49 protein-coding genes, 3 tRNA genes and 3 pseudogenes (2 of these 55 cut by a window edge) are annotated in these 55,848 nt (G+C 72.5%); 33 read left to right on the plus strand and 22 right to left on the minus strand.

Annotated elements, in window-relative coordinates; genetic code table 11:
* Positions 1-3,051, minus strand: the 5' portion of a protein-coding gene (locus KK483_RS32345) for a ThuA domain-containing protein (protein ID WP_262008760.1). The gene continues 423 nt to the left of window position 1, outside the view; the window shows 3,051 of its 3,474 coding nt (coding positions 1-3,051); it begins with the start codon at positions 3,049-3,051; its stop codon lies off the left edge, out of view.
* Between the two features lie 362 nt (positions 3,052-3,413).
* Between KK483_RS32345 and tgmA the strand changes: the two genes are divergently transcribed.
* Genes tgmA through KK483_RS32360 form a run of 3 tightly spaced genes read left to right on the plus strand, consistent with a single transcriptional unit; the run spans position 3,414 to position 4,877 of the window.
* Positions 3,414-3,605, plus strand: a complete 192-nt coding sequence (gene tgmA / locus KK483_RS32350; protein WP_262008761.1) for a putative ATP-grasp-modified RiPP — start codon at positions 3,414-3,416, stop codon at positions 3,603-3,605.
* Positions 3,606-3,623: 18 nt separating this feature from the next.
* Entirely contained in the window at positions 3,624-4,607 is a 984-nt protein-coding gene (gene tgmB / locus KK483_RS32355; protein WP_262008762.1) for an ATP-grasp ribosomal peptide maturase, read from the plus strand.
* Between the two features lie 33 nt (positions 4,608-4,640).
* Entirely contained in the window at positions 4,641-4,877 is a 237-nt protein-coding gene (locus KK483_RS32360) for a chaplin (protein ID WP_313879497.1), read from the plus strand.
* A gap of 110 nt (positions 4,878-4,987) precedes the next feature.
* Here the strand turns inward: KK483_RS32360 and KK483_RS32365 are convergent, their stop codons facing one another.
* The gene (locus tag KK483_RS32365; protein WP_262008763.1) at positions 4,988-5,893 is read right to left on the minus strand and encodes a transketolase family protein; all 906 of its coding nucleotides are present in this window, start codon (positions 5,891-5,893) and stop codon (positions 4,988-4,990) included.
* 82 nt (positions 5,894-5,975) lie between these two features.
* Entirely contained in the window at positions 5,976-6,707 is a 732-nt protein-coding gene (locus tag KK483_RS32370) for a transketolase (RefSeq protein ID WP_262008764.1), read from the minus strand.
* Positions 6,708-6,832: 125 nt separating this feature from the next.
* On the opposite strand from KK483_RS32370, the gene KK483_RS32375 reads away from it, so the two are divergent.
* Together KK483_RS32375 and KK483_RS32380 are read left to right on the plus strand one after the other, a co-directional pair.
* Positions 6,833-6,906 (plus strand) — tRNA-Pro (locus KK483_RS32375).
* A 368-nt stretch (positions 6,907-7,274) separates the two neighbouring features.
* Entirely contained in the window at positions 7,275-7,631 is a 357-nt protein-coding gene (locus KK483_RS32380; protein WP_262008765.1) for an MmcQ/YjbR family DNA-binding protein, read from the plus strand.
* A gap of 35 nt (positions 7,632-7,666) precedes the next feature.
* Here KK483_RS32380 and KK483_RS32385 read toward each other — a convergent pair.
* From KK483_RS32385 to KK483_RS32395, 3 genes and pseudogenes are all read right to left on the minus strand, one after another.
* A pseudogene (locus tag KK483_RS32385) lies at positions 7,667-7,963 on the minus strand (nucleoside-triphosphatase); the annotation flags it as partial.
* A gap of 84 nt (positions 7,964-8,047) precedes the next feature.
* Positions 8,048-11,446, minus strand: a complete 3,399-nt coding sequence (locus KK483_RS32390) for a LuxR C-terminal-related transcriptional regulator (RefSeq protein ID WP_262008766.1) — start codon at positions 11,444-11,446, stop codon at positions 8,048-8,050.
* Between the two features lie 193 nt (positions 11,447-11,639).
* Positions 11,640-13,334 (minus strand): S8 family serine peptidase, encoded by a 1,695-nt coding sequence (locus tag KK483_RS32395; RefSeq protein WP_399016256.1) that lies wholly within the window; start codon positions 13,332-13,334, stop codon positions 11,640-11,642.
* 536 nt (positions 13,335-13,870) lie between these two features.
* Here KK483_RS32395 and KK483_RS32400 point away from each other — a divergent pair.
* On the plus strand, positions 13,871-14,290 hold the full coding sequence (locus tag KK483_RS32400) for a DoxX family protein (RefSeq protein ID WP_262008768.1): 420 nt from the start codon (positions 13,871-13,873) through the stop codon (positions 14,288-14,290).
* A gap of 33 nt (positions 14,291-14,323) precedes the next feature.
* Here the strand turns inward: KK483_RS32400 and KK483_RS32405 are convergent, their stop codons facing one another.
* Entirely contained in the window at positions 14,324-15,001 is a 678-nt protein-coding gene (locus KK483_RS32405; RefSeq protein ID WP_262008769.1) for a hypothetical protein, read from the minus strand.
* A gap of 98 nt (positions 15,002-15,099) precedes the next feature.
* Positions 15,100-15,624 (minus strand): DUF309 domain-containing protein, encoded by a 525-nt coding sequence (locus KK483_RS32410; RefSeq protein ID WP_262008770.1) that lies wholly within the window; start codon positions 15,622-15,624, stop codon positions 15,100-15,102.
* Between the two features lie 208 nt (positions 15,625-15,832).
* On the opposite strand from KK483_RS32410, the gene KK483_RS32415 reads away from it, so the two are divergent.
* The 4 genes from KK483_RS32415 to KK483_RS32430 all read left to right on the plus strand — a co-directional run bounded on the left by KK483_RS32415 (position 15,833) and on the right by KK483_RS32430 (position 18,166).
* Positions 15,833-15,906: transfer RNA gene (locus KK483_RS32415), tRNA-Pro, on the plus strand.
* A 303-nt stretch (positions 15,907-16,209) separates the two neighbouring features.
* Positions 16,210-17,424 carry a helix-turn-helix transcriptional regulator gene (locus KK483_RS32420; protein ID WP_262008771.1) on the plus strand — a complete coding sequence of 405 codons (1,215 nt, stop codon included), beginning with the start codon at positions 16,210-16,212 and terminating at the stop codon, positions 17,422-17,424.
* A gap of 125 nt (positions 17,425-17,549) precedes the next feature.
* Complete coding sequence (locus tag KK483_RS32425) at positions 17,550-17,972, plus strand: ATP-binding protein (RefSeq protein WP_262009787.1); 423 nt, start codon at positions 17,550-17,552, stop codon at positions 17,970-17,972.
* A complete protein-coding gene (locus tag KK483_RS32430) occupies positions 17,969-18,166 on the plus strand; it encodes a hypothetical protein (RefSeq protein WP_262008772.1) in 198 nt (65 codons plus the stop codon). Before KK483_RS32425 ends, KK483_RS32430 begins: the two co-directional genes overlap by 4 nt.
* A gap of 119 nt (positions 18,167-18,285) precedes the next feature.
* On the opposite strand, the gene KK483_RS32435 is transcribed toward KK483_RS32430, so the two are convergent.
* Together KK483_RS32435 and KK483_RS35570 are read right to left on the minus strand one after the other, a co-directional pair.
* Positions 18,286-19,173: a DUF4190 domain-containing protein gene (locus KK483_RS32435; protein ID WP_262008773.1), complete on the minus strand. Its 888-nt coding sequence runs from the start codon at positions 19,171-19,173 to the stop codon at positions 18,286-18,288.
* A 54-nt stretch (positions 19,174-19,227) separates the two neighbouring features.
* Positions 19,228-19,610: pseudogene (locus KK483_RS35570) on the minus strand (hypothetical protein); the annotation flags it as partial.
* On the opposite strand from KK483_RS35570, the pseudogene KK483_RS32440 reads away from it, so the two are divergent.
* The 7 genes and pseudogenes from KK483_RS32440 to KK483_RS32470 all read left to right on the plus strand — a co-directional run.
* A pseudogene (locus KK483_RS32440) lies at positions 19,608-19,796 on the plus strand (saccharopine dehydrogenase); the annotation flags it as partial. The pseudogenes KK483_RS35570 and KK483_RS32440 overlap by 3 nt on opposite strands.
* A 133-nt stretch (positions 19,797-19,929) precedes the next feature.
* Positions 19,930-20,007, plus strand: a tRNA-Trp gene (locus KK483_RS32445).
* Positions 20,008-20,129: 122 nt separating this feature from the next.
* Positions 20,130-21,788, plus strand: a complete 1,659-nt coding sequence (locus tag KK483_RS32450; RefSeq protein ID WP_262008774.1) for an FAD-dependent oxidoreductase — start codon at positions 20,130-20,132, stop codon at positions 21,786-21,788.
* Positions 21,785-23,239 carry an ATP-binding protein gene (locus KK483_RS32455; RefSeq protein WP_262008776.1) on the plus strand — a complete coding sequence of 485 codons (1,455 nt, stop codon included), beginning with the start codon at positions 21,785-21,787 and terminating at the stop codon, positions 23,237-23,239. The genes KK483_RS32450 and KK483_RS32455 overlap by 4 nt, the downstream gene beginning before the upstream one ends.
* A 92-nt stretch (positions 23,240-23,331) precedes the next feature.
* Positions 23,332-23,694, plus strand: a complete 363-nt coding sequence (locus KK483_RS32460; protein WP_262008778.1) for a UBP-type zinc finger domain-containing protein — start codon at positions 23,332-23,334, stop codon at positions 23,692-23,694.
* Positions 23,695-23,727: 33 nt separating this feature from the next.
* The gene (locus tag KK483_RS32465) at positions 23,728-24,804 is read left to right on the plus strand and encodes an NAD(+)/NADH kinase (RefSeq protein WP_262008779.1); all 1,077 of its coding nucleotides are present in this window, start codon (positions 23,728-23,730) and stop codon (positions 24,802-24,804) included.
* Positions 24,805-24,984: 180 nt separating this feature from the next.
* Positions 24,985-25,275, plus strand: coding sequence for a DUF1876 domain-containing protein (locus tag KK483_RS32470; RefSeq protein WP_262008780.1), 291 nt, complete (start codon positions 24,985-24,987; stop codon positions 25,273-25,275).
* A 112-nt stretch (positions 25,276-25,387) separates the two neighbouring features.
* On the opposite strand, the gene KK483_RS32475 is transcribed toward KK483_RS32470, so the two are convergent.
* The gene (locus KK483_RS32475; RefSeq protein WP_262008782.1) at positions 25,388-25,849 is read right to left on the minus strand and encodes a Crp/Fnr family transcriptional regulator; all 462 of its coding nucleotides are present in this window, start codon (positions 25,847-25,849) and stop codon (positions 25,388-25,390) included.
* Positions 25,850-26,091: 242 nt separating this feature from the next.
* Here KK483_RS32475 and KK483_RS32480 point away from each other — a divergent pair, with 242 nt between their 5' ends.
* Complete coding sequence (locus KK483_RS32480) at positions 26,092-27,723, plus strand: adenosine deaminase (protein ID WP_399016260.1); 1,632 nt, start codon at positions 26,092-26,094, stop codon at positions 27,721-27,723.
* On the opposite strand, the gene KK483_RS32485 is transcribed toward KK483_RS32480, so the two are convergent.
* Entirely contained in the window at positions 27,701-28,144 is a 444-nt protein-coding gene (locus tag KK483_RS32485) for a rho GDP-dissociation inhibitor (RefSeq protein ID WP_262008783.1), read from the minus strand. The genes KK483_RS32480 and KK483_RS32485 overlap by 23 nt on opposite strands.
* A gap of 96 nt (positions 28,145-28,240) precedes the next feature.
* Here KK483_RS32485 and KK483_RS32490 point away from each other — a divergent pair, with 96 nt between their 5' ends.
* The 3 genes from KK483_RS32490 to KK483_RS32500 all read left to right on the plus strand — a co-directional run bounded on the left by KK483_RS32490 (position 28,241) and on the right by KK483_RS32500 (position 32,573).
* Positions 28,241-28,657, plus strand: a complete 417-nt coding sequence (locus tag KK483_RS32490) for an STAS domain-containing protein (protein ID WP_262008784.1) — start codon at positions 28,241-28,243, stop codon at positions 28,655-28,657.
* 6 nt (positions 28,658-28,663) lie between these two features.
* Complete coding sequence (locus KK483_RS32495) at positions 28,664-29,239, plus strand: ATP-binding protein (RefSeq protein ID WP_262008785.1); 576 nt, start codon at positions 28,664-28,666, stop codon at positions 29,237-29,239.
* A gap of 295 nt (positions 29,240-29,534) precedes the next feature.
* The gene (locus KK483_RS32500; protein ID WP_262008786.1) at positions 29,535-32,573 is read left to right on the plus strand and encodes a HAMP domain-containing protein; all 3,039 of its coding nucleotides are present in this window, start codon (positions 29,535-29,537) and stop codon (positions 32,571-32,573) included.
* Between the two features lie 97 nt (positions 32,574-32,670).
* Here KK483_RS32500 and KK483_RS32505 read toward each other — a convergent pair whose 3' ends face one another.
* Positions 32,671-35,058, minus strand: coding sequence for a SpoIIE family protein phosphatase (locus KK483_RS32505; RefSeq protein ID WP_262008787.1), 2,388 nt, complete (start codon positions 35,056-35,058; stop codon positions 32,671-32,673).
* Between the two features lie 140 nt (positions 35,059-35,198).
* Here KK483_RS32505 and KK483_RS32510 point away from each other — a divergent pair, with 140 nt between their 5' ends.
* Complete coding sequence (locus KK483_RS32510) at positions 35,199-35,624, plus strand: CBS domain-containing protein (RefSeq protein ID WP_262008788.1); 426 nt, start codon at positions 35,199-35,201, stop codon at positions 35,622-35,624.
* A gap of 68 nt (positions 35,625-35,692) precedes the next feature.
* Here the strand turns inward: KK483_RS32510 and KK483_RS32515 are convergent, their stop codons facing one another.
* Entirely contained in the window at positions 35,693-36,043 is a 351-nt protein-coding gene (locus tag KK483_RS32515) for a PRC-barrel domain-containing protein (protein WP_262008789.1), read from the minus strand.
* Positions 36,044-36,093: 50 nt separating this feature from the next.
* Between KK483_RS32515 and KK483_RS32520 the strand changes: the two genes are divergently transcribed.
* Positions 36,094-36,417 (plus strand): plasmid stabilization protein, encoded by a 324-nt coding sequence (locus KK483_RS32520; protein WP_262008790.1) that lies wholly within the window; start codon positions 36,094-36,096, stop codon positions 36,415-36,417.
* 285 nt (positions 36,418-36,702) lie between these two features.
* Here the strand turns inward: KK483_RS32520 and KK483_RS32525 are convergent, their stop codons facing one another.
* The 3 genes from KK483_RS32525 to KK483_RS32535 form a co-directional block, all read right to left on the minus strand.
* Complete coding sequence (locus tag KK483_RS32525) at positions 36,703-37,590, minus strand: SigB/SigF/SigG family RNA polymerase sigma factor (protein WP_262008791.1); 888 nt, start codon at positions 37,588-37,590, stop codon at positions 36,703-36,705.
* 161 nt (positions 37,591-37,751) lie between these two features.
* Positions 37,752-37,940 carry a hypothetical protein gene (locus tag KK483_RS32530; protein ID WP_381591869.1) on the minus strand — a complete coding sequence of 63 codons (189 nt, stop codon included), beginning with the start codon at positions 37,938-37,940 and terminating at the stop codon, positions 37,752-37,754.
* A gap of 208 nt (positions 37,941-38,148) precedes the next feature.
* A complete protein-coding gene (locus tag KK483_RS32535) occupies positions 38,149-38,571 on the minus strand; it encodes a DUF350 domain-containing protein (RefSeq protein WP_242331283.1) in 423 nt (140 codons plus the stop codon).
* On the opposite strand from KK483_RS32535, the gene KK483_RS32540 reads away from it, so the two are divergent.
* Positions 38,561-39,010: a GNAT family N-acetyltransferase gene (locus tag KK483_RS32540; protein ID WP_262008792.1), complete on the plus strand. Its 450-nt coding sequence runs from the start codon at positions 38,561-38,563 to the stop codon at positions 39,008-39,010. The two genes, KK483_RS32535 and KK483_RS32540, sit on opposite strands and share 11 nt — an antisense overlap.
* Positions 39,011-39,414: 404 nt before the next feature.
* Here the strand turns inward: KK483_RS32540 and gndA are convergent, their stop codons facing one another.
* Positions 39,415-40,857, minus strand: coding sequence for an NADP-dependent phosphogluconate dehydrogenase (gndA, locus tag KK483_RS32545; RefSeq protein WP_262008793.1), 1,443 nt, complete (start codon positions 40,855-40,857; stop codon positions 39,415-39,417).
* A gap of 293 nt (positions 40,858-41,150) precedes the next feature.
* Here gndA and KK483_RS32550 point away from each other — a divergent pair, with 293 nt between their 5' ends.
* Complete coding sequence (locus KK483_RS32550; protein WP_262008794.1) at positions 41,151-42,257, plus strand: peptidoglycan DD-metalloendopeptidase family protein; 1,107 nt, start codon at positions 41,151-41,153, stop codon at positions 42,255-42,257.
* Here the strand turns inward: KK483_RS32550 and KK483_RS32555 are convergent.
* Complete coding sequence (locus tag KK483_RS32555) at positions 42,138-43,148, minus strand: DMT family transporter (RefSeq protein WP_262008795.1); 1,011 nt, start codon at positions 43,146-43,148, stop codon at positions 42,138-42,140. The two genes, KK483_RS32550 and KK483_RS32555, sit on opposite strands and share 120 nt — an antisense overlap.
* A 188-nt stretch (positions 43,149-43,336) precedes the next feature.
* Between KK483_RS32555 and KK483_RS32560 the strand changes: the two genes are divergently transcribed.
* The 5 genes from KK483_RS32560 (at position 43,337) to KK483_RS32580 (ending at position 48,631) form a co-directional block, all read left to right on the plus strand.
* Positions 43,337-44,029, plus strand: coding sequence for a (2Fe-2S)-binding protein (locus KK483_RS32560; RefSeq protein ID WP_262009789.1), 693 nt, complete (start codon positions 43,337-43,339; stop codon positions 44,027-44,029).
* Positions 44,030-44,121: 92 nt separating this feature from the next.
* Positions 44,122-45,294 (plus strand): glycogen synthase, encoded by a 1,173-nt coding sequence (gene glgA, locus KK483_RS32565; RefSeq protein WP_262008796.1) that lies wholly within the window; start codon positions 44,122-44,124, stop codon positions 45,292-45,294.
* Between the two features lie 33 nt (positions 45,295-45,327).
* Complete coding sequence (gene glgC / locus KK483_RS32570) at positions 45,328-46,545, plus strand: glucose-1-phosphate adenylyltransferase (RefSeq protein ID WP_262008797.1); 1,218 nt, start codon at positions 45,328-45,330, stop codon at positions 46,543-46,545.
* 144 nt (positions 46,546-46,689) lie between these two features.
* Complete coding sequence (locus KK483_RS32575) at positions 46,690-48,153, plus strand: SDR family NAD(P)-dependent oxidoreductase (protein ID WP_262008798.1); 1,464 nt, start codon at positions 46,690-46,692, stop codon at positions 48,151-48,153.
* Positions 48,154-48,451: 298 nt separating this feature from the next.
* Positions 48,452-48,631: a hypothetical protein gene (locus KK483_RS32580; protein WP_262008799.1), complete on the plus strand. Its 180-nt coding sequence runs from the start codon at positions 48,452-48,454 to the stop codon at positions 48,629-48,631.
* Positions 48,632-48,753: 122 nt separating this feature from the next.
* Here the strand turns inward: KK483_RS32580 and KK483_RS32585 are convergent, their stop codons facing one another.
* The 3 genes from KK483_RS32585 to KK483_RS32595 form a co-directional block, all read right to left on the minus strand.
* On the minus strand, positions 48,754-50,187 hold the full coding sequence (locus KK483_RS32585; RefSeq protein ID WP_262008800.1) for a lipase maturation factor family protein: 1,434 nt from the start codon (positions 50,185-50,187) through the stop codon (positions 48,754-48,756).
* Complete coding sequence (locus KK483_RS32590; protein ID WP_262008801.1) at positions 50,154-50,747, minus strand: DUF1990 family protein; 594 nt, start codon at positions 50,745-50,747, stop codon at positions 50,154-50,156. Before KK483_RS32590 ends, KK483_RS32585 begins: the two co-directional genes overlap by 34 nt.
* A 64-nt stretch (positions 50,748-50,811) precedes the next feature.
* Positions 50,812-51,630, minus strand: coding sequence for a YndJ family protein (locus KK483_RS32595; RefSeq protein WP_262008802.1), 819 nt, complete (start codon positions 51,628-51,630; stop codon positions 50,812-50,814).
* A gap of 153 nt (positions 51,631-51,783) precedes the next feature.
* On the opposite strand from KK483_RS32595, the gene KK483_RS32600 reads away from it, so the two are divergent.
* From KK483_RS32600 to KK483_RS32610, 3 genes are all read left to right on the plus strand, one after another.
* Entirely contained in the window at positions 51,784-53,127 is a 1,344-nt protein-coding gene (locus KK483_RS32600) for a DUF6777 domain-containing protein (RefSeq protein WP_262009829.1), read from the plus strand.
* Between the two features lie 85 nt (positions 53,128-53,212).
* Positions 53,213-55,438: a SpoIIE family protein phosphatase gene (locus KK483_RS32605; protein ID WP_262008803.1), complete on the plus strand. Its 2,226-nt coding sequence runs from the start codon at positions 53,213-53,215 to the stop codon at positions 55,436-55,438.
* A 110-nt stretch (positions 55,439-55,548) separates the two neighbouring features.
* Positions 55,549-55,848, plus strand: the 5' end (the start) of a protein-coding gene (locus KK483_RS32610) for a wax ester/triacylglycerol synthase family O-acyltransferase (RefSeq protein WP_262008804.1). 1,092 nt of this gene lie beyond the right edge of the window; only the first 300 of its 1,392 coding nucleotides appear in the window; its start codon is at positions 55,549-55,551; its stop codon lies beyond the right edge, outside the window.

A 55,848-nucleotide genomic window follows, 5' to 3' on the forward strand; every position in this document is an offset into this window, starting at 1 on the left:
GTCACCCGTGTTCGGGACGGTCACCGACCCGAGGAGCGGACCGGTGGGGGAGCCGGAGCGGAACTCGACCGCTCCGCCGAGCCCGGCCGAGGCCGCGCCCACGGTCACCGAGTCGGCCCCCCGGAGATTCACCGGATCCAGCCTGATCCAGTCACCGTGCTCGATCTCCGTCAGCCGCTTGCCTCCCGAGGCGTCCGCCCGGCTCGCCACGACGGCACCGCCGTGCTCGCCGCCCGTCGCCGTGAAGTGCTCGGCCTCGCGGAACGCCGGGCGCAGCGTGAGCGACGCCGAGCCGGTCAGCGCCGGCACACCGCCGGGGCCGCCCTTGTCCTCGTACTGGGCACTGATGCCGTAGTACAGGTTCTGGCCGGGGCCGTGGCTGTCGCCCGCGTCGGTCACGATCTCGCCCGCGCAGCCCGTGTAGTTGTCGAGCGGATGCAGATGGGAGTCGTGCCCGAGCTGCGACTGGACGACGACCCGGGAGCAGTCGATCCGTGCGTGCCGGTCGTCCTCCGGGTCCTTCACCCGCACCGTGAACGGGATGGTGTCACCGAAGGCGAACATCCCGCCGTTCGGCGGCTGCTGGATCGTCACCTCCGGCCGGGTGTTGCCGACGGTGACGTCCTGCACGGCGAGCGCGGTCAGCTCCTGCGGACCGGTCACGGTCAGGCGCGCCGTGAAGCGCCCCTTGGTCCGGTAGGTGTGCGTCGGGTTCGCCTCGGTCGAGTCCGTCGTCCCGTTGCCGTCGAAGTCCCAGGCGTACGTGACCGGCTTGCCGTCGGGCAGGCCCGAGCCCGCGCTGGAGAACGTCACGGTGAGCGGTCCGGGGCCGTTGTCCGGGGTCGCCGTCGCCTTGGCGTCGGGCAGCCGGCCGTCGGCGACGTAGTCGATGCGGTAGATGCCCGCGCCCTCGTTGCTGCCGCCGCGGCCCGTGCCGCTGCCGAGCCCGAAGTCGATCACGTACAGCGCCCCGTCGGGACCGAAGTCCGCGTCGAAGGGCTGGTTCCAGGACAGGTCGCCGAACACCCCGTTGATGGAGTGCAGATCACCGGCCCTGGCCGGCGCGAACCGGGGATCCGTGAAGGTCTGGTCCTGCTGCTGGACGGAGAAGGACTTGAACCACTTGCGCGTGAGTTCGTAGGTCAGCCACTTCCCCTCGAAGGACTCGGGGAACTTGGTGCGGTAGGTGTTCGCCGGGTCGTAGTCGTACACCGGGCCGCTCATCGGGCCGCCGCCCCCGGTGCCCAGCTCGGGGAACTCGGCCGACGCCGAGTACGCGTACCAGACCGTCGCGGGCCGGGCCGGCGGCAGCTCCCGCAGACCGGTGTTGTTGGGGGAGTCGTTGACCAGCTGCCCGCAGTCGAAGGCGGCGCCCGAGGTCTGGGTGGCGAAGTCGTAGTCGACGAACGGGGTGTTGTTGCCCGTGCAGTACGGCCAGCCGAAGTTGCCCGCCTCGGTGACACGGGTGTACTCGACCGTGCCCTCGGGGCCGCGCGCGGGATTGGCCTGCCGCGCGTCGGGCCCGTAGTCCGCCACCAGCAGCGCCCCGCTCAGCGGGTCCGTGGTGATCCGGAACGGGTTGCGCATGCCCATCGCGTAGATCTCGCCGCGCGTCTTCTCGGTGCCCGGTGCGAAGAGATTGCCGTCGGGGACGGTGTACGTGCCGTCGGCCTGCGGGGTGATGCGCAGGATCTTGCCGCGCAGATCATTGGTGTTGCCCGCGGTGCCCTGGGCGTCCCAGGCCCGGCGCCCATCGCGCTCGTCGATCGGGGCGTATCCGTCGGAGGCGAACGGATCGGTGTTGTCGCCGGTCGCGACGTACAGGTTGCCGCTCCTGTCGAAGGCGAGCGAGCCGGCCATGTGCGAATTGGCCCGGCCTTCGCCGCGCAGTGTGGGGACGGTCAGCAGCCGCTTCTCGGACGCCGGGTCGACCGTGTTGCCGGACACCGTGAACCGGGAGAGGTTGAGCTGCTTCTCGGTCTTGTCCGAATGCAGCAGATAGAGCCAGTTGTTGGCGGCGAAGCCGGGATCGAGGGCGAGCCCGAGCAGCCCGTCGGACTGGCTGGTCATCTCCGGGGTGTACGCGAAGTCCAGGGCGGTGGTGACCTTCAGCGTGCTCTGGTCGACCACCTTCAGCTTGCCCGTCCGCTGGATGAAGAAGACCCGGCGGTCGGGGGCGACGGCCAGCTCGAACGGGTCGGCGAGGTCGCTGGTGACGAGGGGCGTGCGCTGGAACGCGCCGGTCTTCGTCGCGGTGCAGTCGCCGGGCTTGTCGCCCGCGGCCCACTGGATGCCGCCGAGCAGATGCCGCAGGAAGCCCTCCTCCTGGAAGGCGGCCTTGTCGTGGCCTCCGGCGGTGAACCAGGAGCGGCCGCCGTCGTAGTTCTGGCACCAGGACCACGGATGGTCGACGCCCTCGTCGAGGCCGGTGATGCCGTCGCGCACCTTGATCTGGGCGAGGGTGTGCACCTTGCCCGTCGGGTTGGTGCGCCAGTTGTACCACTCCTCCGTGCGCTCCCAGAGCTCGGGCAGGCCCCGGGTGGAGGGGTGGGTGCGGTCGAGCACCTTGACCCGGCCGGTCTGCACGGCCGGGTGCTTGTCGAAGATGGCGCCGACCAGGCCCTCATACCACTGCCAGTCGCGCTCGCTCGCCGACGCGGAGTGCAGCCCGACCCATCCGCCGCCACCGCGGATGTACGTCTGGAGGGCGGCCCGCTGACCGGCGTCGAGGAGATCGCCGCTCTCCGGCGTGGAGTTGGTGTTGTTGAAGACGACGGCCTGGAAGCGGGCGAGGTTGGCGTCGGTGAAGGCCGTGGCGTCGTCGGTGGCCTCGACCTCGAAGCCGTTCTCGCTGCCGAGTCTTGTGACGGCCTCGATCCCGGCGGGGATGGAGTCGTGGGCGAAGTTGGTCACCTTGGAGAAGACCAGGACACGGAAGGGCGCTGCTTCGGCGCGGGGGGCCGTGGCCACCCCGAGTCCGACGAGCAGCGCCAGCAGTGCCGTGATGAGGATGAGGGGGGATCTGGTGGTGCCTATGGCGCGACTACTCATGGCGCTCCCGGTGCTGTTGATGCGGCTCGACGGGCAGAAAGCGCTTTCTGGAGTACGTCCCGCAAGAGTAGGTTCCGGTGTCGCGAGGGGTCAATGGGTCGGAAGGGAGCGCCGAGCGCGCCGCGTCGACCGCGCGCGGGCCGAACTCGCCATGATCTACGGGGTGTTGGGGAAACCATGCATCGAGTGACGGTTTGAACAATCAGCGGTTGGGTAAGACGAGCGCCGCCGTCGAATGGTTTAGCGAATTCACTGTGATGACATTCACTCACCCCGCGACCTGCGCTAACGCATTGTGATGAGTTGCCTACGACTTCACCACGTACAGTTACGTGTGTGCAGACAGTCGACGAAGGAGACTCATGCGACCGTTCGTACTGAACTTTGTACTTCCGGCCGTGAGTCCAGAGGTCACCGTTCCCTACACCTATGACCCCGCCCTGCAGTTGAACGTGCTGCCGGACGGGCGCCCCGCCGTCGACGACCGCGCGGTACTCCTCGCCACCGGCACGACGACCTCGACCGCCGGTTCCAAGACCCACTTCGACGACTGAACAGACCTGCGCCCGACGATGACTGTGCTCATACTGACCTGCCGGCAGGACGTGACGGCGGACATGGTGGTCGCCAGGCTCCACGAGCGGGGTGTCCCGCTGGTGCGCCTCGACCCGGCCGACGTGCCCGGCGAGGCATCCCTCTCGGCCGAGTACGTCCGCGGCGACTTCTACGGCCATCTGTCCACCGACGGACGCCTGCTGAGCATGAGCGCCCTGCGCTCCATATGGGTCCGCCGGCCCGGTGAGCCCGCGGCCCACGCCCCCGAACCCTCCGAGTGGCTCACCGCCGAGACCGAACAGGCGCTGTACGGCATGCTCTACTCGGCCACGGCGCGCTGGATGAACCATCCCTCCGCCTCCACGCAGGCGCGGTGCAAGCCCTGGCAGCTGGGCGTGGCGCACCGCAGCGGCTTCGCGGTGCCGCCCACCGTCGTCACCACGTTCCCGCGGGTGGCCCGGCAGTTCGCCACCCAGTACCGGGACATCGTGGTCAAGTCCGCGTCCGGCCCGCCGGCCGGCGACCCCAAGGTCGCCCTGCCCACCACCCGCATCGGCCCGGACGCCGACTTCACGGGGGTCGCGGCAGGACCCACGCTGCTCCAGCAGTACATCGCCAAGCGGGCCGACATCCGGCTGACCTCGGTCGGCGGCCGGCTGTTCGCCGCCCGTAAGCGCGCCAGGTCCGACCAGGTCGACGGCAGGTACGGCAGCACCGGCCACGCCTGGGAGCCGGCCCGCATCCCGGACCGCATCGCCCGCGCCGTCCGCGACTACACGGACCTCGCGGGACTGGCGTACGCCGCCTTCGACTTCGCGGAGGACGAGGAGGGCGTGTGGTGGTTCCTGGAGTGCAACCAGGGCGGCCAGTTCGGCTTCATCGAACTGGAGACCGATCAGCCCATCGCCGACGCGGTCGCGGCCTGGCTGGCCGGTGCGCCGAACGGAGCAACGCACGTTACGTCCGGTGTACCTCTGGGGCATGGTGGAGGGGGTCTTTGACCGCTTCTGTCCTCTTCCTCTGAAGGAGAATCCATGCGTATGCGCACTCTCGCGGCGACCGTCGGACTCACCGCCGCCGCCCTGTTCGCCGGTGCGGGAGCCGCTGTCGCCGACAGCGACGCGAACGGTGCCGCGGCGAACTCGCCCGGCGTGCTCTCGGGCAATGTCCTCCAGGCGCCGATCCACGTACCGGTGAACTTCTGCGGCAACAGCCTCAACGTCCTCGCTCTGCTCAGCGGGGCGGCCGGCAACACCTGCGCCAACATGTGACGCGGCTCGCCCGGCAGGGCCGTGAGGCCCTGCCGGCAGCGGGTCCCGGCCGCCACGGCCGCGCTGCCCGGTGGGGCCGCGCGGCTCGGCGGGTCAGCGGGCCGCGCGGGTCAGCGGCTCAGGAAGCGGACGATCCGCTCCCGCAGACCCGCAGGGTCCAGTCCATGGGCCCTGAGATGCTCGTCGATCCCTCCGTAGCGGCGCAGTTCGCGCCGGGCCACTCCCAGGCCGAGGACACGGTGCGGGAGGTCCACCAGCGCGTCATTGGCGGCGGCCGTGGACGTCCCGGCGAGGTACGGCTCGACCAGCACCACATCCGCGGCCCGGCACCGCCCGGCCGCGCGGTGCACCGCCGCCGCGTCGAAGGGGCGCACCGTCGCCGCGTACAGGACGGTCACGTCCATGCCCTCGGTCGCCGCGAGGACCCCGTCCAGCATCGGGCCGACGGCGATCACGACCCCGTCGCGGCCCGCCCGCACGGTCAGGAACCGGCCGCCGTCCACCGTCCGCGCCCGGTCGTTCGACTGCTCCGAGAGACGTACGTACACCCGGTCCTCCCCGCCTCCGCGCGCGGCCTCGCGCAGCAGCGCCTCGGCCTCGTCCGGATGGCCCGGTACGTGAACGGTCCAGCCGTCGAGGGTGTCCATGAGCGCCACATCGCCCGGCGCCATATGGGTGAACCCTCCGGCGGGCCAGTCGTACGACGCGCCCGCGCTCACGAGCACGCCCCCGGCGCCCTGGTGCCCGAAGTCCAGCTTGACCTGCTCGAAGGGGCGCTCGACGAGAAAGCTCGCGAAGGTGTGGACGATCGGCCGCAGCCCGGCCAGCGCAAGCCCGCCGCCCACGCCGATCATCAGCTGCTCCCGGATCCCGACGTTGATCACCCGCTCGGGATGGGCGCGCGCGGCCTGCCGGAAACCGTCCCGGCTGATCTCGGCCAGGACGAGCGCGAGCCGTGCGTCCTCGTCCAGCAGCCGCGTCGTGGTGGCGATGAAGCGGTCGCGCATCGTATCCATGATCATTCCCTCGGTGGGCGGAGGTGCGGGGCGGAAAGCGCCGGGCGGAAGGCGTGGGGTGGAGGGTGCCCGGTGCCGGGATTCAGGCGTCCTTCGGCTCGACCCGGGCCACGACGGCCCTCGGCCGGCCGGGATGCGGCGCGGTGAAGGCGGCGTACAGCGCCTCGTGGTCGCGGCCGTCGACCGTCCCGGCCGACCAGCCGGCCGCCTCGAAGCGCGACGCAATGCCGCCGGGCCGGAGGTGCGTGGCCGACGCGTTGTCGATCACCAGCGTGTGCAGCTGCTCCAGACCGGCCGGACCGGCGTAGGCGATCGCCTCGTCGTTGCTGCCCTCGTCCAGCTCCGCATCGCCGACCAGCACCCACACCCGCGGTCCGGTGAGCCCCTGGGCCCGCAGTCCGAGAGCGGTGCCGACGGCGAGCGGCAGACCGTGGCCGAGCGACCCGCTCCCGATCTCGGCACCGGGCACCAGCATCCGGTCCGGGTGGTGCCCGAGCGGTGAGGCGTACGACCCGAAGCCGGTCAGCAGCTCCTCGTCGAGGAACCCCTTCGCGGCGAGCACGGCGTAGTACGCCATCGGACCGTGCCCCTTGGACAGCAGGAACCGGTCCCGTCCGGGCGCGCGGGCCGTCTCCGGCGTCACACGCAGCACCCGGTCGTACAGCACCCAGAGCGCGTCCAGGGTGGAGGTCGCGGCGGGGCCGTGCTTCTCGTCGCCCGTCATCAGCGCCATCAGACGGGTGAGGTCCTGGTGGCCGAGTGCCGAGGTCAGGCCCTGATGGCCGCGTGTCGTGGTCGGTGCCGTCTTCGTCATGGCACCCACCGTGCAACTTCAACCGCACTTGAGGTCAACGGGGAAACGGTTCGTGACCACCGGGCGAAGTGCGGTATGGTTCTCGTGCGCGTTCGGCCAGGGGAAAGCCCAGGTCAGGCGGGCATCGGGACGTGGCGCAGCTTGGTAGCGCACTTGACTGGGGGTCAAGGGGTCGCAGGTTCAAATCCTGTCGTCCCGACTCTGCTTTTCGCAGGTCGGAGGCCGTTCTCTCATGTGAGAGGGCGGCCTTTCGCGTGTCCGGGGTGGTGCCGTGGGCGTCACCGCCAGGCTGGACCCAGTGCTTCCGCGCTGGACTGGCCGCGGCTGCTGGGCAGCGGCTGGATCACGGCGCGACAGAGATTCCCCGACCCTGGGAGATCGTCTGTGACCAGGACCAGGACCAGGACCAGCGAGCTTTCTTGAGCGACGCCCGCTTCAGGGTGAGGACGGCCCGGACGACCGACGTCGGGTGAGCCGTGCGCGGGTGGCGGTGACATCCGTGCTCCGGCCGGTCGGTCCCGTGACGGCGTCGGCCTCGATGTCAGTGGCCTGTCGTACGGTCGGGGCATGTGCACGTCCGACGAAGTCCGTCAGCTCGCTCTCGGCCTGCCGGGGACGACCGAGAAGGAGGCATGGTCCATGCCCACCTTCCGGGTCGCCGGCAAGATGTTCCTGACTCTGCCCGACGACGAGACGTCGATGGCCGTCCGCTGCCCGAAGGAGGAGCGCGACGAGTTGGTCCTCGCCGAGCCCGGGAAATTCTGGGTCGCGGACCACGAGGCGTCCTTCGCCTGGGTGCGGGTGCGCCTGGCGGCCCTCGACGACGCGGACGAGCTCCGCGCGATCGTCGTCGACTCCTGGCGCCAGGCTGCCCCACCCGGACTGCTCCAGGCCCACCCCGACCTCGTGGTGCCGGGGATGTGACCGGCCGGGCGGCCGGTGCACCGGGGAAGCGCATCCCGGTTCCGTGCCGTCACCTGGACCACTTCGATGCAGGCACGCCGCTTGAGGGCGTCGGTGAACGGGGCGTGGTGCGCGTGCACGGTCGCGGCGACGTCGATGCCGGCCGTGAACAGTCCCCGCACTGCCTTCCGGAACGCGGAGCTGGAGAGCTCCATCCTGCCCAACTCGTCGATGAGTACGAGAGTCCCGGAGTCCGGATCGACTCCGTACCGGCCCACGCGCGGCGGCCTGGGGAACGCGACATGCGCGAGCACGGCCGGTCTGCCGTCCAGCGAAGCCAGCGCGAGACCCACTCGGGCAGGGAGGCCGGCCGTCGCAAGGCAGCGGTCACTTCGATGGCGCGCGCCCCGAAGCCCGGCGCTCAGGCGTCCGGACGTTCAGGCGTTCAGCGCCGCCGCCAGCTGGGCGCGCGAACGGACGTCCAGCTTCTGGTAGATGCGCGTCAGCCGCGCCTCGACCGTCTTCACGCTCAGATAGAGCTTGGCCGCCGCCTCCTGGTTGCTCGCGCCCCGGCCGACGAGTTGTGCGAGGCGCAGCTCCGCCTCCGTGAGCGAGGAGAGGGCGGCGCCGCCGCCCGCGGCAGGGGCGGGTTCGGGCGCGCCTGCCGGGGTCGGGGTCTGCGTCTCCGTGGCGAGCTTCAGCCAGGGCGCCGCGCCCGCCCGCTCGAAGACCGCGGCCGCGGACTGGAGCGCGCTCTGCGCCGCCGACCGGCGTCGGCGGCGGCGCTCCACGCGGGCGAGCGCGACCAGTGCCCGGCCGCGCTCCAGCGGCAGGCCCGCCGCGCCGAACGCCTCGGCGGTGTCCGTGAGCAGCGCCGCCGCCTCGTCGGGCTTGCCGCTCGCCGCAAGCCACAGAGCGTACGCCCGGTCGCAGCCGAGCAGCACCGTCGTACGCCCGAGGCGCTCCGCCACGGGACGCACTCCGGCGAGCAGCGCGGCGGCCTCCTCCGGTGCGTCGTTGGCGAGCAGCGCCTCGGCCAGCTCCTCGTGCCAGCGCAGCACCGAGGGGTCGACCGTCGCCTGGGCACGCTCCCCGGACCGGACACGGCGCAGCGTCTCCAGGGCATCCGCCACGTCACCCGTGACGAGCTGCACCCGGCCGAGGGCGTACAGACTGCGGGAGAGGAAGACGTGGTCACCCTCCTCCTCGGACGCCTGGGCGCTGCGCCGCGCATAGCTGACGGCGCGGGCGAAGCTCCCGCCCGCCGTTTCGGCGAGCGCCAGCGCGAACCATGCGGGGCCGGGGGAGAGGCCCGCCTCCAGGGTCAGCGCGAGCGACCGTTCGGCGTGGGCCAGCGCCGCGGAGCAGTGGCCCTGCCGGGCCTCGACCTCCGCGAGGGTACGGAACAGCTCGATGGTGTCCTCCACCGTGCCGCGGCGCTCGACCAGAGGCAGCAGGGCGCCCAGCTGGTCGCGGGCGTCGGTAAGCCGGTCGTCGAAGAGGGCATGACGGATCGTCAGGATCTGGGCGGTGTTCCGGATCCCCGGCGGGCGCTCGACCAGCTCCAGTGTCCGCGCCTCGGCGAGCACCCGCTCCGAGCCGGGCGACCCCAGGACCCGTTCCATCCGCGCCTGGACGGTGAGGGCGCGGACCGCCGTCATCCGGTCGCCGACCGACCCGGCGAGCGCCGCCGACTCGACGGCGGCGGCCCGGGACCGTACCGGATCGCCGTCGGCGAGGACGTACTTCACCGCCAGCCGGAGCTGGACGGCCGCCCGCAGCGCCGTGTGGCCCTCCGAGTCCTCCATGGCGTGCGCATAGATCTCGTCGAGACCCGTCAGCCCCTGCCCGGCCGTGTCCAGCACCGCGAGCCGCGCCCGCACCCGGTCGGCGGGCGACGCGTCACGGGCCAGCAGGTCCGAGGCGGCGCGCATCGCCAGATCGGCGCGGGCCGCGCGGGCCGCCTCCTCGGCGGCGTCCACGAGACGGGCGATCCGCTGCGCGGCGTTCCCGCCGGGCGTGGACTCGGCGGCGAGCAGGGCGAGTTCGGCGGCGAGCGCGCTGTTGCCGCGCCGCCGCGCGGTGTCGGCGGCCGCGGCGACCTCGGAGGCCAGCTTCTCGTCCGGGACGTCCGTGGCCAGCGCCCGGTGCCGTACCTCCTCCACCGGATCGTCCACGACCCGCGCCAGCGCCGCGTGCCCCTCGCTGCGCTCGGTCCAGCAGGCGTCGTGCACCAGCGTCGACGGGAGCAGACCGGCCGTGAACGCGACCGTCCCGTCCTCGGTGAGCGACACCAGCCCGGCCCGCTCCGCCGCCGCGAGCTCGGCCTCCGCGGTGGGCCGGCCGGCGCGGCGGATCAGCGACGCGGTCGGCCGCAGGGCGAGCGCCGCGAGCAGCAGCGTGCCGCGCACGGCGGTCGGCGCCGCGCCCAGCAGCTGCCGCGCCAGATCCCGGGCACGCCCCGACAGCGACAGCGCCTCCGCGTGGTGCACGGGCGTCTGGGCGTCGGCCAGGGACCGCCCGACCGCGAGCGCGAGCCGCGGATTGCCGCCGCTCGCCTTGTGGATACGGCCGGCCATCCGGGACGGAAGCCGGTGGTGGATGAGGAGTTCGGCGATCTCGTCGGCGTGCAGCGGAGGTACGTTCAGCACGTCCGCCTCCGACGGGACCCACAGCGGCTCCGGCGCGTACGCGGTGTCCGCGCCCGCCTCCGGGGTCTCGACGGCGATCACACGCAGCGCGGCCGGAGCGAGGTGCAGCGCGAACCGGAGGAGATCGGCGCTGTCGGCGTCCATCCGCTGCACGCCGTCGACGACGAGCAGCACCGGCCAGCGCCCCGCGAGCGTCCGCAGGATGTGGGCGAGCGCCAGCCGCAGCGCGATCGGATCCCACCCGCCGTCGGGAACCGCCGCCTCACGGCACAGCATCGCGACGGCCTCCCGCTGGGGGCCGGGCAGCCCGGCGAGCATCTCGCCGTACGGATCGGTCGCGTCGTCGCCGTGCCCCGGCCGGGCGGGCGGCGCCGAGCCGAAGGGCAGTCCGGCGGCGGTGACGCCGCCCGCGCGGCTCCGGGCCGGTGCGCCGAGGCCGTCGCCCGGTGTTCCCGGGAGCGCCTCCCAGGCGGGGCCGTGGCCGTCACGGTGGCCCCGGTCGGCCGCCAGCTGCCCTTCGGCGCCGCCCGGCCGGCCGGCAGCCGCCGGTGTGCCGGGGATATTGGCACGGTTCGCGCGATGGCTCGTGCCGGGTCCGTCGGGAGCGCTGTGGCCGGTGGCTGCCGGGGACGGGGGCGCGGTGTCCGACCCGGCGCCTGCGGGGGCGGCCTCGTGGCGGGAGCCCGGGCCACCGGTCGTACCGTCACCGGCGCGGCCGTGGACGACGTCCCGGCCGACCGGTACCTGCGCCTCGCCGCTGCCCTGTTGGCCGGGAACAGCCGGTGTGCCGAAGGCGCCGGACCGGTCCACGGCGCCCGCGGTGTCCGCGGGGCCGGCGTTGTCCGCGCCGTCCGAGGGGCCGGCGTCCGCTTCGGTCGTCCAGGGCCATGGCCAGGAGACGCGGGCGCGGACCGCGGCCACCAGGGCGGCGGCCGTTGCACCGGGGATGGAGCGGTCGGTGGGGAGAGTGGGGAGCCAGAGGACGGTGTCGCCACGGGACTCGGCGCGGGCGGCGAGGGTCAGGGCGAGTTCGGTCTTGCCGACGCCGGCGGGGCCGGTGAGGAGCGCGCGTCCGCGGGAGGCCAGGACCCGTTCGAGGCGGGCGAGGAGGTCGGCCCGGCCGACCGGCGCCGGGGGTTCGCCCGTGCCCGTGGGGCGCAGGGGGCGGTATGCCGCGGACGTCACGTACCCACCACCACCTTCCGGCGTGCGCGGGCCCCCTGCCCGTTCGAGCAGAGAATACGAACCAGTTCGCGCCAGTCCAGGCCCGGTGTCCGGCATACGGACAGGTCTGGACCGGGACGACGGCGGGGCGCGCCCGCGGCACAAGCCCGCGAACGCGCCCCTGACCAGCGTGGATTGCCACGTTTTGGCCGTCTCAGAAAGTGAGACTCCAGGTGTCGATGTAGCCGGTGTCACCCGAGGCCACGTCGCGGACCCGCAGGGTCCATGTGCCGTTGGCGACCTCGCTGGACGCGTCGACCGTGTACGTCGCGAGGACGTTGTCGGCGCTGTCCGACCCCGACGACCCCTTGAGGCCCCGCACGGTGCCGTCCGGGGCGATCAGGTCGACCACCAGGTCGCCGCGCCAGCTGTGCTTGATGTCCACGTCGACCTTGAGGGCGGCGGGGGCGTTGCCGGTGCGGCCGGTGACGGCGATCGCGGAGGAGACGGTCGTGTTGTCGCCGATCGCGATGTCCGTCCCGTTGGTGAAGGTCGTGCCGCCGGGCGTCGTGCCGGTGGCGGCGTTCACGGTCCTGGCCGCGTCGGCGATGCCGGCGCCGCAGCCGCCCGTGCAGGTGCCCGGCAGCGGACGGGCGTTGGCCTTGATCGCGGACTCGATGTCGGCCGGGGTCAGCGCCGGCTTGGCGGACTCCAGCAGCGCGGCGAGGCCGGCGATGTGCGGGGCGGCCATCGACGTGCCCTGGTAGGGCTTGTAGTTCTCGGCAGCCTGGGTCGTCGTGCCCGCGTTCAGCGTGGAGAGGATGCCGTTCTCGGGGGTCGTGACGGTGCCGGGCGTGTCGGTCGCGCGACGGGTCTCGCCGCCGGGCGCCGCGACATCGACGATGCTGCCGTAGTTGGAGTAGAAGGAACGGTTCCCCTCGCGGCTGGTCGACGCCACGTTGATGATGTTGGCACAGTTGGCGGGGGTGAAGCCGGACGCGTTGGCGTTGCTGTTGCCCGCCGCGACGACGACCGTCGTCCCGCGCGACACCGCACCGTTGATGGCGTTCTGGTACACGCTCGGGCAGGTGGAGCTGGCGCCGCCGAGACTCAGGTTGATGACCCTCGCCGGGGTCGGGTTCGCCGTGATGCCCGGAACGCTGCCGCCGGACGCCCAGGTGATCGCGTCGGCGATGTCCGAGGACGAGCCGCCGCACTTGCCGAGGACCCGTACCGGCTGGATCTTCGCGCCGTACGCGATGCCCGCGACGCCCTTGGCGTTGTGGGTCGTCGCCGCGATGGTGCCCGCCACGTGCGTGCCGTGCCAGGAGGAGCTGGACGCCTTCGAGCCGGCGCCGCACTCCCCGTCGGTGGCGTTCCAGTCGCCCTCGTCCTTGGCGTCGGCGTCACGGCCGTTGCCGTCGCGCGCGTCCGCGGAGGTGGAGATGAAGTCGTAGCCGGAGACGACGTTGCCGGCCAGGTCCGAGTGGGCGGCGTAGCCGGTGTCGATCACGGCGACGGTGACTCCGCTGCCGGTGGTCTTGTCCCAGGCGCCGGGGACGTTCATGCCGCCGGTGGCCTCGAAGAGGTCCCACTGCTTGGCGTACTCGGTGTCGTTCGGGGTGGCCGCCATCGCGTACGCGCGGATGTCGGGCTCCACGGAGGCCACCGAGGAGTCGGCGCGGAAGGCGTCCAGGACCTCGGCGAGGTCCTGCCGGGACGCTTCGCCCCCGAGGTCGACGAGGGCGGCGCCGCCGGCGAGCCGGCGCTCGAAGGACAGGCTCTCGCCGGTCTCTCCGCCCTTGGCCGTGGCGTCGTTCCTGGCCGCGGCGTTCGAACTCGCCTCGGCCGCCTTGGACTTGTAGGTGACGATGACCTTCTCGACCGGCGCGGCCGGCGGTGCGGTCATCGCCTGCGAAGCCGGAGCGGGCTTCGGCGAGGGGCCCGCCGGGGCGGCGGCGAGCGCCACGGCGGAGGTGGCGGCGACGCCAAGGATGGTGGCGGTCGAGGCCACGACGGATATGAGTCTCCGTCCGGAACCGTTCAAGGTGTTCCCTTTCACAACGCAGCGGAGCGCGGGCGGGCGGCGCGGGAACCGCGGTCCGCTGTGGGGGTGCGGTCCGTGGTTCCCCGGGTTGGGTACGCCCATGCGCCGCCGCCGGCGCGACGGCCCCTGGTCAAGAGCCGCCGCCGGACGAAACATGGTGTTAACATGCACCTGACAAGGGAATGTCGGAACCGTGAATCGCCGGTGCGGCAGACAGTAGGGAACCGCGAGGTGAACCCGATACGGGGAAAACCCTTGTCACCCCGAGGAGCTCCCCTGCCCGAGGGCTTCCCTGTCCGAGGAGTTCCCCTGCCGGCCCTTGCCCCGCTTCGGGCGCGGTGGAAAAGGGAAGTGGGAAAATGTAAGGAGCTGTTGGCTCCGCTTCCCGGGAGGCCGCGATGGATGTCCTGGTGCTGATCGGACGGATCCTGTTCGTGCTGGTGTTCCTGCCCTCGGGCGTCCAGCACCTCGTCCAGAGCAAGGCGATGGGGGGATACGCGGCCTCGAAGGGCATCCCCGCCCCCGTCGCGGCGACCGTCCTGAGCGGCCTGGTGCTCATCGCCGGCGGGCTGAGCGTGCTGCTCGGCATCTGGGCCGACCTGGGCGCGCTGCTGCTCGCCGCCTTCCTCTTCCCGACCGCCGTCCTGATGCACGACTTCTGGAAGGAGACCGACCCGGGGGCCCGCCAGACGGAGACGATCATGTTCCTGAAGGACGTGGGGCTCGGCGGCGCTGCCCTGATGCTGCTCGCGTTCTTCTCGTACGCGGGCCACGACCTCGGCCTGACGCTCACCGGTCCGCTCTTCCACATCGGCTGACCGCCCCGCCCCGCCCGGCCCGGGCTCGTGGGGTCAGGCGAGCTTCCCGACCGCCGTACGGGCCGTCCTGCGGAACCCCGTGACCGGAGCGTCCTCGAAACCGCCCAGAGCGCCCCAGGTCACGACGGTGACGGTGCGTCCGTCGCGGCCCACGGCGAACAGGTGGATGTTGCTGCTCCCGGCGCTGTGCGCGACATGCACCCCGTACACCTGCGCGCCGTCGCCGACCGCCACCCGCCCGTAGTCCCTGCCCTCGGCCGTGATGTCCGGATTCTGCTGCTCGGTCCGCCCCGGGCAGTCGCGCACCGCCCGTGTCCACAGCGCCGCGAGCGCCCGCGCCCGCGCCGGATCGCGCTCCACGACCGTGGTCTGGGTGGCCCCCGCGTCGAGATCCGTACGGAAGACGCGGTGACGGGCGATGGACGCCGGGAGCGCCTCGCCGACGCAGAACGGCAGCGGGTCGGGAACGCCCGCCGTGACGGGCTCCGCGGTCCACGGGGACGAGAGGTACGGCGGCAGGTCCCCCGGCTCCAGGAACGCGGGGCGCGCCTTCGCGGCTGTTTGCCCTGCCGGTTCGGACTGCGCCGCTACGGACGGCGCAGGTACGGGTTGTGAGGGTACGGATTGTGCGGGCGCGGCCGATGCGGCGGGCGCCGCCGTCGCGGCGATCAGTGCGGAAGCGACGGCCAGTGCTGCTGCGGCGGAGTGCATGCCGGTCTCCGTTCCGTGGGGTCGGGGCAAGTGTGCCCGGAACCGGGCCTCGTGCCCGGTATCAGTACCGACGCGCCACACGTCCGGCTGGTTGTACTTCAGCCGCCGCCATCGCCCTGATTCAGCCCTGGGGGTGATGTCCGGGCCCGCAGCCGCGGCGCCCGGTCCGCCGCCGGAACCGCCGCGCCCTCCCGTCGCAGCTCCCCGGCCAGCTCGCCCGCCCACCGGGTCAGCCCGTCGGCGTCGATGCCGTACGGCCGCTCCGCCGCGTACGGTGCGATCGACTCCGCGCCGCGCGACAGCAGCGCCGCACCGCCCGTCGCGTTGCCCCGGGCGGCGTGCGTCAGCCCCACCGCGAGCTGCGCCAGCCCCCGCCACAGGCCGCGTTCCTCGTCCGGACCGGACTTCCAGGCGTCCTCCAGCACCTCGTGCGCGTGGAAGGGCATACCGGAGTCGAGCAGCCGCTGCGCCTCCACCAGAGTCTCGTCGGGCGAACGCACCACACCCTCGGGCTGCCGGGCCACGCCCTCCTCCCCGTACGGAAGGGGGCGCCCGAGCCCGTCACGCGGGCGCGCACTGCGCGCCCGTCCCTCGGCGTCACGGTCCCTCGGCGTGCTGTCCACGCCCCCGATTGTCACCGACCCGCACGGCGTTGTCAGACGGGCGTCCGCCACCCGCGCCGCCCCGGTCGCCTCGCCCCCCGGCCCCCACCTGCGGCATCACCCCGTGCGGCGCCCGCGCCGAGCGGCCCCGCGCGCCCGACACGTCCGCGGAGTGCGGTAATGTTCTCTTGCGCGCTCGGCCGGGGCATCGCCCCGACGGTCCGCGCATCGGGACGTGGCGCAGCTTGGTAGCGCACTTGACTGGGGGTCAAGGGGTCGCAGGTTCAAATCCTGTCGTCCCGACGTGGTAGGAGGGCTTCCGAGCCCAGGTCAGGGCCTTGTTTCACTTCGGTGAGGCAGGGCCTTTGACCATTTTTGGAGGCCGTCGTCTCCCAATTTCTCTCAGGCTCTGTTGAGCAAGGCCAGAGCACGTCCAACGTCTCCGACGCCGTCCGCAACGACAGGGGGTCGGAGCGCACGTTGGGGGAAAGACAGATCGCTGTGCCCGGCCCGCCTCAGGCGCGGTGTTGTTCGCCCGGCCTGGTCCCACGTTGCTCCGGCAAGCTTCCGAGCTGCTGACGAAGCGTGGCAGCGTACGGTGGCAGCGTGGCGAACGAAGACCTGGGGCGGACCCTGCGGCGCTTGCGCCGTCTGGCAGCCCTGACGCAGGAAGAGCTGGCCGAGCGTTCCGGCGTGTCAGTTGATGTGATCCGCCAGCTCGAACAACGGCGTAAGCACTCGGCACGCCTCCCCACGCTGCACGCACTGGCGAACGGTCTCGGCGTGGAGCTGACCACGCTTCTCGGTGATCCGCCTGCGGTCTCCTCGACAGGCGAGAACGACGGACCGCGCTTCGTGGCCGTGCGCCGCGCCATCATGCCCGCGCTCTGGGGGCCGGAGCCGGAGCCACCAGGGCCTGGCTTCTCGTTGGAACGTCTGCGCGAGCAGATCGCGGACGGTTGGACGCAGTACCACGCCGCTGAGTTCGACACGGTGATGAAGGCACTGCCGGACTTGATCGCGGACGCGCGCACCGCCACGGCCTCGGGTGACGACGACGACCGCAGGGCCGGTTTCGCAGCCCTGGGCAAGGCACTTCAGCTCGCCGGACACGTCGCCGTGCGCATGGGCAAGACGGACCTGGCCCTGACGAGTCTGGAGCGCGCGATAGACGCTGCAGGACAGTCCTCTGACCCGCTGCTTCTGCCGATGATCGTCAACTCCACAGCGTGGACGTACCAGCGGCAGGGTCGGCTGGAGGACGCGTTGAGCATCGCGCTTCGAGTCGCCGACGACCTGGCGACCGCAGGCCGAGTCGAGACTGCCGATGGCCTGAAGGTGTGGGGCGCGTTGACGATGAGCGCCGCCACCTCGGCCGCGAGGAGCGGCGACTACGAGCGCGCGGCGACAATGATGGAGACGGCGGAGAAGGAAGCCGCCCGAGTCTCGAAGATGCCCGAGGGCGGCGACAACCGCATGGTCAGCGTCTTCAGCCCATCATCGGTCCGTATCGAACGTGTCCGGCTCGCTGTTCAGTACGGGCACCCGCAGGACGCCTTGACGCTGGCCAAGGGTATGAGGCTGAGCAAGGACACTCCGCCGTCGTGGCGGACGTGGCTTCTGCTGGACGTGGCCCGAGCCCACACGGACATCGGGGATGCTGCCGGGGCGGTGAAGACCCTGGAGTCCCTGCGCCGGGTGGCGCCGACGTGGATGCAGCACCACACGTTGGCAGTGGCGATCGTGCGCGACCTGTGGGCACTCCCCAATCACCCATCGGGACTCAGGCCGTTGGCGGAGTTCCTGGGAGTCAGCGAATAGCGTGCTGAAAGTGGGACGTTGCGCCCCTGTCGGCGTCCCTGGCCTTTCGCTTGCATGAGAGGACAGTGCCCCGGCGACCGCGCGAACGGCCCCGGGGCTTGGCCGATCTGAGAGAGCAGACCGACATGCCGCAACCTACAACGCAGGCGCGTCCTACCGGCTGTCCCGGGTACAGCGAGACCCTGCCGCGTGAGCCGGAGAGCGCCGCCGCCGCGCGCCGCTTAGTGCGCGTCGCGCTCGTCGTCTGGGGTCTGGACGACCTGGCCGACGACGGTGCTCTCATCGTCTCCGAGCTTGTGTCCAACGCCGTCCGGCACGCTCGGAGGGAATCCATCCGGCTCACCATCGATCGGCCCGGGGCGGTCCAGGTCTGCATCGGTGTTGTGGACTTCTCGAAGGTGCCCCCTGCGCCCAGAACGTCGGGCGACGAGGACGAGGGCGGGCGTGGCCTCGCGCTCGTGAATGAGCTGGCCGATCGCTGGGGCACCGAACTGCTGCCATGGGGTAAACGGGTGTGGGCGGAGCTGCATGGCGGTGGGGGAGCGTGAGCGGCGAACGGAAGCCACGGGTGGGCGACCTGATCCACGACGAGGACGCCGACCGGCACGGTGTCGTCACGGACGTGCGCGGCGGCGCCGTCTGGGTGCTGCGGCCGGAGTCCGGTCCTGGGCAGTGGACTTCCCGCCACCCCGAGCGGCTGGCCGTGGTGACGCCTCGCGAAGGGATGCTGGACCGTTTGTAGATGCACGGAAAGCCCCGGCTCGGTGATGCACCGGCCGGGGCTTCGCCGCACCACGCTGCCCCTTACGCCCTCCGGGGAACGGCGCCGCCACCGGCCGAGTTACCGCCCGGCGCGCCGGATCAGTTCGGTCCGGACCAGTAGGCGTCCGCCCATCGCTCCGCGTCGGGGCTGAACTCGACCTCGATGCTGTCCGCCGCGTCGGGCGGCAGCGAGAAGGCGTACTTGCCGATGGCCTGCTTGCCGGGGAGGACGTAGCCGGTGATGACCTTCTGGCGTCCGCTTCCGTCGATCACCAGTTCCGTGGAAGCCCCGTTGGCGTCGTTGACGTTCGGCAGGCCCGTCTCGACCGACAGCCGCTCCTTGCCGGTGTTGACGACGGTGACCGTCACCTCGACGGCCTTGTTCCCCTTCGCGTGGCCGAGTACGAAGTCGTCCGGGACGAACGGCTGAGGCTTGGCCACCGAGACCTTCAGACCGTTCCCGAACGTGTACGCCTCACCGAACGACAGGTGCCGGGCCTTCTCCTCCGCCTTCTCCCTCTCGGCCTCCGCGGACGCCGACGCCTCCACCGCGTCGGCCTCGGCACGAGCGTCCTCGGCGACCTGCTTCACCGTCAGCACCGCGAACACCCCACCGCCGACGGCGAAGAGCAGACCGGCCACGCCCAAGGCCACACCGGCCAGTGCCATCGCCCTGTTGGTGGCCAGCCCCTTGCGCGCGTGGCTCAGTCCGACGAGGCCGAAGACCACGGCCAGCAGGGCGGGCAGCCAGGACATCCAGAACAGGACGACGACCAGACCCAGGACCACGCCGACGATGCCGAGCACCAGGGCCGTGACACCCATGCCGTTGTGGGGCTGCGGCGCCGGCATCGGGTGCGACGGCCAGTGCGGAGCGGCGGCCGGGTCCGACGGCCGGGGACTCCACGGATCCTGGGCGGCCGACTCCTGGTCCACAGGATTCTGGTCCACAGGATTCTGATCGCCGGGCGGAGCGGGCATGGTCATACGAAGTCCTCAAACAGGTCGAATCTGACGATTCGATGACACTATCAGCAGCTTTTACCTTTTCCTTACCCCATATCGTGATGCGCTCGCGCTGCGGGGGATCGCGCGGCGCCTGTCACCCCGTGGAATGGGCCACCGGCTACGGGCGTTGGAGTCGTTCCCGCTGTCGTCCGGGCCGGTGAGAGGCCGCGAGCGGAAGGCGAGGTGGTACGTGTCCGGGGTACGCCGACCGCGAGGTTGGGGTGCCGGCGCAGCGTCGTGGCCGTGCCCTTGCCGCTGGCCGCCGCGATGACGTCGACGCTGTTGTCAGTGGTCTCCAGCAACTCCTGGGCATGGCGGATCCGTTGAGTCGGCAGCCGTGGCAGCGGCGACGTCCGGGTCACCGACCTGAAGTGGCGCCCCAGGTCCTCCACGGTCAGCGGCCGGGTCTCCTCCTCGGACACCCGGACACCCGGACACCGGCCGCGGCAGACGAGCACGGGCGGTCCGCGCAGACCTTCCTCGTCGACGTCGTCGTGCGCTCCGGCGGCAGGCAACGGCGCGCAGTCGCGTGGGGCCGGGACAGCTACGCCGTCACCGCGCCGCTCGTGGTGGAGGCGGTCGACCGCATCCGCACCGGACGCCACCAGCACGGTCGCCGTCCCCCTCCGCGCGCCGTCCTCGGACATGTCCGCGTATGGCCCTTGAGCCGGGCTTCGGTCCGGAGAAACTCCGTGGCGCCGTCGGTGCCTTCCCTGCCAGGGTGAGCTGCATCGAAGGGGTGTAGCTCAGCCCGGCCAGAGCAGCGGACTCCAAACCCGCACGCCGCAGGTTCGAATCCTGCCGCCCCTGCCACAAGCCCGTCCGCCCGGCCCACCCCAGCCCGACGGGGCCCGACGGGGCACGACGGGGCCCGGTGGGCCGCCCGGTGGCCCGCCCGGTGGGCGGACCGGGCGGAGCGGGCGCATGATGAGGTGATGTCGAAGCCGGCGATTCTGACCGTCGACGACGATCCCGGTGTGTCCCGGGCCATCGCCCGTGACCTGCGGCGCCGCTACGGCGACCGGTTCCGGGTGCTTCGCGCCCCCTCGGGCGAGGAGGCCCTCGAAGCCCTGCGCGAGGTCAAGCTGCGCGGCGAGCCGCTCGCCGTGATGATCGCCGACTACCGCATGCCCGCGATGAACGGCGTGCAGTTCCTCGAAGCGGCGATGGACCTCTTCCCCCTGGCCCGCCGTGTGCTGCTGACCGCGTACGCCGACACCGGGGCGGCCATCGACGCGATCAACGTCGTGGACGTCGACCACTACCTCCTCAAACCGTGGAGCCCTCCGGAGGAGAAGCTCTACCCCGTCCTGGACATGCTGCTGGAGCTCTGGGAGACGGCGCCCGACCCGGGGGCCGCCGAGACGCGGATCGTCGGGCACCGCTGGTCGGCCCCCTCGTTCGCCGTACGGGAGTTCCTCGCGCGCAATCTCGTCCCGTACCGGTGGATCGCCGCCGACGAGCCCGAGGGGGCCCAGCTGCTGGAGGCGGCAGGCGTCACCGCCGCCGACGTACCCCTGGTGATCACGGCCGACGGCAAGGTGCTCCTCGCCCCCACCGAGACGGAGCTCGCGGAGCGGGTCGGCCTGCGGACCAGCCCGGCCGCCGACTTCTACGACGTCGCCGTCATCGGCGCCGGCCCCGCCGGGCTCGGGGCGGCCGTGTACGCCGCGTCCGAGGGCCTGCGCACGGTCCTCGTCGAGCGCAGCGCGACCGGCGGACAGGCGGGACAGAGCAGCCGTATCGAGAACTACCTGGGCTTTCCCGACGGTGTCTCCGGAGCCCAGCTGACCGAACGGGCCCGGCGGCAGGCAGCCCGCTTCGGCACCGAGATCCTCAGCGCGACCGAGGTGGTGGCGCTGGAGGCGGCGGGGGCGGGGCGCGTGCTGCGGTTCGGCGGCGGCGCCTCGATCGGCGCGCACACCGTCGTCCTCGCCACCGGGGTCTCCTACCGCAGGCTCACGGGGGCGAACCTGGACTCCTTCGCGGGCGCCGGGGTCTTCTACGGCTCGGCGTCCTTCGAGGCGGCCGGCTGCCGGGGCGACGACGTGTACATCGTCGGAGGCGCCAACTCCGCCGCCCAGGCCGCCGTCTTCTTCTCCCGCTACGCCTCGCGCGTCCATCTGCTGGTCCGCGGGGCCGACCTCACCCACTCGACGTCCCACTACCTGATCCAGCAGATCGAGGCCGTCCCCACCATCGAGGTCCATCCGTACACGGAAGTGGCGGCGGGCGACGGCGAGAAGCACCTGCAGCAGCTGACGCTGCGCGACAACCGCAGCGGTGAGCCGACGACGGTCGACGCGTCCTGGCTGTTCGTGTTCATCGGGGCGGAGCCGCAGACCCAGTGGCTGGACGGGGTGGTCGCGAGGGACGGGCGCGGCTTCGTCCTCACCGGCCCGGACCTGCCGGAGGCGGGATCGCGCTCCGCCCGGTGGCCGCTGGTGCGCGCCCCGTACCACCTGGAGACCAGCGTGCCCGGGGTCTTCGCCGCAGGGGACGTGCGCGCCGAGTCGGTCAAGCGGGTCGCGTCCGCGGTGGGCGAGGGCGCCATGGCGATCACCCTGGTGCACCGCTATCTGGAGGCGCAATGACCACCCCCGAGGTCACACCGGTCCAGCGGCTCGGCCCGGACGAACTGCGCACCCTCTTCCTCTTCGAGGCGCTCGACGACGACCAGTTGTCCTGGCTGGCCGAATGCGGGCGCGTCGAGTCGCGCAAGGCATCGGAGGCGGTCTACTCGCAGGGCGAGAACGCGACGTGCTTCTTCGTCCTGCTCAGCGGCACCATCATCCTCAGCCGCCGGCTCCACGGCGACGACATCGAGCTGACCCGCACCGACCAGCGGGGCGCCTACGGGGGCGCGTCGCAGGCGTATCTGGGAGACCGCGTCGACCAGGTGTACTCCAGCACGATGCTCGCGGTCACCGACGTCGAGCTGTTCGTGCTGCCCGCGGTGAAGTTCGCCACCGCCGTACGGACCTGGTTCCCGATGGCGCTGCACCTGCTCGAAGGGCTGTTCCTGGGGACGCAGGCGAGTAACATCATCATCGGCGAGCGCGAGCGGCTCGTCGCCCTCGGCTCACTGACCGCGGGACTGACCCACGAGCTGAACAACCCCGCGGCCGCCGCGGTACGCGCCACGCAGACGCTGCGCGACCGCGTGACCGGAATGCGGCACAAGCTCGCGCTCGTCGCGGACGGCCGCGTGGACGGCACCCGGCTGCACCAACTCGTCGAGATGCAGGACGCCGCGGTGCGGCGGGCCGCCGACGCACTCCAGCTGTCGGCGATCGAGAGCGCCGACGCCGAGGACGAACTCGGCGAGTGGCTGGAGGAGGCGGGTCTCGACCGGGCCTGGGACATCGCTCCCGTCCTGGTCGCGGGCGGTATCGACGCCGCGTGGCTGGCCGACGCCACGGACGGGCTCTCCGATGACAACCGCCGGGCCGCGATCGGCTGGCTGATGTACACCGTGGACACCGAGATGCTCATGGGCGAGATCGAGGACGCGGTCCGGCGCATCTCCGGACTGGTCGACGCCGCCCGCCAGTACTCCCAGCTCGACCGCACCGCCCAGCAGCCCGTCGACATCCACGAACTCCTCGACGCCACCCTCGTCATCCTCCGCGCCAAGTTCCCCGCGGACGTGCGTGTCGTCAAGGAGTACGACCCCGGCCTGCCGCCCGTCCCCGCCTACGGCGCCGAACTCAACCAGGTGTGGACCAACCTCATCGACAACGCGCTGTCCGCGATGGACGGCAGCGGCACCCTGACCCTCGCCACCTCGCACGACGACTGCCACGCGTACGTGGAGATCAGGGACACCGGAACCGGCATCGATCCCGACGTCCGGCCCCGCATCTTCGAGCCGTTCTTCACCACCAAGCCGGTCGGCCAGGGCACCGGCCTGGGCCTGGACATCTCGTACCGGATCGTCGTGAACAAGCACGGCGGCGACATCCGCGTCGAGTCCCACCCCGGCGACACACGGTTCCGCGTCTCGCTCCCGTTCGCTCCCAGGGAGGCGACTGGCGATCAGTAGTGCCCCAGGGAGAGCCTGAGGAGTGAGTCCGAAGAGGAAGAGTGAAGAGTACGGGACCACGGGGGGGCGAACCACGAGCGAGGAGCACAGCCATGGCACGTGAACGGATCCCCGGGATCAACCCGGCCGCACGGCCCAGCGGCGACGGCTGCACGGAATGCCTCGCGAGCGAGGGAACGGGCTGGTGGTTTCACCTGAGGCGGTGCGCCGAGTGCGGTCACATCGGCTGCTGCGACTCCTCGCCGGGGCAGCACGCCACGCGGCATGCCAACGAGTCGGGCCACCCGTTCCTCACCAGTTTCGAGCCCGGCGAGAACTGGTTCTGGAACACGCGCACGGAGGAGTACCTCGAAGGCGGCCCGGACCTCGCCGAGCCGCAGTCCCATCCGCTCTCGCAGCCGGTGCCCGGACCTGCGGGCGCCGTCCCCGCCGACTGGGAGCGGCTGCTGCACTGAGGCCCGCCGGCGCACGGGGGCGAGGAGGCAGACATGTCAGTGGCACGAGTCGGACTCGTCGTCCACGAAGGGCGTCCGGAAGCCCTCGCAGCGGCCCGTGTGGTGCGGGACTGGTGCGAGACCCACGACGTCCGCTGCACGGACATCGACGTGTGGCGCAGGGGCGAGCAGCGCCACGGGGCCCAGGAGGAGCTCGACGCCGCGGGCGACCCCGACCTCATCGTCACCCTGGGAGGGGACGGCACGTTCCTGCGCGGCGCCCGCCTGGCCGCCCAGAACGACGCCCTCGTGCTCGGCGTCGACCTCGGCCGCGTGGGCTTCCTGACCGAAGTGCCCGTCCAGGACGTGCGCCTGGCACTGGACGCCGTCCACGAGGAACGCGTCACCGCGGAGCACCGCATGCTCCTCGCCATGCGCGCCTCCTGCCCCCTGGAGCTGCCCGAGGACATGGAAGCCCTGATGCGCTACGGCCGCGGCCCGCTCCTGCCGCCGCCCTGCGTCCGCCCGGAATGCAAGACGGGCGGGGGCTGGGGCATCGCCCTGGACGCGACCGCGCTCAACGACGTCGTCCTGGAGAAGCTGACGCGGGACCACCAGGTGTCGGTCGGCGTCTACCTCGCAGGCCGGCTCCTGGCCGCGTACTCCGCCGACGCGCTCATGGTGGCCACCCCCACCGGCTCGACCGCCTACAGCTTCGCCGCCGGCGGACCGGTCATCTCGCCGCGCGCCGAGGCGCTGGTCTTCACGCCCGTCGCCCCCCACATGGCCTTCAACCGCTCCGTCGTCGCCGCCCCCGACGAACCCATCGCCCTGCGCCTCCTGGAACGCTCGGGCCTCGCGGCGGTGAGCCTCGACGGCCAGCTGCGCGGCGTCCTGCGGCCCGGTGAGTGGATCGGCGTCTACGCGGCACCGCGCCCGCTGCGCGCCGTCAGGCTCGGGCCCACGGACTTCTACGGGCGCCTGCGCGAGCGCATGCGTCTGACCGACGCCCCGGCCGCAGCCGCCGACGGGGAGGCCGCACCCCTGTGGCCGCTGTCCACCCCTGCGCCGCCCGATCTGGAGCACCTCAGCCTGCCGCCGCTGCGGACAGACGCGTATCCGCTGCGGTAGCGCTGGCGGGGGCATCCCCTGGGTCGGCGGACCGGCGGACCGGCGGCGCGGGCGCCCGGGCAGGCACGGAGCCCGGCGCCTCGTTCGGGACGCGGACGACGCCGCCCGGAGGGATCCTGGATGGCAGGGCCCCACGGGCGGCGACACCGCCCGCACGGGGCGCGGCTGAGGAGGTACGCCATGACGCGGACGGTGGAGTGGCAGGTCGGCCTGGTGCTCGTCGAGGAGGACGGCACCACGCGGGCGCAGGCGGTCCTGGACACCGGTGCCACGACCTACACGGGGCACGGGGTCGCCCGATGCAACCCGCAGGACGTCGACGTCCCCGAGATCGGTGACGAACTCGCCGCGAGCCGCGCGATGAAGGACCTCGCGACCCAGCTGATGCGTGTGGCCAACCGCGAGCTGGAGAGCATCGGGGCGGGGCCCGAGGGCGGGGTGCCGTACGGCTGGCCCGAGGCCGCGACGTAGCGCGGGCGACGTAGCGCGGCACCGCCCGAGGAGCGCGGTACGGCCCGGCGCGGAGGCGTCGGGCCTGAAGGGGTCGGGCCGGAGGGGTGCCGGAGAAGTCTGGCCCGAAGGGTCAGATCGTGAAGCCGCTGCCGTACGGGGCGTACAGGTCCAGCAGGCGGATGCGCGTCGCGTGCAGCCGGTGAGCGAGCACCCTGCCGACCCACTGCCCGATCGCCGAACCGAACCGCGGATCGGCGTCCATCATCATGCGGACGGTCAGCGCGTCGAACTCCTGCGCACGGACGGGCGTCATCGCCTCCGCGCCCAGTTGCCACACATAGGGCGGGAACAGCCATGACCAGCCCACGAGTTCACCGAAGCCGAGGTTCTCGATCACGGCGGGACGCCGCCCCGGTATCGGCATGTGCAGGGTGACCGTGCCGGACCTGATGATCCAGAAGCGTTCGGCCCGATGGCCCTCCTCGAAGACGTGGTCCCCCTCGGCGAACTTGACGTCGTCGGCGATCTCCAGCAGCCGGGCACGGTGCTCGGCCGACAGGGCGGCAGTCATACGGATGGAAGAGTTGCTCATCTGGGCCTCCGTTTCGAGCGCCGGATCACCTCCAGCGTCGCACGGCGCCGCCCGGTGCGCGGCGCCCGGGACCGTACGGAACTGGGACCGGTCCGGCCGTCCCGCCCGGCGGCCTCACACGCGGGGGTGAACGCCCTGCCCGTTCCGCTTGTCGGCCCGGGAAGCGCGTGCACGGCCGACGACCATATGGCGTGATCTGCGCACCTCGCCGGGCCCCGCGCCCGCTCCGCCCTGTCCGTCCGCTGCGCACTGTCCGTCCACTGCGCCCCGCCCTTCCCGCCGCCGGTCTCGCCTGCCTCGCCGGTCTCGCCGTACTGCCCTCGCTGGCCCCGCTGCCCGCGCCGACCGCCGCCGCACGGCAGCCCGGCCCTTCCGCACCGCGGCCGGTGTCCGGCGCGGAGCGGCGCGTGTCCGCGTACCTGGAGTCCGTACGGGACCGGCCCGAGGCGCTGCGCGCCTTCTTCCGCGCCCTGCCCAAGGGCGGCGATCTGCACAACCACCTGTCCGGCGCGGCGGCCACCGAGTTCCTGATCCGGCTCGCGGGCGAGGACGGCCTCTGCATCGACCTGGCCACGACGACCGCGGTGCCGCCGCCGTGCGGTGCGGGAACGCGCCCGGCGGCCGACGCCGCGACCGATCCGGCGCTCCACCGGACGATCCTGCGGGCCTGGTCCATGCAGGACTTCCCGCCCGGACAGCCCGGCCACGACCACTTCTTCGCCACCTTCGAGAAGTTCGGTGCGGTGAGCGAACCCAACCGCGGCAGGCTGCGCGCCGATGTCGCCGCGAGCGCCGTGGCGCAGAACCAGCTCTACCTGGAGTCGATGGTCACCCCCGTCGCGGCCGGCGCGCAGCGCCTCGCGGAGGCGGTCGGACACGACGACGACCTGCGGGCCCTCCACCGCAAGCTGCTCGCGGGCGGCCGGATGGACCGGCTCGTGGCCGAGGCGCGGCAGGAGGCCGACGCGGCCGACGCCCAGTTCCGCACCGCCGCCCGCTGCGAAACGCCCAGTCCCGCACCGGCCTGCGACCTGCCGGTGCGCTGGATCTCCCATGCGTACCGGGGGAGTTCACCGGAGATGGCCTTCACCCAGCTCGTCCTCGGCATGCGGCTCGCCGAGCGCGACAGGCGCTTCGTGGGCGTGAACCTCGTGCAGCCGGAGGACTGGCCCGTCTCCCTGCGCGACTACCGGCTCCACATGCGGATGACCCGCCTGCTGCACCGGATCTATCCCGGCGCGCACATCACCCTCCACGCAGGCGAACTGGCCCCCGGGCTCGTCAAGCCCGAGGAGCTGACCTTCCACATCCGCGAGGCGGTGCTCACCGGACGCGCCGAGCGCATCGGCCACGGCGTCGACCTGCGCCACGAGGACGACCGGCGGGAACTCGCCCGCACCATGGCACGCCGCGGGATCGCGGTGGAGACGCCGCTCACCAGCAATGCGCAGATCCTCGGCGTGTCGGGCGCCGAGCACCCCTTCCCCACGTACCGGCGCTTCGGCGTCCCGGTCGTCCTGGCCACCGACGACCCCGGGGTCTCGCGCACCGACATCAGCCACGAGTACGAGCGTGCCGCCGTCACCTACGGCCTGCGGTATCCGGAACTGAAGGACCTGGCGCGCGCCTCGCTGGAGTACGCCTTCCTGCCCGGCCGCAGTCTGTGGCGGCCGGGAACGGTCCGGCCGGGGGACCGGCCCGCGCTCGCCGCCCCCTGCCGGCGTGAGCTGCCGGGTGAGAGGACGCCCCGCCCGTCCTGCGCACGGCTGCTGGCGGAGAGCCCCAGGGCGGAGCTGCAGTGGCGGCTGGAGTCGGCGTTCGCGGCGTTCGAGGACGCGGGCCCTCAGGGGGTCACTGAGGCCAGTCCTTCGTGATCTCCAGGCCGTGTGTCACCCGGCCGAGCTCCTGGCCCGCACCGTTGACGAAGGTGCCGGTGCACTCGTAGGTGCAGCGGGCCAGATGCCCCGTCGGGAGGTGCTCCGGCGGCAGGACGACCTCGTACGGGCCGCCCGGCCGGTAGTCGCCCAGATGGGTCTCACGGTGGCCCATCGTGACCCCCTCGCGACTGCGTTCGTCGATGAACTTGAGCCCCTCGACGTCGTGCCGGGCCCGTACGGAGAAGTCCAGCCGCACCCGGAACTCCGCGCCTTCCCGCAGGCTCACCGTCGTGGGCCGCGCCCGGCGCCCGGCGGCCTGGTCGTCCGGTCCATCCTGCGCCAGCGGGACGGGGATGTCGGGGTGCCCGTCCACCTGGATCGTCACGGCCAGCAGCTCGAAATCGCGGGATGAGTTCATCGGGTACGCCAGCTTTCGCCGCTCGTGGTGAGGAGGGCCGACAGAGGGGCCGCTTCTCAGCGTAGGGCCTGATCCGAACGCCCGGCCGCGGGTGCCATGCGCCGTCAGGGCGGCGGTGTCATAGTCGTCGGTGTGGAGAGCACCGGAGCAGAGGGCGGCCGGTTCGGCGTCGAGGTACGGCCGGGTCCCGACCCGGACATCGTGGTGGTCGCGCTCACCGGCGAGCTCGACCACGACACCGCCGAGCCGCTGCGGGCCGCTCTGGACGAGGGGATCGCGAGCGGTGCGCGCAGACTGCTCGTGGACTGCTCCGAGCTGCTGTTCTGCGACTCGACGGGCCTGAACGTGCTGCTGCACGCCCGCCTCGCCGCCCAGGAGACGGACGCCAGGGTCGAGCTGGCCGCGCTGCGCCCCCAGGTCGCACGGATGTTCGCGATCACGGGCGCCGGAGCGGTCTTCCCCCGGCATGCCAGCCTCGGCGAGGCGCTGGCGGCACGGCCGCGGGAGGAGTAGGCAACCGTGAGCGCGGCCCTTCCGGCACCGGGGCAGACCCGCAGACTCGTCCTGTCCGGGCCCCGGGGCGCGGTCGGGCGCTGCCGCGACTTCAGCCGCGCCGCGCTCGCCGACTGGGGGTGGCTGCCGGACAGCGGGGCGGACGTCGATCCGTACGCCCGGAGCGAGCCGCCCGGGAAGGCGACCGGGAAGGCGACGGAGAAGGCGCTCGACGACGCGTTGGACGACACCTACGACGAGGCGGACGCCTACGACGAGGCGGACGACGAGGTGTACGAGGCCGACGAGCGGCTCGCCGTCGCCGAGGACGTCCTCATGGTCGTCTCCGAACTGGTCACCAATGCCTGTCTGCACACCGAGGGTCCGCAGGAGCTGGTGCTCCACTGCACGCCCGAGCGTCTGCGTATCGAGGTGAGCGACGACAGCCCCGTACCGCCGCGGCCCCGCCCCCACGCGGACCCCGCCCTCCCCGGCGGCCACGGGCTCGTCGTGCTCGCACGCCTCGCCCGCGCCTGGGGCTCGGTGCCCCGCGGCACCGGCAAGACCGTATGGGCGGAGATCGCCGCGCCGCGCCTCCCCTAGGGCGTGTTGCGAAAGTCCCGTCTGCGCGGCGGCGTCTGGCACGCACGCTCGCGGCGTTGTCGGTCGTCGGCGCAGCCCGCTGCGCTCTCCTTCCTCCGCCTTGCGATCGCACGCACCAGACGCCGCCGCGCCCGCCCTACGGGCGGACGACGCTACTTTCGCAACACGCCCTAGCGGGCGTCCGGGCGTCCGGGGGCGACCGGGCGCCGTCCCGGGTGTCCGGGTGTCCCCCTGGGCACCCCGTGCGAGAGTCGAGAATGAGACAGGACGCCGAACGAGCGACACGAGGCCGGCGATGGACGCATCCGCTCACTCACGGGGCCAACCCTCCGAGGCTCACCCGGACCCCCGGTACCCCGGCCGTGCGGCGGAGGACCCCCGCCCGCCGGCCGCCCTCAGCGAGGAGGGCCTGCGCAAGCTCCTCGCGGGCCTGACGGCCGTGCGCGACGGGGACTTCTCCGCCCGGCTCCCGGACGACGCCGGGGGCATCATGGGCGAGATCGCCTCGGTCTACAACGGCATGGTCGACCAGCTCTCGCTCGTCACCTCCGAGGTGACCCGGGTCGCCGTGGAGGTCGGCGGCGAGGGCAGGCTCGGCGGCCACGCCCGCGTCAAGGGCGTCGGCGGTGTCTGGCAGGAGCTCACCACCGGCGTGAACACCATGGCCGACAACCTCACCTCCCAGGTGCGGTCGATCGCTCAGGTCGCCTCGGCCGTCGCCAGGGGCGACCTCACCCAGAAGATCCGCGTCGACGCCCGCGGCGAGATCCTGGAGCTCAAGGAGACCATCAACACGATGGTCGAACGGCTCTCGTCGTTCGCCGAGGAGGTCACCCGGGTCGCCCGCGAGGTCGGCACCGAGGGCGACCTCGGCGGCCAGGCGACCGTCCGGGGGGTGTCGGGCACCTGGAAGGACCTCACCGACAACGTCAACTCCATGGCGACCAACCTGACCAACCAGGTCCGCAACATCGCCCAGGTCACCACCTCCGTCGCGCGCGGCGATCTCACCCGCAAGATCGACGTCGACGCCCGCGGCGAGATCCTGGAGCTCAAGACGACCATCAACACGATGGTCGACCAGCTGTCGTCGTTCGCCGCCGAGGTCACCCGCGTCGCCCGCGAGGTCGGCAGCGAGGGCCGGCTCGGCGGCCAGGCCGAGGTCGAGGGCGTCTCCGGCACCTGGAAACGGCTCACCGAGAACGTCAACGAGCTCGCGGGCAACCTCACCCGCCAGGTCCGCGCCATCGCGGAGGTCACCAGCGCCGTCGCCGAGGGGGACCTCACCCGGTCCATCACCGTGGACGCGCCCGGCGAGGTCGGCGACCTGAAGGACAACATCAACGCCATGGTCGAGTCGCTGCGCGCCACCACCCGCGCCAACGAGGAACAGGACTGGCTCAAGACCAACCTGGCCCGGATCTCCGGACTGATGCAGTCGAGCAACGACCTCGAGGGCATCGCCGAGATCATCATGAACGAGGTGCCGCCGCTCGTCTCGTCCCAGTACGGAGCCTTCTTCCTGGCCGAGGAGGCGGCCGACGGCAGCGGCACCGAGCTCGTCATGACCGCCTCGTACGGCGCCCCGGCACCGGAGTCCCGGGCCCCCGCGCCGCCCGCCCGCATCCGGCTCGGCGAGTCCCTCGTCGGCCAGGCCGCGCTGAGCCGCCGCACCATCGCCGTCGACGATCTGCCGCCCGGCTTCGTCACCATCTCCTCCGGTCTCGGGGCCGGCGCCCCGGCCGCCCTGATCGTGCTGCCGATCGTGGTCGAGGAGCAGGTGCTCGGCGCGGTCGAGCTCGCCGCGCTGCGCCCCTTCGCCCGGACCCACCGCGACTTCCTGGAGCGGTTCATCGAGATGGTCGGCGTCAACGTCAGCTCGCTCATCGCCCACACCCGCACCGATGAACTGCTCGAACAGTCCCAGCGGCTCACGGCCGAACTGCGCGCCCGCTCCCAGGAGTTGCAGGCGCGTCAGGAGGAGCTCCAGCGCTCCAACGCCGAGCTGGCCGAGAAGGCGGCCCTGCTAGCCGACCGCAACCGCGACATCGAGCGGAAGAACCTGGAGATCGAGCAGGGCCGGGAGGAGCTGGAGGAGCGGGCCAAGCAGCTCTCGCGCACCTCGATGTACAAGTCGGAGTTCCTCGCCAACATGAGCCACGAGCTGCGCACCCCGCTCAACAGCCTGCTCATCCTGGCCCAGCTGCTCGCCCAGAACCCCGACGGCAATCTGTCGGAGAAGCAGGTCGACTACGCGGAGGTCATCCACTCCGCCGGTTCGGACCTGCTCCAGCTGATCAACGACATCCTCGACCTGTCCAAGGTCGAGGCGGGCAAGATGGACGTCCACCGCGAGCGGTTCCCGCTCCAGCGGCTGCTGGAGTACGTCGAGATGACCTTCCGGCCGCTGGCCGGCGAGCGCAACCTGGACTTCGAGGTGGTCACCGCCGAGGACGTGCCCGACGAGATCATGACCGACGAGACCCGGCTCCGGCAGGTGCTGCGCAATCTGCTCTCCAACGCCGTGAAGTTCACCGAGTCGGGCGGCGTGGAGCTGCGGGTCGAGCACGCCGCCGGCGCCGAACTGCCCCCGCAGCTGCGGGGTGTGCCGGTCGTCGCGTTCCGGATCAAGGACACCGGGGTCGGGATCGCGCCGGAGCATCTGGAGTCCATCTTCGGCGCGTTCCAGCAGGGCGCGGTGACCACGGGGCGGCGCTACGGCGGCACCGGCCTCGGTCTGTCGATCAGCCGCGAACTCGCCCAGCTCCTCAGCGGGGTCATCGTCGCCGAGAGCCGTCCCGGCGAGGGCAGCGTCTTCACCTTCTACGTGCCCGTCGGCGGCGAGCTGCCCGAGCAGCCGCCGCCGGGGCTCGCCGCACGGGCGCGCGCCGCCGGCCCGAGTGCCGCCGCCGGCCCGCACGGGACCGCTCAGGGACAGCGGCAGGGGCGGAACGGATCCCTGGCCGGGCGCGTGGTGCTCGTCATCGACGACGACGACCGGAACGTGTACGCCGTCACCGAGATCCTGGAGGCGGAGGGCGTCCGCGTCCTCACGGCCGACGACGGCCGCTCCGGCATCGAACTGCTCACCGCCCACCCGGACGTCGACCTCATCGTGATGGACGTGATGATGCCCGGCATGGACGGCTACCACGCCACAGCCGCCATCAGGAAGCTGCCGAGGTCCGCCGCCGTGCCCGTCATCGTGGTCACCGCCAAGGCGATGCCGGGGGACCGGGCCAAGAGCCTCGCCGCCGGGGCCAACGACTACATCACCAAGCCGGTCGACGCGTACGACCTCGTCGCACGGGTGCGCAAGTGGCTCCAGCGCTGAGCCCGGGCAGGCATGGCACGCGTGGCACGCGTGGCAGGGGCAGGGGCAGGGGCAGGGGCAGGGGCAGGGGCAGGGGCAGCGGGCCCGGGAGGCGTGCTCAGGAGACGCGTACGACCACCAGGCTGGTGTCGTCGTCCGTGTCTCCGGTTACGGACGCCAGCAGCCGGTCCGTACGCTCGTCCAGGCCCCCGCGCCCGAGGCGCTCGGCCGCCCTCCGCAGGCCCGCGAGGCTCTCGTCGAGCCCTGTGTGGCGGCGTTCCACCAGCCCGTCGGTGTACAGCATCAGCGTGTCCCCGGGGGCCAGCGGCGTCACCCGCTGCGCGTACTCGGCCGAGGGCACCGCGCCCAGCAGGATGTTGCGCGGCGGATCGAGGAAACGCGCCCGCGCGTCACGGAGCAGGAGCGGCGGCAGATGCCCGGCGCTGGCCCAGCACAGCGAGCGTTCCGCCGGGTCGTACAGGGCGCAGACGGCAGTGGCGGTCGGATGCCCGTGCGTGTGCAGCGTGACCTCGTTCAGCAGACTCATCAGCCGGGCGGGGGAGTGGCCGGTGAACGCGAGCCCGCGCAGCGCGTTGCGCAGCGCGACCATGCCCGTCACCGAGTCGATGCCGTGCCCCGCGATGTCGCCGACGGCGACCAGCACCCGTCCGCCGGGCAGCGGCAGCACGTCGTACCAGTCGCCGCCCACCCGGTACTCCTCGGCCGCCGGCCGGTAGCGGGCGGCCACCTCCAGGCCGTGGAGGCGCTGGAGCACGGGCACTTCGGGGACGATCGCCTGCTGCAATTGAACGACCAGCTGATGGCGCAGCGCCGCCTGGGTCTGGGCGGCGGTCAGCCGGTCGTAGGTGGCGCTGAGCGCGATCTCGGTGTGGTGCTGGGCCGAGACGTCCTGGTACACGCCGGTGATCCCGGTGAGCACCCCGCCCGTCAGCAGCGGCTCTGCCGCGATGCGGACATGGCGCAGCCCGCCGTCCTCGCGGACCACGCGGACCACGGTGTGCGCGCCGTGCCGGCGCTCGGTGAGCTCCGTCAGCAGATCGTGCAGCTTGTCGGTCTCGTCCCGGTGCAGCTGCGGCGCAAGACGGCGCAGCGGCACCGCGGGGGCCGCCGGGTCGAGACCGAAGATGCGGTACGCCTGCTCGCTCCACCGGGAGGTGCCCGCGATCAGGTCGTCCTCGAACGCCGCCAGGTTCTCCAGCCGGCCGAGCACCCGGGTGAGCGACATCAGAGGGTCGGTGGCGCCGTGCCAGAGCACGACCGTCCTGCCCGGGCCGACGGGCAGCACCCGCACGTCGTGGAGCGGGTCGGGGTCCCCCGCCCGGTGCACGACCGGCAGCCGGGCCTCCCGCCGCGGCGCCGCCGACTCGCGCGCCGCCCGGGCCAGCTGGGCGAGGTCGGCGGACACGGCGGGGAAGACCTGGGCCAGCGGACGGCCGGCCGTGCCGTGCGTACGGCCCGCCGAGTCGAGCGCGGGCCGGTTGAGGTGCTCGACGTGGAGGGCCCCGTTCTCGGGGTCGGCGCGCAGCGACATCGCCGGGTGGGTGAGCTGGTCGAGGAGCGGGGCGAGTACGGCGGGCTCCGCCGGATCGGCGCCGCCCGCGTCAAGGATCCGGGCGGCCGGGACCGCCAGGCCCATCAGGGCGCGCTGCACCGGCTCGTCCAGCTCGCGGGGGCCGGGCCAGTCGGCGAGGGCGAGCCCCGTCACCGCGCCGCGCTGCCGCAGCGGGAGCACGGCACGGGCGGCGTCAGGGGCGGGGCCGGGCAGCCGCTCGCCGTCGCCGGGGCCGGCGGGCAGCCAGGCGGGGGCGGCCTCCGTCAGCACCCGGTGCAGGGGGCTGTGCGCCCCGGGGGGCACCCAGCGCCAGTGGGCGGCCTCCAGCGGGCTCACCCCGGCCTGTCCGGCGAGCTCCAGACAGTCCGTCTCCGTACGCCGGAACAGCCACAGCCCGCGCACACCGAGCGGCCGCAGCCCTCCGTCCAGCAGGGTCTCGGCCACCTCGTCGACCGTGCCGCCGGTCTGCGCGGCGGCCTCGGCCGCCGCCTCGGTCAGGCGCGCCCGGCGTGCGTCCGTACGCTCCTGGTCCACGTCGATGTCCGCGGCCTCGTCCACGCCGACGTCCGCGGTCCCGTCCGCGTCCGCAGCCGCGTCCGCAGCCGCAGCCGCGTCCTCGTCCGCGGCGGCCTCCCCCAGGTCCGCGGCCATCGCCAAGGGGGACAGGCCGGCCGTCCCCGAGGCGCCGTTGACGATGTCGGCGGCGAGGTCCTCCGGGGCGATGCCGGTGGTCTCCGCCAGCTGGGCGAGGTGGTCCACGGCGTCGGCGGGGGTGAGCGAGAGCTGCGCGACGAGCACGCCCGATGCCAGGTCGAGCAGATGGCGGCGGGCGAGGTCACGGCGCAGGGCCGCGAGTTCCGCGGTGAGCTGGGTGACCGCGGCGGCCAGCTGGTCGCGCCCCGGTGCGTCCCGACCTCGATCGGACGTGGTCATCTCGTCTCCAGCGTGCGCACCGGATCCCAGCCGTGCAATCCAAGGATCCGTCGCTTTCCGGAATTCCGGAATTCCGGGGATACCCGGCCGCGATCGGGGCAGACGGGATGACGCAGGAAGCAGGGAAGGGAGAGACAGTCATGACCGAGCTCGTGAAGGACGTGATGACGCCCGGAGTGCGGACGCTGCCTCCCGACGCGTCACTCGTCGAGGCCGCCAGGCTGATGCGGGACCAGGACATCGGCGATGTCATCGTCGCCGACGATCAGCGGCTCCTCGGCATGCTGACCGATCGCGACATCGCCGTACGGTCCGTGGCCATGGGGCACGACCCGCACATCATGCCCGTCCGCTCCGTGTGCACACCGGACGTCGTCACGGTCCGTCCGGAGCAGGACACGGAGGAGGCGGCCAGGCTGATGCGGGTGCACATGGTGCGCCGGCTCGCGGTCGTCGAGGACGGCCAGCCGCGCGGCATCGTCACCCTCGGTGATCTGGCGAGGGCGAGGGAACCGCGCTCGGCGCTCGCCGACATCTGCTCGGGCCCGCCGAACAGCGGCGCGTGACGCATGACGCGTGACGAGTGACCGGGCACGAGGCGGACGCGGTGGACGCGCACGGTGACGCCGTGCCGTCACATATGGCCGTTCGCGTAGTGCTCCTCGATGAGGCGCAGCGACGCCACGTCCTCGTCGTCCCGTCCGCTCTCGAAGCAGGGCGAGCCTTTGATCTGCTGCCTGGTGGCATCCACGTACACCGTCCGGCTCGCCTCGTCGACGCGGGAGACCTCGTCCGCGGGAACCGCCACCCGGTGTCCGAAGATCCACGGCCCGGTGTCCACCACGAGATACGTCCTGCCGACGTCCTCGGTGTGCCGGTCGACTTTTCCGACGCTGCCGTCGGTCGCCTCGACCCGGTACCCGACGAGCTGCGCCCCCGGTGTGCCCCCTGCGGATCCGGGAAGGCCCCGGTTTCCTGCACCCATGGCGACGTTCCTTCCTCTGTCGCTGCGGCTTTCCGAAAGGAGTAACAACGATGCCCCGTGGATCCAGTCCCAAGCGCGAACGCCAGTACGAGCACATCAAGGAGAGCGCGCTGGAACGCGGCGAGAGCCGCAGGCGCGCGGAGGAGATCGCTGCGCGCACGGTCAACAAGGAACGCGCGCAGAAGGGCGAGTCCAGGACCGCGAGCCGGACCTCCGTCGAGGACATGCCACCGTCGAAGCGCGGCGGCCGGCATTCCCACAAGGGCGCACAGGGCCCGACCTACGACCAGCTCTACGCGGAGGCCAAGAGCCGCCACATCGAAGGCCGTTCGAAGATGAACAAGACCGAGCTCGCCCGCGAACTCGGCTACTGACCGGCCCGAACCGGACCACTGACCGCCCGCGGCGACCCGGCCGGGACACGACCCGGCCGGGACACGACCCGGCCGGGACGGCCATTCGTCACAACGGCGGGCATCCGGCGCCCTCGGGCTCCTGGCCCCCTGGCCGCCGTAGCCGCGGCGGCGGCCCTGTGGGGCCCGGCGGTTCCCTGCCCGGGGCCAAGGCGCCGCGCGTGCTGAGCGTGTCGCTGCGGAGGCGGAGGCGGCTGGCCGGCGCTGCCGGCGGCGGTCGGGGCGCGCGTGTGGTCCATCCCCGTGCTACGCCGCGCCCTGCTGCGCCTCGTCCTCCGCGAGGAGCGCAGCCCGGAGCTGGTCCAGGACCCGCGCCAGCAGGCGCGAGACGTGCATCTGGGAGATGCCCAGCCGGTCCCCGATCTCCGACTGCGTCAGCTCGTCCCCGAAGCGCAGCGACAGAATCGTCCGCTCCCGCTCCGGCAGCGTCGCGATCACCGGCTTCAGGCACTCCAGGCACTCGACGACGTCCAGCGCCGGGTCCTCCGCGCCCAGCCGGCGGGCGAGCCCGCCGGGAGGCTCGTCGTCCTCCAGGGGCTCGATGGAGCGGGCCACATAGCCGTTGGCGGCCCGCTGGCCCTCCACGACCTCCGCGTCCGTGACGCCGAGCCGGTCGGCGAGTTCGGCCGCGGTGGGGGCGCGTCCCAGGTCCTGCTCCAGGGTGTCGAACGCCTTCGCGAGATCGAGCCGGAGCTCCTGGAGCCGCCGCGGCACGCGGACGGCCCAGCTGGTGTCGCGGAAGAAGCGCTTGATCTCGCCGACGACGGTGGGCAGCGCGAAGGAGGTGAACTCGACCTCGCGCTCCACGTCGAAGCGGTTGATGGCCTTGATCAGGCCGACCGTGCCGACCTGGACGATGTCCTCCATGGGTTCGCTGCGGCCGCGGAACCGGCCGGCGGCGAACCGCACGAGGCTCATGTTGAGCTCCACCAGCGTGTTGCGGACGTAGGAGTACTCCGGCGTCCCCTCCTCCAGCGTGCGCAGCCGCCGGAACAGGACGACCGACAGGGAGCGGGCGTCCATCGGGCTGATGGTGCGGGGGTCCGGTATCTCGGGGAGGCCGTCCGGTGCCGCCGACCGCTCCCGCGGGGCGGCACGGACGGTGGGTTCACGGGCGAGCGGCGAGCTGGACATGAGGCTCCTTCGACGGCGGTGGACGTGGCCTGCGCCGTGGTGACGGCGGGGTCCGTCGGCCGAGCTTCATCCCGTTGATACCCATTTGTTCCTTTTCGAAGCTCTTCAGGGCCGCCCAAAGCCCTGTGCGGAGCGTGATGACGGTCAACTGCCCGTGTACGTCAGGGCAGGTAGCGCTCCAGCGCCGCGGCGCCCTTTTCCGCAATCTCCTTGCGGGCGCGTTCCACATTGGCGGGTGTGCACTCGCGGCCGGACGCCATCACCAGGTCCTCGGGGTCGAAGGGGCGTTCCGATCCGGTGAAGATCTGCTGCGGCGCCCGCCTGCTCTCCGGCTCTTCGCTCTTGTCCATCGTCTCTTGAGTCATTTCGTGCCTCCGGGCGACTGCGGTGTCGAGGGACTGAGTACCAGCATCACGCGGTATCGCCCGAAATGCAGCCCGGACGTGTGTACGGATACGGTGCGTGCCGACACGGCGACGGGCCGGGCATCGCCGTGGCGACGCTCCGGCCCGTTCGCGGGCCGACCGCCCTCCCCGCGGGGTCGGGCGATCGACGCGGTCAGGCGATCGACGCCGAAACGATCGCCGCGACCGCGATGTTGCAGGACGCCGTCACCCACACCGCCGGGTGCGGCTCCGCCTCGACCAGCGTGGCGCCCAGCTTGCCCGGCGTGACGAGGTCCACGACCAGGAACGCCACGGCCATCAGCACCAGGCCGAGCACCCCGAACGCAGCAGTGGACGCAAGGCCCTTGCCGAAGTCGGTGTACGTCGTCCAGATCGAGGTGAAGACGATGCCGCCGATGCCGAGGAGCGCCGAGCTGAGCAGGATCGCCGCGTTGCGGTTGCGCTCCTCCCAGATCTGCTTGCCGAGCTTGCCGGGCGTGAGCAGGTCCACCAGGACGATGCCGAGGATCAGCAGGACCACTCCGAGCGCGCCGTAGGCGGTCGCCCGGCCAAGTCCGTTGACTATGTCCGTCATTGAGAAGCCAGTCTCCGAGTCTGAAAATGATCGTGGTCAAGGCGCGGCAAAATGTATCGCACGGCCTGCTTTCCCACACGCGATCGAGGAGTCCGGTATGGCAGAGCGCGAGATTCGCGACGACCGCGGCCAGGGCCGTCTTGAGGCGTACGACGACGGTGTGTTCGTCGGACACATCGCCTATTTCACGATGGCCGGCGACCCCGCCGCGCTCGTGGCGGTGCACACCGTCGTGGAGCCGGACCAGGAGGGCAAGGGCATCGCCGGCTCGCTGGTGCGTGAGTTCTACGCGATGGCCGCCCGCGAGGGCGTCCCGGTCGTGCCGCTGTGCCCGTACGCCGCGCAATGGGCCGAGCGCCACCCCGACGAGGCGCCCGTGCCCGAGGCGGGGCTGGTGAGCGAGGCCGAGCGGCAGCTGCGGGAGCGGCCCGGCCGCTGAGCTCGTGCCCTCGTGCCCTCGTGACCTCGTGAGCAGGTGTGCTCGTGTGCTCGGGTCCATCGGCTTCGGGCTCGTCGGCTTCGGGTTCGTGGGCACGGGCGGGCCGGTCACCGCTGCGGACCGCCCGTGCCCGTGACTGGATCCGCCGAGCGCGGGCACCCGCAAGGCGAGAGCCTGGAACTGTACGGTCCCATTGATCCAGGGAGCCTCGCATGACCCACCCCCAGCCCCCGCCCACACCCCCGATCCCGCCTCCGTCGCCCGTACCGGGTCCGGGACCGGCGCCCGGACCCGTACCCCCGCCGGAGCCGCCCCCGGCGCCCGCGCCCGAGCCGATCCCGGAGCCCCCTCCACCGGCCCCGGTGCCCGAACCGGAGCCGGGACCTCCGCCCGGCTGAGCGGAGTCAGCTGGTCCGCTCCTCCGAGCGGTCGCCGCCCCAGAGCGTGTGGAACGACCCGTCCCGGTCCGTCCGGCGGTACGTGTGCGCGCCGAAGAAGTCGCGCTGGCCCTGGGTCAGCGCCGCGGGCAGCCTGTGCGCCCGCAGCGCGTCGTAGTACGCCAGCGCCGCCGCGAAGCCCGGTGCCGGCACGCCGTGCCGGGCGGCCTCGGCCACCACCGTGCGCCAGTCGTCCTGGGCCGCGCCGATCTCCTCCGCGAACTGCTTGTCGGACAGGAGACTGGGCAGCTCGGGCTGGGCGTCGTACGCGCCGCGGATCCGGTCGAGGAACGCGGCCCTGATGATGCACCCCGCCCGCCAGATCGACGCCACCGCGCCCGGGTCGACGCCCCAGTCGTAGGCGTCGCTGCCCGCCTGGATCTGGTGGAACCCCTGGGTGTACGACACGATCTTCGACGCGTACAGCGCCTGCTCGACCCGGTCCGCGAAGCGCGCGGCCTCCGCGTCCCCGAGCGGCCGCGGGGTCGGCCCCGGCAGGTCGCGCGACGCCGCGCGCAGCTCGGCGTGGCCGGACAGGGAGCGGGCGAACACCGCCTCCGCGATGCCCGACACCGGGACCCCGAGATCCAGCGCGATCTGCACGGTCCAGCGCCCGGTGCCCTTCTGCTCGGCGCGGTCCGCGACGATGTCGACGAAGGGCTGCCCGGTCGCCGTGTCCGTGTGCGCCAGCACCTCGGCCGTGATCTCGATCAGATACGAGTCGAGCCGCCCCGTGTTCCAGCCGCGGAAGGTCTCGGCGATCTTCGCGGGGGAGTACCCGGCCACCTCGCGCAGCAGGTGGTACGCCTCCGCGATCAGCTGCATGTCCGCGTACTCGATGCCGTTGTGCACCATCTTCACGAAGTGGCCGGCGCCGTCGGGGCCGATGTGGGTGGTGCAGGGTGTGCCGTCCGGGGCCTTCGCGGCGATCTTCTCCAGCAGCGGTCCGAGCGAGGCGTACGACTCCCGCGAGCCGCCCGGCATGATGCTCGGCCCGTGCAGCGCGCCCTCCTCGCCGCCCGAGATGCCCACGCCCACGAAGTGGATTCCGTCCTCGCGCAGTTCGCGTTCGCGGCGCCGGGTGTCGGCGAAGTGCGCGTTGCCGCCGTCGATGATCACGTCGCCCGGTTCGAGGAGCGGCGCGAACTCCTCGATCACCGCGTCCGTCGGGTCGCCCGCCTTGACCATGATGATCAGCCGGCGCGGCCGCTCCAGGGCGGCGACGAACTCCTCGGCGCTCTCGGCCGGGACGAAGGAGCCCTCGCCGCCGAACCCCTCGATCAGCTCGCGCGTCCTTGCCGCGGTCCGGTTGTGCACGGCGACCGTGAAGCCGTTGCGCGCGAAGTTGCGGGCGAGATTGCGGCCCATGACCGCGAGCCCGGTGACGCCGATCTGGGCGGTACCACTCATGCGTGTGCTCCTGGAATCCGTGGTGTGACGACGTGACGGAAGTGCCCCTCCCCGTGGCCAGTATGAATACGGGTCAGGGGCGCGCGGTGTTCATGGCGCCCGAGTCGCCCGAGTCGCCCCGTGCGGCGCACGGCTGCGGCGCGGTGCCACGGCGGAGTTCGCCGGTGCGACGTGGCGCCCCTGCCGCGCCCCTTGTCACGGTCAGTTCGCAGCGCCTAGTTTTGACGGCCGCTGATGCGCTCACGCCGCGGATGCGTGTGCGTTCCATGCGTGTGCGTTCCAAGGGGGGAAGCATGGCCGTTCGCGGACGACACCGCCGCCACCAGCCGAGCCGTATCAACCGGGCATCGCTCACCGTCACCGCCGGCGGCGCCGGGATCGCCCTGCCGCTCATCGGCGGCGCGGGCCCTGCCGACGCCGCCTCCGTGGATGCCCGGGAGAAGGTCGCGGCCTGCGAGGCGGCCGGGAACTGGCAGATCAATACGGGCAACGGCCACTACGGCGGCCTCCGGTTCAGCCGGTCGGCCTGGAAGGAGTGCGGCGGCACGGCCCACGCCCCGCGCGCCGGCCTCGCCGCGCCCGACGTACGGCCGCAGCAGGCGGCGACCCCGACCACCGTGCCCGCCCGCCGCGAGATGTACACGGTCGCGCGCGGCGACTCGCTCTCCGGGATCGCACAGGCCCGGCGTGTCAAGGGCGGCTGGCAGGCGCTCTACGAGACGAACCGGACCGTCGTCGGCGCCGACCCCGACCTGATCTTCCCCGGCCAGCGGCTGCGGCTGGAGGTGACGGCGCCGCGTCCGGCGAAGTCTGCGGCACCGCCCGGCCCGGAAGCCCGAGAGGACCGGCGCGGGCAGCCGCGGGCGAAGAGCCCGCAGCCGAAGAAGGCTCAGCCCGAGAAGGCCCGGCCCGAGAGAGCTCAGCCCGAGAAGGCCCGGCCCGAGAAGCAGCAGCGGGAGGAGCGCGGTGACCGCGCCGGGCGCCCCGCCGCCCGCGGGCACTTCAGCGCACCCGTCGCCGCGGGCACCGGCACCCCCTACCGCAAGGCCGGTGCGGCGTGGGCCAGCGGCTACCACACGGGCGTCGACTTCCCTGTGCCCACCGGAACCTCGGTCAGGGCCGTCGCCGCCGGCCGGGTCGTCTCGGCCGGCTGGGCCGGCGCGTACGGCTACGAGATCGTCATCCGGCACACCGACGGCCGGTACAGCCAGTACGCGCATCTGTCCGCGCTGAACGTGCGCGAGGGCCAGCAGGTCAACGGCGGCCAGCGGATCGCCCGTTCAGGATCCACCGGCAACAGCTCCGGGCCGCACCTCCACTTCGAGGTGCGCACGGGCCCGGGGTACGGCTCCGACGTCGATCCGCTCGCCTACCTCAGGGCGCGTGGCGTCACGGTCTGAGACGAGGACCGTCGCCGGCACCGGCACCGGCTGCCGCCGGGTGGTGAGCAGGACCAGCCCCGCCGCGGCCACCGCCCCGCACACCAGGGCCAGCGCGGTACCGGCCGTGCCGAAGCGGAAGCGTTCGTCGAAGAGACCGATGCCGACCGCGGCCGCGACGACGGGGTTGACGACGGTGACGGTCGCGAGCGGAGCGGCCAGCCCCGCGCCGCGGTACGACGCCTGCGACATGAGCAGTCCCGTGACGGCCAGCCCGGCCGTCACCAGCACGGCCGGCAGCAGCCCCGACGTCCCGCGGCCCGGCAGGACCTCCAGCGCCTCAGCGGCGATCTTGGTGAAGACGGAGGCGACGCCGAAGGCCACGCCGGACCCGGCCGCGAGCACCACTCCGCGCAGCACCGGCCGCCGCACCCGGCGGGCGAGCAGGAACAGCACGGCGATGGCCCCGAAGGCCACGGCCGCCAGCACCGTCCGAACGTCGGCGTCCGGCGGACGCGAGTCCGCCGCGGGACCGGTGAGCGCGAGCAGCCCGGCCAGTCCCGCCGTCGCCGACAGGGCGCCCCGCCAGGCGGCCGGATCGGCCACGCGCCCCGCCCCCGGCCCCGCCCGCACGGCCCCGCGGGCGAACAGCGCCGCCATGGGCAGGGCGAAGACGATGGTCAGCGCGCCGAGCGGCTGGACGAGGCTCAGCGGGCCGTAAGCCAGCGCCACCACGTGCAGCAGCCCGCCCACCCCGCTGAGTCCGACGGCCACCCACCACCGGACGTCGCGCAACAGGGAGGACGGCCCGCCGGACGCGCCGACGGCCACGCGCTCCTGCACGATCGCCGCGGCCGCATAGGCGACCGCGGAGACCAGTGACAGCAGCACGGACAGTGCGAGGGAGCTCATGGGAACCACGATCTCCCGCACGGACCCCGCTCGTCGTCGTCCTTGAGCAGGCAATACGTCGTACTGCCGACGCAGTACGGGAGTACGGGAGTACGGGAAGAATGCCGTGGGCTCACCCTGGTCGGGCGGACAGGCCGAGCATTTCGGTGCAGACAAGCATGAACCCCAAGGAACAGAACGAGGTCGGAATGGATCTGGAGGAGCTCGGCTCCATCGGTGGATTCTTCGTACTGCGGACCGGGGAACCCGGGGAGGGGCACCGGCCGTTCGGGCGCCTGTACGCCGGCGGGCGCACGCCGCTCACCACCCGCGTCGACCTGGTCGCGGCGCGGCTGCGCACACCCGAACGCAGGGTCGCCGCGTCCGTCGCCCAGCTCGGGCTCGCCGCCCGGCTCTGGTCCACGGCGCTCGGACCGGCCGCCCTGTACGGCGAGTTCCCCGAACCCGACCCGGCCGCCCTGTGGTGGGACCCGGCGCTCAGCACGCCCGACGACCTGTGCCTGCGCGAGGTACGCCCGCGGCCCGGCACCGTCGAGGACATCCGCGAGGCCGTCCAGTACGGCCATCTCGCCCCGCTCGCGAAGGCCCTGCGCAGCGATGTCCGGGTGTCGCCCCGCCTGCTGTGGGGCAACGCGGGCTCCGCGCTCGCCGGTGCCCTGCGCGAACTGGACCGCTGGGCGCGGGCCCGTGGCCGCCCCGACGTGGCCGCACGCGCCGCCGAACTGACCGCCGGCCTCCTGGACCACCCCGATCTCGCCGGCACCGTGCGCGGCCCCTCCCTGCGCCGCACCAGTTGCTGTCTCTACTACCGCTGCCCCGGCGGCGGCCTGTGCGGCGACTGCGTCTTCGACCGCGCCCCGTCGCCCGCGGGCGCGCGCTGAGCGCGTCCGCCGGGGGCCCGACCCGCAGGTCCCGGGAATCAGCCTGCGCCCGCACTCTTCCGCAGCGACCGCATCTGGGTGACCATCGACGCATGAGGGTGGGACTGCTCACACGCGAGTATCCGCCGGACATCTACGGCGGCGCCGGAGTCCATGTGGAGTTCCTCGCCCGTGAGTTACGGGCCCTGACCGACCTCGACGTGCACGCCTGGGGCGCGTCTGACGCCGCGTCCGGCGGCGGCGCCGTACGCCACGCCGCGCTCGCCGGGCTCGACGGCGCCAACGACGCGCTGCGCACCTTCTCCGTCGACCTGTCGATGGCCGCCGCCCTCGCGGGCCGCGAGCTGGTGCACTCCCACACCTGGTACGCGAACCTCGCCGGCCATCTCGCCAAGCTGCTGTACGGCATCCCGCACATCGTCACCTCGCACTCGCTGGAGCCGCTGCGTCCCTGGAAGGCCGAGCAGCTCGGCGGCGGCTACGCCCTGTCCGGCTGGGCCGAGCGCACCGCGATCGAGGCCGCCGACACCGTCATCGCCGTCTCGAACGGCATGCGCGCCGACATCCTGGGCTGCTACCCCGCCCTCGACCCGGCCAGGGTCCGCGTCGTCCACAACGGCATCGACACCGCCCTCTACCGCCCCGACCCCGGCACGGACGTCCTGCGCCGCCTCGGCATCGACCCCGCGCGCTCGTACGTCCTCTTCGTCGGCCGCATCACCCGGCAGAAGGGCGTCCCGCACCTGCTGCGCGCCGCCCGCGCCCTCGACCCCGGCGCCCAGCTCGTGCTGTGCGCGGGCGCGCCCGACACCCCGGAGATCGGCGCGGAGTTCCGGGAGCTCGTGGACGAGCTGGTGCGCGTACGGGACGGGGTGCACTGGATCCCGGAGATGCTGCCGCGGCCCGATGTGGTCCAACTCCTCACCCACGCCGCCGTGTTCGTCTGCCCTTCCGTGTACGAGCCGCTGGGCATCGTCAACCTGGAGGCGATGGCGTGCGGCACCGCGGTCGTCGCGTCGGCCGTCGGAGGCATCCCGGAGGTCGTCGACGACGGGCTGACCGGGCTGCTCGTCCCGTACGACGCCCGGCATCCGCGCGACTTCGAGACGGGGCTGACCGAGGCCCTCAACCGGGTGCTCGACGACCCGCCCACCGGCCGGCGGATGGGCGAGGCCGGACGGGAGCGCGCGGTCCGCGAGTTCGGCTGGGACCAGGTGGCCCGGCGCACGTACGAGGTGTACGAGGAGACGCTCAAGGCGAGCTGACGGCGCGAGCCGGCGGTGTGGTGAGGGGGCACGATGCGCGGTGGACCTTCGGTGCTCGGGATCGTTCTGGCCGGCGGGGAGGGCAAACGGCTGATGCCGCTCACCGCCGACCGTGCGAAACCGGCGGTGACCTTCGGCGGCACGTACCGGCTCGTCGACTTCGTCCTGTCCAATCTGGTCAACGGCGACATCCTGCGGATCTGCGTGCTGACCCAGTACAAGTCGCACTCGCTCGACCGCCACGTCACCACCACCTGGCGGATGTCGAGCCTGCTCGGCAACTATGTGACCCCCGTACCCGCGCAGCAGCGGCTCGGCCCGCGCTGGTACCTCGGCAGCGCCGACGCCATCCTGCAGTCCCTCAACCTCGTCCACGACGAACAGCCGGACTACATCGCGGTCTTCGGCGCCGACCACGTCTACCGCATGGACCCGCGCCTCATGCTCAAGCAGCACATCGAGAGCGGTGCCGGCGTCACCGTCGCCGGGATCAGGGTGCCCCGCGCGGACGCCTCCTCGTTCGGCGTGATCAGCCCGGCGTCGGACGGCACCAGTGTGGAGCGCTTCCTGGAGAAGCCGGCCGACCCCCCGGGGCTGCCGGGCGACCCGGACCGGGTCTTCGCCTCCATGGGCAACTACCTGTTCACCACCAAGGTGCTGGTCGACGCACTCCACCGGGATGCCGAGGACCCGCGCTCGGTGCACGACATGGGCGGTTCGATCCTGCCCATGCTCACCGAGCGCGGCGTGGCGCAGCTCTACGACTTCGACGGCAACCACGTGCCGGGGGAGAGCGCGCGGGAGCACGGCTACTGGCGCGATGTGGGCACCCTCGACTCGTACTACGAGGCGCACATGGACCTCATCGCGGACCAGCCCGTCTTCAGCCTGGAGAACCGCCGCTGGCCGATCTACACGCACCCGGGGCAGCTGCCGCCCGCCCGCTTCTGCGCCGGCGGGATCGCGAGCGAGTCCATCGTCAGCCCCGGCTGCGTGATCCGCGGACAGGTCACCAGGTCGGTGCTCTCGCCCGGCGTGACCGTCGGACCGGGCGCCGTCGTCCAGGGCTCGGTCCTGCACGACAACGTCCGCATCGGACGCGGGGCCGTCGTCCGCGGGGCCGTGCTCGACAAGAACGTCGACGTCCAGCCCGGTGCCACTATCGGCGTCAACCCGGAGCGTGACCAGGAGCTGTACACGGTGTCCAAGGGCGGGGTGATCGCACTCGGCAAGGGGCAGCCCGTCCTGTGACACCGCCGCGACACAGGGTCACGCCCGGAGGCCGGACTCCGGACGGTTTGGCCTGCACACCCCCGACTGAAGTAAAGTTCCGCTTTTGGAATCTTCAAGCGGTACGCAGTGCACGTACGCGTTACACAGGGAACGGCAGCGGCGATGACGGTGACAGACGACAGCCTGGAGTACGGCCCCGGCATCGACCCGGAGCGGCTGGCCGTCTGCCTGGGCGTTCTTGAGGAGCTCGACCGGCTGGAGGTCGACCACCCCGACGCGATCGCGGTCCGCCGCGCCACGGCCGGCGTCTACCGCACCGTGAAGCAGCGCCGCCGCCAGGAGCGCCGGGCCGCGAAGACCGCCCACGACAGGACGGTCACCGAGGCCACCGCCACCGGCTCCGCCGAGCGCATCGACGACGAGACCCAGGGCCTGCTGCCCTCCTCCTCCGTGGCGGGCGAGATCGCGGGCATACTCCAGCGCCCCCGGTCCTGCTATATCTGCAAGACCCGGTACGTCGAGGTCGACGCCTTCTACCACCAGCTCTGCCAGAAGTGCGCCGCCGAGAACCGGGCCCGCCGCGACGCCCGCACCGACCTCACGGGCCGCCGGGCGCTGCTCACCGGCGGCCGCGCCAAGATCGGCATGTACATCGCGCTGCGGCTGCTGCGCGACGGCGCCCACACCACGATCACCACCCGTTTCCCGAACGACGCGATCCGCCGCTTCAAGGCGATGCCGGACAGCGACGAGTGGATCCACCGCCTCAAGATCGTCGGCATCGACCTGCGCGACCCCGCGCAGGTCGTCGCCCTCGCAGACTCGGTCGCCGCCGAGGGCCCGCTGGACATCCTGATCAACAACGCCGCGCAGACCGTGCGCCGCTCCCCGGGCGCCTACAGCGAGCTGGTCACCGCCGAGGGCGCCCCGCTGCCCGCGGGCGAGCTGCCCGCCGCCCAGGTGATCGGCACCTTCGGCAGCGGCGGTGTCGACCGGATGGCCGCCCTCCCCGGGCCCCGCACGGAAGGGCTCACCGCCCAGGACGTCACCGAGCTGGCGCTCGTCCCCGGCTCGGCCTCGCTCGCCCGGATCGAGGCCGGCACCGCCATCGACGCCGGCGGCCTCGTCCCCGACCTGCACGACACCAACAGCTGGATCCAGACGGTCTCCGAGGTCGACCCCGTGGAGCTGCTCGAAGTGCAGCTGTGCAACTCCACCGCGCCGTTCATCCTGATCAGCCGGCTGCGCCCGGCGATGGCCGCGTCCCCGGCGCAGCGCAAGTACGTCGTGAACGTCTCGGCCATGGAGGGCGTCTTCAGCCGCGGCTACAAGGGCGCGGGCCATCCGCACACCAATATGGCCAAGGCCGCGCTGAACATGCTGACGCGCACGAGCGCGCAGGAGATGTTCGAGTCCGACGGCATCCTGATGACCGCAGTCGACACCGGCTGGATCACCGACGAGCGCCCGCACCCGGACAAGATCCGGCTGGCGGCCGAGGGCTTCCACGCCCCGCTGGACCTCGTCGACGGCGCCGCCCGCGTCTACGACCCGATCGTGCGCGGCGAGGACGGCGAGGACCTCTACGGCTGCTTCCTCAAGGACTACGCACGGTCGAACTGGTAACCCGTTCGGCGTAACCCCCGGGCGCGCTGGGCCGTCCGGGGGTTTCCTGTATCCGATGGGTTGTCATCTTGGCGTGGTTTTTCTGTACAGAAACCACCGATGTGACACTCCCCATCGAGCGCAGGGGCGCTCATTTGGTTAGGCTGGAGCGCGACGGACGGCCACCAAGGGCCCACGAAACCCCTCGGCCGTCCTGGGACCAGGCCCGCAACCACGGCCGCGGATCCCGCCCGAAGACGGCGCCACCGCGACCGAATCGCCCTTGTCCCCCTGTTGCGCGACACATGAGGAGTGCGCGGTGACAACTGAAGTGACGAAGCCCGAACAGCGACCGGCCGGGCGCCGCGACCGCGGCGACCGTGCCGGGCGGCCCGACGAACTCGGCAGCCTTGAGGTCTGGGCCAGATCCGCACCGATCCGGCTCGCCGGATACGAGGACGACCTCGAGGAACCGCACATCCTGCCCGGCATCGACTGACCCCGGGCCACGGCCGCCCTGCCGGAACCGAACCGAAACCGGCCCCGGTCGCTGGAACCCGTACCCCCCGGTCCCGCACGGACCAGGGGGTACGACGGTTTTCCACCCCTTCTGCGCCGTGTTCACACCCGTTCGGCCGCCTCGTCGGCCGTGCTCAGCCGGGTCGGCGGCAGGAAGTCCCGCAGATGGCGCCGCTGCCAGCAGGCACCCGTGGCCCGCAGCTGCCGCCAGCTCGTGAACTCGTAGTGGTAGAGCCGTGCGCGCACGAACGCCGGCGGCGCGTCCGGGAAGGGGTTGCGGCGGAGCAGCTTCAGGGTGTCCCGGTCGTTGTCGAGCAGCCGTTCGACGAAACCTCCGAACCAGGGCCGGGCGTAGGCGGGCGAGAGCGCGGCGAACCACATCAGCCAGTCGAGGCGCAGATGGTAGGGGGCGAACTGGCGCGGCCACCGCCGGATGTCGCCCGGCTTGCCGTGGAACTCGTACTCCCGCCACACCGTGCCGGGCCGCAGCGCCCGCTCGTCCGTGCCCTCGACGACCACCTCGAAGCGGACCCGGCCGACGGTGCCGAACGCCCCGTACGTGTTGACCAGGTGCAGCGGGTCGAACGAGCGGTTCATCGCCTGGCGGCGGGAGAGCAGATTGCGCACCGGGTGATAGCTCAGGGTCAGCACGAGCACGGTCACGGCGATCACCAGGACCGCGTACCAGAGCGGGGGAGCGGGCAGCGGATGGGCCCCCGCCACCAGGGAGCCGTCGAGGGCGGAGACGGCCAGCGCGATCGTCACCCAGTTCAGCCAGGAGAAGTTGCCCGACAGGACCAGCCACAGCTGGGTCAGCGCGATCAGGGCGGCCGCGGCGCTCGCGATCGGCTGCGGGGTGAAGAGCAGCACCGGGACGAGCAGTTGGGTGACGTGGTTGGCGGCGGCCTCGACCCGGTGGAGCGGGCCCGGCAGACGGTGGAAGAACCAGCTCAGCGGACCCGGCATCGGCTGGGTCTCATGGTGGAAGTACAGGCAGGTCAGCCGGCGCCAGCACTCGTCGCCGCGGATCTTGATCAGCCCCGCGCCGAACTCCACCCGGAACAGCAGCCAGCGCAGCAGCCACAGCACGAGCACGGGCGGCGCCGTGCGCTCGTTCCCCAGGAAGACCGCCAGGAACCCCGCTTCGAGCAGGAGCGACTCCCAGCCGAAGGAGTACCAGGTCTGGCCGACATTGACGATCGACAGGTACAGCGCCCACAGCACCGCCCACCACAGCATCGCGGTCCACAGCGGCAGGTGGTCGGCCGCCCCGCCCACGAGCGCGGCCGCCAGCACCGCACCGGCCCACGCGCAGCAGGCGAAGAACCGGTCCGTGTAGTGGAGTTGGAAGATACTCGGCGCCCGCTTCAGCGGTACGCGCCGTACGTACGCGGGCACCGGCAGCATGCCGCGGGAGCCGATCAGCGCCCGGAACTGGAGGGCGGCGCCGAGGAAGCCCACGAGATAGATCGCGGCCAGCAACCGCTGGAATACGAGCCTGCTCAGCCAGTAGTCGGGTGCCGTGAACCACTCCATCGCGGACCTCCGGTACCTCCAGTATCGGCCCCGGCCGTGAGGCGCCGCAGGGCGGTGCCGAGCCTGCGCGCGTACAGACGCTGGAGCGGCGGTACGAGAGGCCCGGCGAGCCGGGTGTACCAGCGGGCCGGCCTGCTGAAGGCCATCACGGTGAACCAGACCGAGCCGTCGTCGCCGAGCTCCACCACGAAGGACTCCTCCCCGCTCTCCGGGTGCCCGGCCCGGGTGCCGTAGGCGAAGCCGGTGCGGTCCCGCTCGTACTCCGTCCAGATCACCCGGCACGGCGCGGTGAACCGTACGGGACCGAGGCCCAGGGACACCTCGACGGACGCGCCCGGCTCGGCGTGCGGCGCCGAGGCCCGGATCCCGGCCCCCGTCGCCCGGTGCATCCGCCAGGTGGTGACCGCGGCGCCGGCGGCCTCGAAGACGGCGCGGCCGCGGCCGATCCGGGTGCGGTGGTGGAGGTGGTGGTACCCGTCGGGGAGGGGGCCGAGGCGGGTCGCCCCGACCTGGGTGTAGTTGAGGCCGTCGCCGGGGCTCGCGGGATCGGTGAGGTTCATGCGGTGGTCTCCTTCATGCGGTGGTCTCCTTCATGCGGTCGTCTCCTTCATGCCGGCGTCTCTTTCACGCCGGTGTCTCTTTCAACCGACGCCAGGCCAGCACCGAGCACAGGGCGAAACCGAGTGCGTTGCCGAGGCCGTGGGTGGCGGCCATCCAGGTGAGATCGGGGTGTGGAAGTCCGGTGGCCTCGCCCAGCGCCCAGCTCAGCGCGAGGAGCATCGTCGCCACCAGAACGGCCGCCGATACTCCGAACAGTGCGCGCGTCAGCCGTTCGGCGCTGTCCTCGCGCACATTGCGCCAGGTCAGCAGGGCGACGGCCCACATGCCCGCGGTCAGCACGAGCGCTCCGGCGAGCTCGGCCCAGTCGTCGGCGAAGTAGCCGGCGTGGACGAGCAGGGTCCCGAGAGGGACGCTGAGCGCCGCGAAGCGGCCCGTGGGCCCGTCGGCCGCCCCGCACACAAGTCCGGCCACCAGGGCGGCGGCGAAGCCCGCGAAGTGGAAATGCGGCACGGTCAGGGCCAGGATCTCCAGGTCGAAGCCGAAGAGCCGGTGGCCCGAGCGCTCGGCCACCAGGGCGACCCCGGCGACCGCCGGGGTGACCAGGGCGGTCAGTACGGCGATCTCGGCAGGGGCGAGTGAGCGGGTGCGCCGCAGCCGGGCCGGGGCGTGCAGCGCGAGCGCACCCGTGGCGAGGGCGTACACCGAGGCCAGCGCGGTGGCGGCAGCGCCGCGCGGCAGCCAGAGCGCCACCGCGCCGGGGGCCGCGAGCAGCGGCCACAGTCTGCCCAGCAGCGCCGGCCCGGGTCCTCCGACGAGCCGCAGCCCCACCGGGACGATCACCAGCATGCCCAGCATCACGATCGCGTTGACCAGTGCGTTCATGGCCGCCCACCCCCTGCTTGAACGTGTTCAAGTTCCGGTATGGAGCTTAGAGGTGTTGTTGAACGTGTTCAAGTGGCGAGGTCGACGGTTGTACGGCATGACATGAGTGATCACTCAGCGTCAAATTCGGCAACAGGCGGGAGAAGGCGGGTCATGTTCGAGCGCTCACGGAGGAATCGCCGGTACGCCGGGCCGGCCGCGGTGTCGGCCGGCCTGTCGGCCGCACTGCTGATCACCGGTTGCAGCGGCCTGGCGGGCGACGGCCGGTCCGGCGCGCCCGCCCGCCCCCAGGTCCGGCTGCAGGCCGCCGCGGAGCAGGGGAGCGACCCCTTCACCGCCTCGACGGCCACCCTCACGGGCGCGGGCGGCAAGCTCCCCGCGCCCCACGCATCGGCGGGCGGCGCGGGGACGGCCCGGCCGGTCCGTACGGTGCTCGGTTCCAAGCCCGGGCTGTACGGCGGCGTCCACTCGGTCGCCAGCTGCGACGTCGAGCAGCAGATCCGCCTCCTCGTGGCCGACGGGGGCCTCGGCCGCGCCTTCGCGCACGGCGCCGGCGTCAGCCAGGAGGAGACCCCGGCGTTCCTGCGCGAGCTCACCCCCATGGTCCTGCGCGCCGACACCCGGGTGACGGGGCACGGCTACCGCGACGGCGCGGCCGACCGCTTCCAGGCGATCCTCCAGACCGGCACGGCGGTGCTGGTCGACGAGTACGGCTCGCCCAGGGTCCGCTGCGCCTCCGGCAGTCCGCTGGCCTCACCGGTGGTCGACCCGAGCGGGGCGGAGGAGCAGGGCAAGGCGTGGCCGGGCTACGACCGCGAGCGCGTTGTCGTCATCACGCGCGCAGCCCAGGTCATCGACAGCTTCGTGATCGTCGACGTCGTGGGCAACACCTGGTTGTCGCGGAAGAGCGGCACGGACGGCGAGGCGGACATGAAGCCGGCCGCGCCGCCCGCGTACGACCCGGGGATGCACGTCACCGAGGCGCCCGAGCCCCAGTCGGGCGGCCCGGACGCGGCGAGCCCGCAGCAGTCGGCGGGCTCCGGCTCGCTGCCGCCGATCCGGCCCGACGTGAGCACCGGTCCGAAGCCGAACGCGAGCGGCACCGCAGCGGCGAACGGAAACGGGAACGTGAACGGGACGGCGAACGGCACCGGAAACCCGAGCCGTCAGGGCGTACCGGCCGCGCCCGTGCCCGACGCCACGGGCGGGGGCGTCCCCGCCGACCCGAATCTCGACCCCGAACTGGGCGGCATCCTCTTCGGTCCGGACAGCGCCCCCGGCGCCGGGAACGCGGCGCCCGACGCGATCCTTCCGGACGCGGGCGTCCCCGATGCCGGTGTCCCCGACGCGGGCGCCCCCGATGCCGGAGTTCCGGACGCCAGTGTTCCGGACGCTGCGGGGAACCCCGTGCCGGACGCGGCAGGGGACGCCGTGGAGGGCGCGGCGGGAGCCACTCCGGCGGCTCCCGCAGGCGGCGGTGGCGCGCGTCGCGGCTGACAGGACTGAGCGGGACGGGCGGGTGGCCGATTTCCGGGCCACCCGTTCGCTCGAAAAATCGGACAAATGATGGCAGAGTGTGACCATGGTTGATCGGGCAGCGGGTGCCGTGTCGCTTCCCGACGACTGGCCCGCCCATCCGGATCTGAGCCTGTCCCTCAACCACATGGGCAGCTTCGACTGGGACCTCGACAGCGGGCTGATGCACCTGGACGAGGCCGCCCTCCATGTGTTCGACGTGACGGAGGACGAGTACGACGGGCGCCCCGGGAGCCTGGGGCACCGGGTCCCGCCCAGCGAGTCGACGAGGCTCGACAGCGTCGTGTCCCAGGCCCTGAAGAGCGGCGGCACCAGCTACGGCGCGTACTTCCGGATCCGCTGCCGGCACGGCGGGCTGCGCTGGACCCACACCCAGGGCTCGATCCTGCGCGACGTCAACGGCCGCCCGCACCGCATCATCGGCATCGTCCGCGACGCGACCCAGGAGCTCGCCGACTCCACCGCCCGGGTCGAACTCGACGCCGAGCGCCGCCGCCAGACCAGCATCGTCGAGAGCACCACCGCCGCACTCGCCCACGCCAGGACCGTCCGGGACGTCATCGACGTCCTCAAGGACTCGCACGGCCTCGAACACCTCGGCGCCACCAGCCTCGTCATGGGCCTGCTGGAGTCCGGCAGGATCCATCTCGTCGCCGAGGGCCCCGAGGGCTCGTTCGTGCCGGGCACCCGCTACACCCGGGTCGACGAGCAGTACCCGATGAGCGAGGTCATCCGCACCCTCGCGCCCCGGTTCATCGAGTCGAAGGAGGACTTCGCCGGCTCGTACCCGAGGCTCTGGCCGCACATCAGCGGGCTCGGCATCACCTCGGCCGCCTATATGCCGCTGATCGCCCAGGGGCGCCCCATCGGCGCGCTCGGCCTCCTCTACAGCGACAAGACCGGCTTCTCCACCGAGGAGCGCAATCTGCTGGTCGCGCTCGGCAGCAGCATCGCCCAGAGCCTCCAGCGGGCCGTCCTCTTCGAGCAGGACCACGATCTCGCCGAAGGGCTCCAGCAGGCGATGCTGCCGCGCCGGATCCCGTCCGTGCCCGGTGCGCAGATCGCCGTGCGCTACCGCTCGGCCCGGCTCGGCCGGGACATCGGTGGCGACTGGTACGACGTCATCCCGCTGCCCGGCGGCCGTGTCGGCGCGGTCATCGGCGACGTCCAGGGCCATGACACCCACGCCGCCGCCGTCATGGGCCAGCTGCGGATCGTGCTGCGCGCGTATGCCGCCGAAGGGCACACCCCCGCAACGGTGATGGCCCGCGCCTCCGTCTTCCTCCACGAGCTCGACACCGAGCGCTTCGCCACGTGCATCTACGCGGAGGCCGACCTGACCACGGGGGTCGTCCAGATGGTGCGGGCCGGGCACGTCGATCCGCTGCTGCGCGACTCCGAGGGCGAGTGCCGCCGTATCCCGGTGAAGGGCGGGCTGCCGCTCGGGCTCTCCGCCGAGTTCGGCCGGCTCGAATACCCGGTCGCCACCCTCGAACTCGACCCCGGCCAGACGCTGGTGCTCTACACCGACGGGCTCGTCGAACAGCCGGGCGCCGACCTGGACGACGGGCTGCAACTGCTCACCGCGATGGTCCGCAACGGCCCCAGGAACCTCCAGACCCTCGCCGACCGCCTCTGCGAGGAGGTCGACGACCGGGCGGGCGAGGACGACGTGGCGCTCCTGCTGCTGCGCCGGCACGGCGCGTACGCCCCGCAGAGCGGCGGGAGGCTCCAGCAGCACGTCGCCCAGAGCGACCCGGAGGCGCTGAGCTCGGCCCGCCACATGATCCGCGCGGCGGTGCGGGCGTGGGGGGCGGGGCAGCGCGCCGACGAGATCGAGCTCGGCGCCGACGAGCTGATCACCAACGCGCTGATGCACACCGACGGCGGGGCGATCGTGACCGTACGCGTACTGCCCAGCCCCGAGCGGCGGCTGCGGGTCGAGGTCGAGGACTCCTCCAGCGCGCTGCCCCGGCGCCGGGACGCGGGGGAGTCCGGGGTCTCGGGGCGGGGGCTGATGCTGGTGGACCGGCTGGCGGACGTCTGGGGCGTGGAGTCGCGCGGCAGCGGCAAGTGTGTCTGGTGCGAGTTCGCCGTCGCGGAGCGGGTGGCGCACCATGAGCCGCCGGACCACGGGCCGGACCACGGGCCGGACCACGGGCCGGACCACGGGCGGGACCATGGGCCGGGCCTCGGACCGGACTTCGAGCCCGACCTCGGACCCGGCCTTCAGCCCGGCCTGGAAGGCGACCCCGTCCCGCCGGACACGTGACGAATACCGAATGGTAACCGTATGTAACGTTACTGTACTTGACCGTAACCGACCGCAAGCGATTGACTGCGTACTCCGGTGTTCCGGCCTTCAAGGACATGAGGACCCCCTTGAGCACTGAGCTTCTGGCACCCCTGGATCTGGCTTTCTGGCATCTGGAGACCGCCGACCACCCGATGCACCTCGGTGCGCTCGCCCACTTCTCGCAGCCCGCGTCCGGCGAGCGCGACAGCGCGGAGATCCTCGAACTCCTCGCCACCCGCGCCGCCGCCATCCCGCGGCTGCGGATGCGGGTGCGCGACGTGCTGCTGCCCGTGGGCGGCGCCGCCTGGGCGGTCGACAAGGAGTTCGACGTACGGCGGCATCTGCGCCATGTCCGGCTGCCGGCAGGGGAGTTCGCCGAGTCCGCC

It is taken from the genome of Streptomyces sp. FIT100 (assembly GCF_024584805.1).
Classification (GTDB): Bacteria; Actinomycetota; Actinomycetes; order Streptomycetales; family Streptomycetaceae; genus Streptomyces.

Excerpts from the sequence above, each read along its gene's own strand:
- tgmA (WP_262008761.1), top strand. The coding sequence starts at position 3,414 with ATGCGACCGTTCGTACTGAACTTTGTACTTCCGGCCGTGAGTCCAGAG.
- tgmB (WP_262008762.1), top strand. The coding sequence starts at position 3,624 with ATGACTGTGCTCATACTGACCTGCCGGCAGGACGTGACGGCGGACATG.
- KK483_RS32360 (WP_313879497.1), top strand. The coding sequence starts at position 4,641 with ATGCGTATGCGCACTCTCGCGGCGACCGTCGGACTCACCGCCGCCGCC.
- KK483_RS32365 (WP_262008763.1), bottom strand. The coding sequence starts at position 5,893 with ATGGATACGATGCGCGACCGCTTCATCGCCACCACGACGCGGCTGCTG.
- KK483_RS32370 (WP_262008764.1), bottom strand. The coding sequence starts at position 6,707 with ATGACGAAGACGGCACCGACCACGACACGCGGCCATCAGGGCCTGACC.
- KK483_RS32380 (WP_262008765.1), top strand. The coding sequence starts at position 7,275 with ATGTGCACGTCCGACGAAGTCCGTCAGCTCGCTCTCGGCCTGCCGGGG.
- KK483_RS32395 (WP_399016256.1), bottom strand. The coding sequence starts at position 13,334 with ATGACCGCACCGCCGGCCGCGCCGGTCGAGAAGGTCATCGTCACCTAC.
- KK483_RS32400 (WP_262008768.1), top strand. The coding sequence starts at position 13,871 with ATGGATGTCCTGGTGCTGATCGGACGGATCCTGTTCGTGCTGGTGTTC.
- KK483_RS32405 (WP_262008769.1), bottom strand. The coding sequence starts at position 15,001 with ATGCACTCCGCCGCAGCAGCACTGGCCGTCGCTTCCGCACTGATCGCC.
- KK483_RS32425 (WP_262009787.1), top strand. The coding sequence starts at position 17,550 with ATGCCGCAACCTACAACGCAGGCGCGTCCTACCGGCTGTCCCGGGTAC.
- KK483_RS32435 (WP_262008773.1), bottom strand. The coding sequence starts at position 19,173 with ATGACCATGCCCGCTCCGCCCGGCGATCAGAATCCTGTGGACCAGAAT.
- KK483_RS32450 (WP_262008774.1), top strand. The coding sequence starts at position 20,130 with ATGTCGAAGCCGGCGATTCTGACCGTCGACGACGATCCCGGTGTGTCC.
- KK483_RS32455 (WP_262008776.1), top strand. The coding sequence starts at position 21,785 with ATGACCACCCCCGAGGTCACACCGGTCCAGCGGCTCGGCCCGGACGAA.
- KK483_RS32460 (WP_262008778.1), top strand. The coding sequence starts at position 23,332 with ATGGCACGTGAACGGATCCCCGGGATCAACCCGGCCGCACGGCCCAGC.
- KK483_RS32465 (WP_262008779.1), top strand. The coding sequence starts at position 23,728 with ATGTCAGTGGCACGAGTCGGACTCGTCGTCCACGAAGGGCGTCCGGAA.
- KK483_RS32470 (WP_262008780.1), top strand. The coding sequence starts at position 24,985 with ATGACGCGGACGGTGGAGTGGCAGGTCGGCCTGGTGCTCGTCGAGGAG.
- KK483_RS32475 (WP_262008782.1), bottom strand. The coding sequence starts at position 25,849 with ATGAGCAACTCTTCCATCCGTATGACTGCCGCCCTGTCGGCCGAGCAC.
- KK483_RS32485 (WP_262008783.1), bottom strand. The coding sequence starts at position 28,144 with ATGAACTCATCCCGCGATTTCGAGCTGCTGGCCGTGACGATCCAGGTG.
- KK483_RS32490 (WP_262008784.1), top strand. The coding sequence starts at position 28,241 with ATGCGCCGTCAGGGCGGCGGTGTCATAGTCGTCGGTGTGGAGAGCACC.
- KK483_RS32500 (WP_262008786.1), top strand. The coding sequence starts at position 29,535 with ATGGACGCATCCGCTCACTCACGGGGCCAACCCTCCGAGGCTCACCCG.
- KK483_RS32505 (WP_262008787.1), bottom strand. The coding sequence starts at position 35,058 with ATGACCACGTCCGATCGAGGTCGGGACGCACCGGGGCGCGACCAGCTG.
- KK483_RS32510 (WP_262008788.1), top strand. The coding sequence starts at position 35,199 with ATGACCGAGCTCGTGAAGGACGTGATGACGCCCGGAGTGCGGACGCTG.
- KK483_RS32515 (WP_262008789.1), bottom strand. The coding sequence starts at position 36,043 with ATGGGTGCAGGAAACCGGGGCCTTCCCGGATCCGCAGGGGGCACACCG.
- KK483_RS32520 (WP_262008790.1), top strand. The coding sequence starts at position 36,094 with ATGCCCCGTGGATCCAGTCCCAAGCGCGAACGCCAGTACGAGCACATC.
- KK483_RS32525 (WP_262008791.1), bottom strand. The coding sequence starts at position 37,590 with ATGTCCAGCTCGCCGCTCGCCCGTGAACCCACCGTCCGTGCCGCCCCG.
- KK483_RS32530 (WP_381591869.1), bottom strand. The coding sequence starts at position 37,940 with ATGGACAAGAGCGAAGAGCCGGAGAGCAGGCGGGCGCCGCAGCAGATC.
- KK483_RS32540 (WP_262008792.1), top strand. The coding sequence starts at position 38,561 with ATGTCCGTCATTGAGAAGCCAGTCTCCGAGTCTGAAAATGATCGTGGT.
- KK483_RS32535 (WP_242331283.1), bottom strand. The coding sequence starts at position 38,571 with ATGACGGACATAGTCAACGGACTTGGCCGGGCGACCGCCTACGGCGCG.
- gndA (WP_262008793.1), bottom strand. The coding sequence starts at position 40,857 with ATGAGTGGTACCGCCCAGATCGGCGTCACCGGGCTCGCGGTCATGGGC.
- KK483_RS32550 (WP_262008794.1), top strand. The coding sequence starts at position 41,151 with ATGGCCGTTCGCGGACGACACCGCCGCCACCAGCCGAGCCGTATCAAC.
- KK483_RS32555 (WP_262008795.1), bottom strand. The coding sequence starts at position 43,148 with ATGAGCTCCCTCGCACTGTCCGTGCTGCTGTCACTGGTCTCCGCGGTC.
- KK483_RS32560 (WP_262009789.1), top strand. The coding sequence starts at position 43,337 with ATGGATCTGGAGGAGCTCGGCTCCATCGGTGGATTCTTCGTACTGCGG.
- glgA (WP_262008796.1), top strand. The coding sequence starts at position 44,122 with ATGAGGGTGGGACTGCTCACACGCGAGTATCCGCCGGACATCTACGGC.
- glgC (WP_262008797.1), top strand. The coding sequence starts at position 45,328 with ATGCGCGGTGGACCTTCGGTGCTCGGGATCGTTCTGGCCGGCGGGGAG.
- KK483_RS32575 (WP_262008798.1), top strand. The coding sequence starts at position 46,690 with ATGACGGTGACAGACGACAGCCTGGAGTACGGCCCCGGCATCGACCCG.
- KK483_RS32585 (WP_262008800.1), bottom strand. The coding sequence starts at position 50,187 with ATGGAGTGGTTCACGGCACCCGACTACTGGCTGAGCAGGCTCGTATTC.
- KK483_RS32590 (WP_262008801.1), bottom strand. The coding sequence starts at position 50,747 with ATGAACCTCACCGATCCCGCGAGCCCCGGCGACGGCCTCAACTACACC.
- KK483_RS32595 (WP_262008802.1), bottom strand. The coding sequence starts at position 51,630 with ATGAACGCACTGGTCAACGCGATCGTGATGCTGGGCATGCTGGTGATC.
- KK483_RS32600 (WP_262009829.1), top strand. The coding sequence starts at position 51,784 with ATGTTCGAGCGCTCACGGAGGAATCGCCGGTACGCCGGGCCGGCCGCG.
- KK483_RS32605 (WP_262008803.1), top strand. The coding sequence starts at position 53,213 with ATGGTTGATCGGGCAGCGGGTGCCGTGTCGCTTCCCGACGACTGGCCC.